Annotated in this window: 54 protein-coding genes and 2 pseudogenes; 17 read left to right on the top strand and 39 right to left on the bottom strand. The window is 63.6% G+C overall.

Annotation, left to right across the window (positions count from 1 at the left end; translation table 11 throughout):
* Window positions 1-13 precede the first annotated feature (13 nt).
* Window positions 14-610: a helix-turn-helix domain-containing protein gene (locus tag O0J73_RS01690; protein ID WP_197562804.1), complete on the bottom strand. Its 597-nt coding sequence runs from the start codon at window positions 608-610 to the stop codon at window positions 14-16.
* Window positions 611-652: 42 nt separating this feature from the next.
* Between O0J73_RS01690 and O0J73_RS01685 the strand changes: the two genes are divergently transcribed.
* Complete coding sequence (locus tag O0J73_RS01685) at window positions 653-2125, top strand: serine hydrolase domain-containing protein (protein ID WP_197562806.1); 1473 nt, start codon at window positions 653-655, stop codon at window positions 2123-2125.
* Window positions 2126-2160: 35 nt separating this feature from the next.
* Here the strand turns inward: O0J73_RS01685 and O0J73_RS01680 are convergent, their stop codons facing one another.
* The 10 genes from O0J73_RS01680 to O0J73_RS01635 all read right to left on the bottom strand — a co-directional run bounded on the left by O0J73_RS01680 (window position 2161) and on the right by O0J73_RS01635 (window position 10768).
* Complete coding sequence (locus tag O0J73_RS01680; RefSeq protein WP_197562808.1) at window positions 2161-2598, bottom strand: response regulator; 438 nt, start codon at window positions 2596-2598, stop codon at window positions 2161-2163.
* A gap of 125 nt (window positions 2599-2723) precedes the next feature.
* Window positions 2724-3257: a lipocalin family protein gene (locus O0J73_RS01675; protein WP_006445253.1), complete on the bottom strand. Its 534-nt coding sequence runs from the start codon at window positions 3255-3257 to the stop codon at window positions 2724-2726.
* 8 nt (window positions 3258-3265) lie between these two features.
* Window positions 3266-4339 carry a cyclopropane-fatty-acyl-phospholipid synthase family protein gene (locus tag O0J73_RS01670; RefSeq protein WP_006445254.1) on the bottom strand — a complete coding sequence of 358 codons (1074 nt, stop codon included), beginning with the start codon at window positions 4337-4339 and terminating at the stop codon, window positions 3266-3268.
* Window positions 4336-5121 (bottom strand): DUF1295 domain-containing protein, encoded by a 786-nt coding sequence (locus tag O0J73_RS01665; protein ID WP_006445255.1) that lies wholly within the window; start codon window positions 5119-5121, stop codon window positions 4336-4338. Before O0J73_RS01665 ends, O0J73_RS01670 begins: the two co-directional genes overlap by 4 nt.
* On the bottom strand, window positions 5118-5666 hold the full coding sequence (locus O0J73_RS01660) for a DUF2878 domain-containing protein (protein ID WP_197562810.1): 549 nt from the start codon (window positions 5664-5666) through the stop codon (window positions 5118-5120). The genes O0J73_RS01665 and O0J73_RS01660 overlap by 4 nt, the downstream gene beginning before the upstream one ends.
* A 1-nt stretch (window position 5667) precedes the next feature.
* Entirely contained in the window at window positions 5668-6927 is a 1260-nt protein-coding gene (locus O0J73_RS01655; RefSeq protein ID WP_006445257.1) for a cyclopropane-fatty-acyl-phospholipid synthase family protein, read from the bottom strand.
* Window positions 6924-7691: a DUF1365 domain-containing protein gene (locus tag O0J73_RS01650; RefSeq protein ID WP_197562814.1), complete on the bottom strand. Its 768-nt coding sequence runs from the start codon at window positions 7689-7691 to the stop codon at window positions 6924-6926. The genes O0J73_RS01655 and O0J73_RS01650 overlap by 4 nt, the downstream gene beginning before the upstream one ends.
* The gene (locus O0J73_RS01645) at window positions 7688-8965 is read right to left on the bottom strand and encodes an FAD-dependent oxidoreductase (RefSeq protein ID WP_006445266.1); all 1278 of its coding nucleotides are present in this window, start codon (window positions 8963-8965) and stop codon (window positions 7688-7690) included. The genes O0J73_RS01650 and O0J73_RS01645 overlap by 4 nt, the downstream gene beginning before the upstream one ends.
* A 1-nt stretch (window position 8966) precedes the next feature.
* Window positions 8967-9917: an acyl-CoA desaturase gene (locus O0J73_RS01640; RefSeq protein WP_308307860.1), complete on the bottom strand. Its 951-nt coding sequence runs from the start codon at window positions 9915-9917 to the stop codon at window positions 8967-8969.
* Between the two features lie 83 nt (window positions 9918-10000).
* The gene (locus O0J73_RS01635; protein ID WP_197562816.1) at window positions 10001-10768 is read right to left on the bottom strand and encodes a hypothetical protein; all 768 of its coding nucleotides are present in this window, start codon (window positions 10766-10768) and stop codon (window positions 10001-10003) included.
* 133 nt (window positions 10769-10901) lie between these two features.
* Between O0J73_RS01635 and O0J73_RS01630 the strand changes: the two genes are divergently transcribed.
* From O0J73_RS01630 to O0J73_RS01620, 3 genes are read left to right on the top strand one after another with little or no spacing between them, the layout of a single operon-like run.
* A complete protein-coding gene (locus tag O0J73_RS01630) occupies window positions 10902-11525 on the top strand; it encodes a sigma-70 family RNA polymerase sigma factor (protein WP_197562818.1) in 624 nt (207 codons plus the stop codon).
* Window positions 11522-12202 (top strand): ChrR family anti-sigma-E factor, encoded by a 681-nt coding sequence (locus O0J73_RS01625; protein ID WP_006445271.1) that lies wholly within the window; start codon window positions 11522-11524, stop codon window positions 12200-12202. The genes O0J73_RS01630 and O0J73_RS01625 overlap by 4 nt, the downstream gene beginning before the upstream one ends.
* A gap of 10 nt (window positions 12203-12212) precedes the next feature.
* Window positions 12213-12905 carry a hypothetical protein gene (locus tag O0J73_RS01620; protein WP_006445272.1) on the top strand — a complete coding sequence of 231 codons (693 nt, stop codon included), beginning with the start codon at window positions 12213-12215 and terminating at the stop codon, window positions 12903-12905.
* Between the two features lie 2 nt (window positions 12906-12907).
* Here the strand turns inward: O0J73_RS01620 and O0J73_RS01615 are convergent, their stop codons facing one another.
* The 3 genes and pseudogenes from O0J73_RS01615 to O0J73_RS01605 all read right to left on the bottom strand — a co-directional run bounded on the left by O0J73_RS01615 (window position 12908) and on the right by O0J73_RS01605 (window position 17925).
* The gene (locus O0J73_RS01615) at window positions 12908-15307 is read right to left on the bottom strand and encodes a response regulator (RefSeq protein ID WP_308307859.1); all 2400 of its coding nucleotides are present in this window, start codon (window positions 15305-15307) and stop codon (window positions 12908-12910) included.
* Window positions 15300-15767, bottom strand: a complete 468-nt coding sequence (locus O0J73_RS01610) for a response regulator (RefSeq protein WP_006445275.1) — start codon at window positions 15765-15767, stop codon at window positions 15300-15302. Before O0J73_RS01610 ends, O0J73_RS01615 begins: the two co-directional genes overlap by 8 nt.
* Window positions 15764-17925: pseudogene (locus O0J73_RS01605) on the bottom strand (ATP-binding protein). The gene O0J73_RS01610 and the pseudogene O0J73_RS01605 overlap by 4 nt, the downstream one beginning before the upstream one ends.
* A 267-nt stretch (window positions 17926-18192) precedes the next feature.
* Between O0J73_RS01605 and O0J73_RS01600 the strand changes: the two are divergent.
* Complete coding sequence (locus O0J73_RS01600; RefSeq protein WP_049458084.1) at window positions 18193-18486, top strand: hypothetical protein; 294 nt, start codon at window positions 18193-18195, stop codon at window positions 18484-18486.
* Window positions 18487-18503: 17 nt separating this feature from the next.
* Here O0J73_RS01600 and O0J73_RS01595 read toward each other — a convergent pair whose 3' ends face one another.
* Window positions 18504-18989 (bottom strand): TspO/MBR family protein, encoded by a 486-nt coding sequence (locus tag O0J73_RS01595; protein WP_308307858.1) that lies wholly within the window; start codon window positions 18987-18989, stop codon window positions 18504-18506.
* A 72-nt stretch (window positions 18990-19061) separates the two neighbouring features.
* On the bottom strand, window positions 19062-21257 hold the full coding sequence (locus O0J73_RS01590) for a hypothetical protein (protein ID WP_308307857.1): 2196 nt from the start codon (window positions 21255-21257) through the stop codon (window positions 19062-19064).
* A gap of 133 nt (window positions 21258-21390) precedes the next feature.
* Between O0J73_RS01590 and O0J73_RS01585 the strand changes: the two genes are divergently transcribed.
* Window positions 21391-21870, top strand: a complete 480-nt coding sequence (locus O0J73_RS01585; protein WP_006445280.1) for a GNAT family N-acetyltransferase — start codon at window positions 21391-21393, stop codon at window positions 21868-21870.
* Between the two features lie 876 nt (window positions 21871-22746).
* On the opposite strand, the gene O0J73_RS01580 is transcribed toward O0J73_RS01585, so the two are convergent.
* Window positions 22747-23595 (bottom strand): AraC family transcriptional regulator, encoded by an 849-nt coding sequence (locus O0J73_RS01580; RefSeq protein ID WP_006445282.1) that lies wholly within the window; start codon window positions 23593-23595, stop codon window positions 22747-22749.
* Window positions 23596-23684: 89 nt separating this feature from the next.
* Between O0J73_RS01580 and O0J73_RS01575 the strand changes: the two genes are divergently transcribed.
* Window positions 23685-24146, top strand: a complete 462-nt coding sequence (locus tag O0J73_RS01575) for a DUF6265 family protein (RefSeq protein ID WP_197562824.1) — start codon at window positions 23685-23687, stop codon at window positions 24144-24146.
* A gap of 431 nt (window positions 24147-24577) precedes the next feature.
* Window positions 24578-24730 (top strand): annotated as a pseudogene (locus tag O0J73_RS22430) (hypothetical protein); the annotation flags it as partial.
* A 607-nt stretch (window positions 24731-25337) separates the two neighbouring features.
* Here the strand turns inward: O0J73_RS22430 and O0J73_RS01570 are convergent.
* Window positions 25338-26114 (bottom strand): hypothetical protein, encoded by a 777-nt coding sequence (locus tag O0J73_RS01570; RefSeq protein WP_308307856.1) that lies wholly within the window; start codon window positions 26112-26114, stop codon window positions 25338-25340.
* A 538-nt stretch (window positions 26115-26652) separates the two neighbouring features.
* Here O0J73_RS01570 and O0J73_RS01565 point away from each other — a divergent pair.
* Window positions 26653-27102: a hypothetical protein gene (locus O0J73_RS01565; protein WP_141653545.1), complete on the top strand. Its 450-nt coding sequence runs from the start codon at window positions 26653-26655 to the stop codon at window positions 27100-27102.
* Between the two features lie 896 nt (window positions 27103-27998).
* Here O0J73_RS01565 and O0J73_RS01560 read toward each other — a convergent pair.
* A complete protein-coding gene (locus O0J73_RS01560; RefSeq protein WP_033835133.1) occupies window positions 27999-28613 on the bottom strand; it encodes a hypothetical protein in 615 nt (204 codons plus the stop codon).
* Window positions 28614-28674: 61 nt separating this feature from the next.
* Here O0J73_RS01560 and O0J73_RS01555 point away from each other — a divergent pair, with 61 nt between their 5' ends.
* On the top strand, window positions 28675-28935 hold the full coding sequence (locus tag O0J73_RS01555; RefSeq protein WP_049401600.1) for a hypothetical protein: 261 nt from the start codon (window positions 28675-28677) through the stop codon (window positions 28933-28935).
* Between the two features lie 1206 nt (window positions 28936-30141).
* The gene (locus O0J73_RS01550) at window positions 30142-30816 is read left to right on the top strand and encodes a helix-turn-helix transcriptional regulator (protein ID WP_005413401.1); all 675 of its coding nucleotides are present in this window, start codon (window positions 30142-30144) and stop codon (window positions 30814-30816) included.
* A gap of 314 nt (window positions 30817-31130) precedes the next feature.
* Here the strand turns inward: O0J73_RS01550 and O0J73_RS01545 are convergent, their stop codons facing one another.
* From O0J73_RS01545 to O0J73_RS01525, 5 genes are all read right to left on the bottom strand, one after another.
* Entirely contained in the window at window positions 31131-31589 is a 459-nt protein-coding gene (locus O0J73_RS01545; protein WP_021201830.1) for a cyclin-dependent kinase inhibitor 3 family protein, read from the bottom strand.
* Window positions 31590-32858: 1269 nt separating this feature from the next.
* Complete coding sequence (locus tag O0J73_RS01540; protein WP_021201831.1) at window positions 32859-33386, bottom strand: NIF family HAD-type phosphatase; 528 nt, start codon at window positions 33384-33386, stop codon at window positions 32859-32861.
* Complete coding sequence (locus O0J73_RS01535; protein ID WP_021201832.1) at window positions 33379-34011, bottom strand: hypothetical protein; 633 nt, start codon at window positions 34009-34011, stop codon at window positions 33379-33381. Before O0J73_RS01535 ends, O0J73_RS01540 begins: the two co-directional genes overlap by 8 nt.
* 172 nt (window positions 34012-34183) lie before the next feature.
* Entirely contained in the window at window positions 34184-35125 is a 942-nt protein-coding gene (locus O0J73_RS01530) for an SseB family protein (protein WP_049401588.1), read from the bottom strand.
* 2 nt (window positions 35126-35127) lie between these two features.
* Complete coding sequence (locus O0J73_RS01525; protein ID WP_223224794.1) at window positions 35128-35421, bottom strand: BPSL0761 family protein; 294 nt, start codon at window positions 35419-35421, stop codon at window positions 35128-35130.
* A gap of 294 nt (window positions 35422-35715) precedes the next feature.
* Between O0J73_RS01525 and O0J73_RS01520 the strand changes: the two genes are divergently transcribed.
* From O0J73_RS01520 to O0J73_RS01500, 5 genes are all read left to right on the top strand, one after another.
* A complete protein-coding gene (locus O0J73_RS01520; RefSeq protein ID WP_021201833.1) occupies window positions 35716-35979 on the top strand; it encodes a cation transporter in 264 nt (87 codons plus the stop codon).
* A 137-nt stretch (window positions 35980-36116) separates the two neighbouring features.
* A complete protein-coding gene (locus O0J73_RS01515; RefSeq protein WP_005413404.1) occupies window positions 36117-36512 on the top strand; it encodes a hypothetical protein in 396 nt (131 codons plus the stop codon).
* A gap of 73 nt (window positions 36513-36585) precedes the next feature.
* Window positions 36586-37890 carry a TolC family protein gene (locus O0J73_RS01510; RefSeq protein WP_172476251.1) on the top strand — a complete coding sequence of 435 codons (1305 nt, stop codon included), beginning with the start codon at window positions 36586-36588 and terminating at the stop codon, window positions 37888-37890.
* A complete protein-coding gene (locus tag O0J73_RS01505) occupies window positions 37887-39401 on the top strand; it encodes an efflux RND transporter periplasmic adaptor subunit (protein WP_005413406.1) in 1515 nt (504 codons plus the stop codon). The genes O0J73_RS01510 and O0J73_RS01505 overlap by 4 nt, the downstream gene beginning before the upstream one ends.
* Window positions 39398-42538 (top strand): CusA/CzcA family heavy metal efflux RND transporter, encoded by a 3141-nt coding sequence (locus O0J73_RS01500; RefSeq protein ID WP_005413407.1) that lies wholly within the window; start codon window positions 39398-39400, stop codon window positions 42536-42538. Before O0J73_RS01505 ends, O0J73_RS01500 begins: the two co-directional genes overlap by 4 nt.
* 104 nt (window positions 42539-42642) lie before the next feature.
* Here O0J73_RS01500 and O0J73_RS01495 read toward each other — a convergent pair whose 3' ends face one another.
* Window positions 42643-43473: a DUF4198 domain-containing protein gene (locus tag O0J73_RS01495; RefSeq protein ID WP_049452571.1), complete on the bottom strand. Its 831-nt coding sequence runs from the start codon at window positions 43471-43473 to the stop codon at window positions 42643-42645.
* Between the two features lie 26 nt (window positions 43474-43499).
* A complete protein-coding gene (locus tag O0J73_RS01490; RefSeq protein ID WP_005413409.1) occupies window positions 43500-43787 on the bottom strand; it encodes a TonB-dependent receptor in 288 nt (95 codons plus the stop codon).
* A gap of 88 nt (window positions 43788-43875) precedes the next feature.
* Here O0J73_RS01490 and O0J73_RS01485 point away from each other — a divergent pair, with 88 nt between their 5' ends.
* Entirely contained in the window at window positions 43876-44064 is a 189-nt protein-coding gene (locus O0J73_RS01485) for an arginase family protein (RefSeq protein ID WP_187756563.1), read from the top strand.
* A gap of 29 nt (window positions 44065-44093) precedes the next feature.
* Here O0J73_RS01485 and O0J73_RS01480 read toward each other — a convergent pair whose 3' ends face one another.
* The 13 genes from O0J73_RS01480 to O0J73_RS01420 form a co-directional block, all read right to left on the bottom strand.
* Window positions 44094-44645 (bottom strand): DUF305 domain-containing protein, encoded by a 552-nt coding sequence (locus tag O0J73_RS01480; protein ID WP_031269107.1) that lies wholly within the window; start codon window positions 44643-44645, stop codon window positions 44094-44096.
* A 74-nt stretch (window positions 44646-44719) separates the two neighbouring features.
* Window positions 44720-44995 (bottom strand): hypothetical protein, encoded by a 276-nt coding sequence (locus O0J73_RS01475; protein ID WP_005413412.1) that lies wholly within the window; start codon window positions 44993-44995, stop codon window positions 44720-44722.
* A 28-nt stretch (window positions 44996-45023) separates the two neighbouring features.
* Window positions 45024-47345: a copper-translocating P-type ATPase gene (locus tag O0J73_RS01470; protein WP_219625521.1), complete on the bottom strand. Its 2322-nt coding sequence runs from the start codon at window positions 47343-47345 to the stop codon at window positions 45024-45026.
* Window positions 47346-47406: 61 nt separating this feature from the next.
* On the bottom strand, window positions 47407-48336 hold the full coding sequence (copD, locus tag O0J73_RS01465) for a copper homeostasis membrane protein CopD (RefSeq protein ID WP_017354978.1): 930 nt from the start codon (window positions 48334-48336) through the stop codon (window positions 47407-47409).
* A 10-nt stretch (window positions 48337-48346) separates the two neighbouring features.
* Window positions 48347-48730, bottom strand: a complete 384-nt coding sequence (gene copC, locus O0J73_RS01460) for a copper homeostasis periplasmic binding protein CopC (RefSeq protein WP_005413416.1) — start codon at window positions 48728-48730, stop codon at window positions 48347-48349.
* 178 nt (window positions 48731-48908) lie between these two features.
* Window positions 48909-49259 carry a four-helix bundle copper-binding protein gene (locus tag O0J73_RS01455; RefSeq protein ID WP_012480213.1) on the bottom strand — a complete coding sequence of 117 codons (351 nt, stop codon included), beginning with the start codon at window positions 49257-49259 and terminating at the stop codon, window positions 48909-48911.
* 70 nt (window positions 49260-49329) lie between these two features.
* Entirely contained in the window at window positions 49330-49695 is a 366-nt protein-coding gene (locus O0J73_RS01450; RefSeq protein WP_019184727.1) for a DUF411 domain-containing protein, read from the bottom strand.
* Between the two features lie 173 nt (window positions 49696-49868).
* On the bottom strand, window positions 49869-50414 hold the full coding sequence (locus tag O0J73_RS01445) for a nuclear transport factor 2 family protein (RefSeq protein WP_223224792.1): 546 nt from the start codon (window positions 50412-50414) through the stop codon (window positions 49869-49871).
* On the bottom strand, window positions 50398-51168 hold the full coding sequence (locus tag O0J73_RS01440; protein ID WP_005413420.1) for a cytochrome c: 771 nt from the start codon (window positions 51166-51168) through the stop codon (window positions 50398-50400). Before O0J73_RS01440 ends, O0J73_RS01445 begins: the two co-directional genes overlap by 17 nt.
* A gap of 12 nt (window positions 51169-51180) precedes the next feature.
* Window positions 51181-52452, bottom strand: coding sequence for a copper resistance protein B (locus O0J73_RS01435; RefSeq protein ID WP_164152049.1), 1272 nt, complete (start codon window positions 52450-52452; stop codon window positions 51181-51183).
* Window positions 52449-54317, bottom strand: coding sequence for a copper resistance system multicopper oxidase (locus O0J73_RS01430; protein ID WP_046935492.1), 1869 nt, complete (start codon window positions 54315-54317; stop codon window positions 52449-52451). Before O0J73_RS01430 ends, O0J73_RS01435 begins: the two co-directional genes overlap by 4 nt.
* Before the next feature lie 113 nt (window positions 54318-54430).
* On the bottom strand, window positions 54431-54850 hold the full coding sequence (copL, locus tag O0J73_RS01425) for a transcriptional regulator CopL (protein ID WP_012480218.1): 420 nt from the start codon (window positions 54848-54850) through the stop codon (window positions 54431-54433).
* Window positions 54851-55024: 174 nt separating this feature from the next.
* Complete coding sequence (locus O0J73_RS01420; protein ID WP_012480219.1) at window positions 55025-55351, bottom strand: helix-turn-helix transcriptional regulator; 327 nt, start codon at window positions 55349-55351, stop codon at window positions 55025-55027.
* Window positions 55352-55451 lie beyond the last annotated feature (100 nt).

The raw sequence follows: 55451 nt of genomic DNA, 5'->3' as shown, positions 1-55451 counted from the left end.
ATGGACGGGGCGGTCAGGTCGATGCGCTGCGCGGCGTGTGTGCGGCGGGCGCCATCAGCACGGTCAGCAGCACGGTATCGCCCTGCGGGCCAGCATCGAGCGCGGTGGTCTCAAGCGCTTCGATCAATGCATTGATGCGGGCGAGGCGTTCGTGGTCGGCGCGGAAGGACAGGTGGCGGACCGCGCAGTTGCGGTGCGGTCCTTCAAAGCGGGCGGCTGCGTGGCTGGCGGCCGTGGCGAACGCGCGCAGGGTGGCGGCGACCACGCGCGTCGCCACGCGAACGAGGCTCCGCCGGCCGGCCGGGGTACGCACCGCATCGCGGGAGGACAGCCGTGCCGAGGCCGCCGCGTACACGGCTTCGGGCCGGCGGCCGGTGTCGCGGTGTTCGGTGATGCGTACCAGGCCGTGCTTCTGCAGGTGCGCCAGGTGGTGGTAGAGCGCGGTGGCGGGGCGGCCCAGGCGCTCGGCGAGTTCGCGGATGCTGGCCGGACCCTCCGCGTCCAGGCGCTGCAGTATTGCCATGCGTGTAGGCGAGGCCATCGCGGCAAGCTGGGCGGGTGTCAGCGTGAGCGCCGCCGGGGTGGCGCGGCTTGCGGCGGGGGAGTTCATAATTCAAACTATAGTCTAAATTTGAATTATATGGGCTCGGGAATGCGCACGGCACGTATCTGGATTGCCCTGGGGAGTCTGTTGCTGGCGGTGGCGGGCAGCGTCGCGCCCGCTGTTGCCACGGAAGTGGCAGGTGGCGATGCCTCAGGCAGCGCGAACGGCGCACTGAATGCGGCCGTGATCCAAGGCATCGACCGTGGCGTCGGCCAGGTCATGCGTCGCTTCAATGTTCCCGGTGCGGCGGTGATGGTCCTCCAGGACGGGCGCCTGATCCACGCCAAGGCCTATGGCCAGCGCGACAGGGCGCGGGACCTGGCGGTGCGTACCGACACGCCCTTCGAGATCGGCTCGATCACCAAGCAGTTCACCGCCGCTGCGATCCTGCAGCTGCAGGAGGCCGGCAAGCTCATGCTGGATGATCCGCTTGCCAGGCATCTGCCGGACGCCCCGCATGCGCACGAGGTGACCCTGCGCCAGCTGCTGTCCCACACCAGCGGCCTGCACGATTATTTCGACGGGCCCGAACAGGAGGTCGATGCGCTGGTGACGCAGCCCATTGCATTTGATCGGCTGGTCGCGCGCGTCCGCGATCGTCCTCTCGATTTCGCGCCGGGCAGCCGCTGGTCGTACTCCAATACCGGGTACATCCTGCTCGGCCGGGTGATCGAGGTGGTATCGGGCGAACGCTACGTCGACTACGTGCGCCAGCATCTGCTGGAGCCGCTGGACATGCGGAACACCTTCACCCTCGCCGATACGGAGCGACTGAATGGCATGGCAGTGGGGTACCGGCACGAGGCGGGCGTGCTGCGCCGATCACCCTATTTCCACCCGGACTGGAGTGGGGCTGCCGGCTTCCTGGTCAGTACGCTTGACGATCTCGCGCGCTGGGATCGTGGCCTGAGCGCGGGCAAGGTGATCAGCCCGGCCGGCTACCGTGAAATGACCACCCCGGTTCACACCGCTGAGGGCGGTAGCGCCGACTATGGGCTGGGGTTGTTCGTCAACGCGGCCTACGGCCAGGCCCGGATCGGCCATACCGGTGGCTCGCAGGGGTTCACCACCGCCGACGAGTACTTCCCCGGGCTTGGGCTGCGCATCATTGCCTTCACCAATCTGGGAGACAAGACGCCGGAGGCCGGAATCACGCTGACCAATGCGGTCTTCAGTGCGCTTCATCCCGCCATCGTCGCTGCGTGGAGCCGGCCTGCGCCTGGCGAAGAGGCTGCGGTGACGGCGCGTGCACGGGCGACGTTTGAACAATTGCAGGCCGGAAGCGGCTACGCGGACTTCAATGCGAGCCTGCGCGGAAAGCTGGAGGCGGGGCTGGGCGCTGGGCTGGCGAAGGCGATCGGGCCCTACGGCACGCCCTCCGCCCTGATCTTCAAGGGCACGCAGGCCAGCGAGAAGGGCACGATGTACCGCTACGTGGCCACGTTCGGCCCCGGTGTCTTCATGCCGTACATGATCCGCCCCGACGAAGAGGGCAGGGTCGCAGGGTTCGCGCTGGATTGAGTGCGGGGAGTGGGCCGGGCGGGGCGACCGGTCGATCAGCAGGTCTTGCGCGGGGGCGTCTGATTGCGAGGACTGCTGTCCGGCCCCGCCGATCCAGTGGCGCGGCTGCCGCTGATGGCGTGCTGCACGGCCCGCTGCAGCTTTTCGAGATGGAACGGCTTGGCAACGAACGGGGCGCCGCGATGCCTTGCCGGCACCAGCTGGTCATAGACCGCCGACACGAACAGATAGGGCACGCCGAGCTCGGCCAGCCGATCGGCAACCGGGAACACCACGCCGTCGCGCAGTTCGACATCCAGCACGGCGCCGTCGAACTGCCGGGTGTCGAGCAGCTCCAGCGCATCGAACACGCTGTAGGCATGCGTGACCTGGTCGCCCTCTTGCTGCAGTGCCTGTTCCATCAGGTTGGCCAGGTCGAACTGGTCCTCCACCAGCAGCAGGTTGCAGGTGTGCGGGCGGGATTCGGGATGCATGCCGGTGGTGCCTGTTTCACGTGGGGAACCGCAGTGTGCGGCCTGCTGCATCAACACCGTGGATGCGCGGTGTCAGCCCGGTGCGAAGTGCTGGCGTAGCGGCCGCGCAGCGCCGTAGCAGGAAGTCATCGCACCGACTGCGGCACCCGTCGCAGCTTCCGGGTGTCGTACCCCATCGCGGCGATGCGCTGCACCGCCTGCTGGTAATCGCGGTCCGATACCTGTGGCGTGCGTGCCATGTACCACACATAGTCGCGCTTGCTGCGCGCCACGATGGTCTGGCCATAGTCATCGGCCAGCCAGGCGATGATGTACTCGGCCTGGATCGGCCAGATGAACTGCATGCCCCACACCGCGCCGTTGCCTCCCTTTTCGACCCGGCCGATGGGATGCATCGACTTCTGTGGCGCCTCGAAGCTGCCCTTGCGATAGGTGAAGGTGGTCTGGATGCGCCCATCGGGCCTCAGCGCGTAGCTTTCGACTGCGTCGAACGCCTCGCGCTCAGGACGCGAGGGAATGTGGGCGATCACATACCAGTCGCCCATGAAACGCGGCACGTCCACCGATGGCGGGCGTGGCAGAGGCCGTGTGTCATTGGAGCTGCAGCCGGTGCCGAACAGGCCGACCGCCAGCAGGGGGAGCAACGAGAACATGCGCATGTCACACCTCAGCGGGGACGGAACAGGTAATGGGCCACCAGCCATTGCTGGCCGTCGTCGTAGCCGAACAGTTCGGCGCAGGCCATCCAGAACATGCGCCAGCGCTGCCACCAGATCCGTGCGGCCGCTTCGCCGTAGGTAGCAACCAGCACCGGCATCACGCGGTCGCGGGCCGCATCCTGGTTGGCCAGCCAATGATCGGCGGTGCGCTGGTAATGGGTGCCATCGATCAGCCAGCGCTGCTCCAGCTGCAGGTCGTGCTGGAAGTGCAGCAGGGTATCGGCGGCAGGCATCAGCCCGCCGGTGAAGAAATGCCGGCCCATCCAGTTGTCACCGCCGTCGGTTTCGAACGGATACATCAGCGTGCGATGCGCGAAGATATGCACGAACAGTGCACCTTCCGGCTTCAGCCATTGCGCGATGCGCGCGAGCAGGCGCTGGTAGTTGCGCACGTGTTCGAACATTTCGACCGAGACGCAGCGGTCGAACTGCGCAGGTGGCAATTCCAGCTGGTTGACGTCGCGGGTGAGTACCTCGACGTTGTGCAGCCCACGCGACGCACACTGCGCCAGGATGTGCTGGCGCTGGCTGTTCGAGTTGGACACGGCGGTGATCCGGGCGAGCGGATAGCGCTCGGCCATCCACAGGGTCAGCGAGCCCCAGCCGCAACCCAGCTCCAGGATGTGCTGGCCATCGGCCAGCCCGGCACGTTCGCCGTACAGGGCCAGCATTGCGTCTTCGGCCTGGTCCAGGGTCTCGTTGCCGGTCGGGTAGTAGCAACCGCTGTACTTCAGCTGCCTGCCCAGGCAAGCCTGGAAGAAGGCGGCGGGTACCTCGTAGTGCTGGCGGTTGGCGGCATCGGTATGCAGCGCCAGTGGGCTGTCGGCCAGTTCGGCGATGCGGCGGTTGAAGCGGGCCGACTGGCCCTCGATGCCGCCCTCGGCTTCCTCGTGCAGGCGCTGCGCGCACAGGCGCCGGATGCCGGCGCGCAACGCCGCATCCGGAACCCAGCCACGCTCGGCCCAGGCGATCAGCCCGCTCTCACCCGCTTCGGTGGGGTTCTGTGACGGGATCGCGTTCATGCAGCGTGCTCCTTGGAGGGGCGTGGGAACCAGGGGAAGAACATCGGGGTCGTGCGCTGGTAGTCGCGGTAGTCGTCGCCGCGGCTGCGCAGGGCCTGCTTTTCGGTGAACGGAATGCCGCTGAGGTAGCGCAGGAACACATACATCAGCAGCGGACCGGCCCAGGCCAGCCACCACAGCGGCGAGCCGACCGCCAACAGCACATAGGTGAACCAGTGCAGCCATTCGAAGAAATAGTTCGGGTGCCGTGAGTAGCGCCACAGGCCATCCCGGCAGGTGCGGCCCTTGTTGGCCGGGTTGGCGCGGAAGCGGGCCAGCTGGCGGTCGGCCAGCGCTTCACCCCCCACGCTGAGCAGCCAGACCCCCGCAGCGGCCACGATCCAGATCGACAGCCCGGGCCGCGGGTTGGCCGCCACCGCGACGAAGGGCAGGGCGAACAGGATGATCAGCAGGGCCTGGGCCATGAAGAAACCGAAGATCTTTCCCTGGTGGCCATGCCAGTGTTCGCGCAGGTAGCGATAGCGTCCGTCCTCCGCTTCGTGACGGACCCGGTGCCACAGATGCAGGGCGAGGCGGCTGCCCCACACGCCGCCGAGCGCGCCCAGTGCCACCCGTGGCATCAGCGCGCCATCGCCGAGCAACGCAAGCAACAGTGCAGATGCGCCGACGCCCTTGGCCCACAGCACATCAACCACCCCGATGTTTGTGTGGCGACGTTGCCAGGCCCAGCCCCAGCTCATTATCAGCACGGCGTACAACAGCACCCATGACAGCTCGATCATGACGGCGCTCCAGCGAGGGGTGGCTGTGGCGTGCCGAGCGATCCGCGCCGGGCACGGCTGCACAGCAGGGAAAGCGCGATGCTCCAGCCAACGCCAAGCACGACCAGGCCGTGCCATGCCGGCGCTGCGAACCGCACTGCGTCAAAGCCGCGCGCAGCAGAGAGGTAGGCCAGTGGCGCCAGCAGCAGGCCGAACAGCATCGGCAGCGCGGCGTGCCGCTGCAGGAAGCGCATCGAAGTGGTCAGCGTCATCGCGAACGCCGCCCACAGCGCCATGATCCACGGCGGCGGCGCCCAACCGAACGCGGCGGCGGCATAACGCACCGTGCCGCTGGCCGCTGCGCTGGCGTCGACCAGCCAGGCGCAGGCCAGCGCCCACGCCAGCAGCCGCAGGTCCAGCTTCGGCTGCGGCGAGGTGAGCAGTTGGCTGCCGATGTACAGCGACGCAGCCAGCAGTGCGGGCCATTGCCAGCCGCGACCGGCGCCGGCCACGGCGCTGAGCCAGACCAGTTGGTTGCCGAGCAGGTTGGTCCAGAAGCGGCTCATCTCAGTGCCCGCCGTCCGCATCCGTGATCGGCCGATGGCCGGGGCGCGCCAGCAACAGGTGGGATACACCGATCGAGCGTTCGAGGAAGCCGCCCTCGCAATACGCCAGGTAGAACTCCCACAGCCGGCAGAAGCGCGCGTCGAAGCCTTGTGCCTGCACCTCGGGCAACTGCGCCAGGAAGCGCTGGCGCCAGGCGCGCAGGGTCAGCGCATAGGAGTGCCCGAAATCCTGCTGGGCGATCAGCTGCAGGTCGCTGGATCGGGTCTTGGCCGCCATGATCGCGTTGATCGATGGAATGAAACTGCCCGGGAAGACGTAGCGCTTGATGTAGTCGACGCTGCGCCGGGCCTGTTCGTAGCGGTGATCCTCGATGGTGATCGCCTGCAGCAGGGCCACGCCGTCCGGCTTCAGCAGGCGCTGTAACGTGGCCAAATAGGTGTCCAGGTACTCGGCGCCGATCGCCTCGATCATCTCGATTGAGACCAGCTTGTCGAACTGGCCCTGCAGGTCGCGGTAGTCCTGCATCAGCAGGGTGACCCGGTCCTGCAGGCCGGCGGCCTGCACGCGTTCTGCGGCCAGCGCATGCTGTTCGGCGGAAATGGTGGTGGTGGTGACGTGGCAGCCATAGTGCGTAGCGGCATGCACGGCGAAGCCGCCCCAGCCGGTGCCGATCTCCACCACGCGATCGCCGGGGCTGAGCCGCAGCTGCTGGCAGATGCGGTCCAGCTTGCGCCGCGAGGCCGATTCCAGCGATTCGCTTTCATCGGAGAACAGCGCCGAGGAATACATCAGGTCCGGCGACAGGAACAGGGCGAAGAAGTCGTTGCCCAGATCGTAGTGCGCGGCGATGTTGCGGCGGCTGCCTTCGCGGCTGTTGCGGCGCAGGCGGTTCCAGCCACGCAGCAGCCAGCCGCCGACGCGGGCTGGGCCGTGTTCCATGCTGTCGAGCAGATCGCGATTGCGTACCAGCAGCCGTATCAGCGTGACCAGATCGTCGCAGCGCCATTCACCGTTGATGTAGCTCTCACCTGCGCCGACGCTGCCTTGCGCGGCAACCTTCCTGTAGAACGCCGGGTCGTCGATGGTGACGGTGGCATGCAGTTCGCCTCGGGCATCGCCAAGCCACACCTCGCCGAGCGCGTCACGCACGCACAGCCGGCCCGCGCGCAGCGGGGCGAGCTGGGCCAGCAGGCGGCGGCGCAGGAAGGCATCCAGTGCGCCCGGGCGCGGCAGCGCGACCGAAGGAGTCATCGAGTTCATCGCGGTTTCCCGGCAAGGTTGGGGTGGTCGTGGACGGGGTTGCGCTTCAGCCACAGGCGCAAGGCCTGCCAGTGGATGGCGGCCACCACCTGCAGCGTCATCAGCGGATAGCAGGCAAGCACCCGGGCCAGGCCAGGGCCATCCAGTGCGCGGCGCTGCATGGCCTGGGTGGCATCGAACTGGCGGACACCGTCGCGCCAGACCTGCATGTGCACGCGCAGGTCCTCGCCGGGCACGTTGAAGCGCCAGTCATAGCGGCAGTCCATCGGCATGAAGGGTGAGACGTGGAAGCCTTTGTCGAACTGCCAGCGCAGCGAGGTGCCTTCATGGGTGGCCGTGGAGATCGGCAGCACATAGGCATGCCGTTCCTTCCACGGGGTGTTGGTGATCTCGGCCACGATGCAGTCCAGGGTGCTGCCATCGGGCTGGTAGCAGTAGTAGAAGCTGACCGGATTGAATACATGCCCGGCAAAGCGCAGGTGGGTAAGAAGGCGCACCGGGCCGGCAGGCCGGAAGCCGAGCGTGGCCGCGGCGTGGTCGCGTACTGCATCGGCCAGTGGCCGCGTGGAATCACCAAAGTAGTCGCTGCGGCGGAATTCGGCCAGGTTGCGCCGATTGATCGACCACAGCCAGCGGCCAGCGAACACCGTATCGAGCTCGTCCAGGTCGAGCAGCAGCTGCGCGATCGGGTAACGGAACGCATGCGGGTGCGGGTGATGCCGCCGATGCATCACCTGCCCGAAATAGAGTGCGCTGGCGCTCATGCCGCGATCTCGCCGGCTGCCGGCAGCAGCCGGTGCGGCTCGCAGGCACGCAGCGCATCGACCACGCGCCGCGCACTGCGGATTCCATCCTCATGAAAGCCCCAGCCCCAGTACGCGCCTGCAAACCAGGTGTGGCGACGACCCTGCAGCTCGGGCCAGCGCTGCTGGGCCCGGATGGCAGCGTGGTCGTGCACCGGGTGGGCGTAGCGCAGCGTGCGCAGGACCTTGGCCGGATCGATCGCCTCACTGCGGTTGAGCGTCACCACCAGGGGCGTGTCACCGGGCAGGCCCTGCAGCAGGTTCATGCAGTAGCTGACCGTGCAGGGCGCAGACGGGTCACGCGGCACGTGCGCGTTCCATGCGGCCCAGGCCTTCCGGTCGCGCGGCAGCAGCGTTGCGTCGGTGTGCAGCACCGCTTCGTTGGGCTGGTAGCGGATGGCCGCGAGCACTTCGCGTTCGACGCGGTCTGCGTCACCCAGCAGCGCAAGCGCCTGGTCGCTGTGACAGGCCAGGATCACCTCATCGAAGCCCTCCACGCCGGCAGCACTGTGCACGCGCGCACCCCACGGCATGCGCTCGACCGAATGCACCGGGCATTGCAACCGCTCACGCACGCGCCAACGGGCGCGCAAGGCGTCGACATAGCGTGCCGATCCGCCGCTCACTACGCGCCAGGGCGAGCGCCCGGTCATCTGCAGCATCTGGTGGTTGGCCATGAACTGGGCCAGGTAACGGGCCGGGAACTCCATCACCGAGCGGGTGGGGGAGGACCACAGCGCCGATGCCATCGGCAGCAGATGCTCTTCGATGAATGCCTCGCCATAGTGCTGGGCATGCAGGTACTGGCCCAGGGTAGGGCCTTCATCCTCGGCCAGCAGCAGTGGCGCGTCCCGGTAGAACCGGCGCAGGTCGGCCAGCATGCCCCAGAACCGGGGTGACAGCAGATTGCGGCGTTGGCAGAAAAGGCCGTCCAGCGAGGTGGCGTTGTACTCCACGCCGCTGCGCTCGCTGTGCAGGGAGAAGCTCATCGTCGTAGGTTGGGAGGCCACGCCCAGTTCGTCGAACAATGCCGTCAGCAGCGGATAGTGCAACGGATTGAAGACGATGAAGCCGGTGTCCACCGCCATCTGCAGACCATCCACCTGCACGTCGTGGGTATGGGTATGGCCGCCCAGATAATCGTTGGCCTCGAACAGCGTGACCTCGTGTTCGCCGTCCAGCCACCAGGCGCTGGCAAGGCCCGCAATGCCGGAGCCGATGATCGCGATGCGCATGTCAGTACCTCGCCTTGGCCAGCACCCACTCGGGAATCGGCTTGAGGCCCTTCACCAGGCCAAGGGCCGCCATCACGCGCAGGCCGTACCAGGTCAGGTCCACCTCCCACCAGCGGAAGCCCTGGCGGACGGTTCCCGGGAAGAAGTGGTGGTTGTTGTGCCAGCCTTCGCCAAAGGTAAGCAGGGCCAGCCAGAGGTTGTTGCGGCTGTCATCGCGGGTCTCGAAACGGCGCCGGCCGAATCGATGCGCCAGCGAGTTGATGGTCACGGTGGCATGAAACAGCACGATGGTGGAAATGAAGAAGCCCCACACCAGCAGCTGCGGTCCCGAGGTGTGCAGGCCCGGCGTCCAGCGCTCCAGGGCGGCGCCGAGCGCATACAGCGCTGCGGCCAGCAGTACGGGAACAGCAGTATCGAAGCGATCCAGCCATCGCAGTTCCGGGAAGCGCGCCAGGTCGGGAACGCGCGACAGATCCGTGGCGAACGCCTCGCGGGTCAGGAACCAGCCCATGTGGCTGCGCCAGAAGCCGCCTTCACGCGGCGAGTGCGGGTCCAGCGGCTGATCGGCATGCCGATGGTGATGGCGGTGGTGCGCGGCCCACCACAGCGGTCCGCGCTGCACGCTGGCGGCCCCGATAACAGCGAATACGAACTGCACGGGTCGCGACGCCTGGAAGGTGCGGTGCGAAAAGTAGCGGTGGTAGAACGCGGTGATCGCGAACATGCGCACGGCATAGAGCGCCGCCGCAACGATCACTGCGGTCCATGACACGCCCACCCAGATCACCGCCAGGCACGCCACATGCATCAGTGCGAACGGTACCGCGCGCAGCCAGTCGATACGCCCGGGGCGGTCGACGGCGCCGTCTGCAGCACTGCCGGTGTCGACCCAGCGCTGCACTGTGCGCAGCAGGCGCCAACGGCGACGGGGGAGGGGCGCTGCAGAGGCCATGAGGGGTCTCGAAAGGGGGCGTGTGTTCTCTCTCTACGCAGCACGATGCCTACTGGATGCGTGCTTCCGCTGTTAGTTTGGCTTCACCTGGACGTCACGCCGCAACTGGCGACGAGCGGTTGCGCCCAGGCCTGCTGCCATTCGCTGGCGCTGCTTGCGCGCGCAGCAGCGGCGAATCGAACCACCACCTGCGGATAGCGGCCCCGTGCATCGCGCAAGTTGCTGGTGCCCTGGAACTCCAGTAGTCGTCGGTCGGTATCGGCATAGACCAGCTGCAGGCGCGGTGCGATGCCGCCATACCAGGTGTCGAGGCTGGCCTCGATCTGCTGCGCGGCCATCCCCTGCCAGCGCAGGGGGCCAGTCCGGCGAACCTGCACAGGGAAATAGCGCTGCCGCCCTGGAACCAGGAAAGGCAGCGAGATGCGCTCGCCGCGCATCAGCGCGGGCCAATGCTGGCGCACGGCGGTATCAAAGCCGGCATCGATCACGGCATCAGCGGGCAGTTCCAGGCGGCGCTGGCGCGATGGCGCATCGGCATCCTCCTTCCAGTCGATCAGGACACTGCCGCCGGCCACCTCGATCTGCGCCTTCTGGCCGCTGCGCAGATCATCCAGCGAATAGCCGCGCGCCTGCGGGCGGGATGTCGCGGGCAGGTGCTTGCGGGCGAAGGGGCGCCCATCCGGGCACTGGTACAGCACCCAGCGTTCGGCACCGTCGCTCGCGTCGCGCTGCCAGTGCACTTCGCGATAGAGCGCCTGCCCCTGTGCGGAGGTGGCAATGCCCTCGGTGCGCAGCCAGGGGGCCGCCAGCGCGGCATGGGGCAGGCAGAGCAGCAGCCAGGCGGCACGCATGGGGTTCATCCGGAGAGGGAGGTCAGAAGACATACGGCGCCGGTGGCCGCTCGGATGCAGCAGGTCGCCTGCATCCAATCGCCACCGGTGCGCGTACAGAGGACAGACCTTCACCTGCCCGCCGCGAACGCAGATGTACCCTGACGCCGCCAGCACTCTCCTCACCTTCGATACCGCACGCATCGTGTCCAGTTCCCAGCAGCCGAGCAGCGAGCCGACGAACTGGGCCGGTGACATGGACAGGGTCGCCCGCCTGCGCGACCGCGACTGTTTCATGCGGATCTACGACCATTTCATGCCACGGCTGTGCGTCTATCTGCGCGGCCTGGGGGCACCGGATGCGGTGGCCGAAGAACTGGCGCAGGAATGCCTGCTGCGGTTGTGGCTGCGCGCGGCCGACTACGATGCCGCCCAAGGGGCGCTGAGTACCTGGCTGTACCGGATTGCCCGCAACCTGCATATTGATCGGGTGCGGCGCGAGCGTAGCTGGCTGCAGGTGCAGGCGGCGGTGGAGGACGCGGCAACCCTGGATTTGGTCGAACGCAGCAGCGCCGAACAGTTCGCCGACCAGGCGTGGCTGCGCCAGCGCATCAACGAGCTGCCTGCCGTGCAGGCGCGATTGGTGCGGATGTCCTATTTCGAAGCCAAGAGCCACAGCGAGATTGCCGAGGCGCTGGGCATGCCGCTGGGCACGGTCAAGTCACATTTGCGGCGCGCGTTCCTGCAACTGCAGTCGAAAGTGGGAGGTGCGCCGTGAACCCGCACCACCATCTGCACGAATCCACGTTGATGAGCTATGCGGCCGGTGCACTGCCTGCCCCGTTGAGCATCGTGGCCGGCGCCCACCTGGAGCAATGTCCGCAGTGCCGCCAGCGCCTGCGCGACGCCGAGGCGATCGGGTCGGTGCTGCTGGAGCAGACGCAACCTGCCTCAGCCGAAGGTGACGCACGCCGGAGCACGCTGCGCGAGGCGATGCTGGCGCAGCTTGCCAGCGAGTCGCCCATCAGCCTGCCCCTGGCGGCGAGCGTGCCGCGGCGGGAGCGCCCGGAGGCCGATCCTGATCACCTGCCGGCGTCGCTGCACCCGTACTTCGGTGCGTCGCTGGCAGCCCTGCGCTGGCGCTGGATGGCACCGGGCGTGCACTGCATCCGCGCCGAACAGATGCCATCGCTGATCATGCTGAAGATCGCGCCGGGAAAGTGCCTGCCGATGCACAGCCACGGACGCAGTGAACTGACCCAGATCCTGCGCGGTTCGTACAACGACGCGCTGGGCCTGTTCGCGCCGGGCGATGTGGCGGACCTGGATGAGGAGGTGGAGCACCAGCCCGTCACCGCACCGGGTGTGCCGTGCATCTGCGTGTCCGCGCTGGATGCGCCGCTGGTGTTCAGTGGCTGGCTGGCGCGGAAGATCCAGCGTTTCGTCAAGCTTTAGGGTGACCACAATGGCGGCTGCCGGTGCATTGCGGGTTCTGTTGACCGGCGCTACCGGGTTGGTGGGGCAGGGCGTGGCCCTGGCCTGCCAGCGCTCGCGCCAGGTGGCTGAGCTGACCGCGCTGGTCCGGCATCCGGGCAGCCTGCGCGGTGCCGGCAGCGAACTGATCGTGCCGGAGTTCCTGCACATCGAAGCGCGGCAGGATGAACTGGCAGGGTTCGATGCCTGCTTCTACTGTGCCGGTGCGCCACCGGTAGGCACCGCCGAGGCCGAATACCGTCGCGTTACGCTGGACACCACGCTGGCCGTTGCCCGGGCGTGGGCAGCGGCCAATCCGCAAGGGTGCTTCCTGTATGTGTCCGGTGCGGGCGCAGATGCGGGCAGCCGGCTGATGCCGCTGCGCATCAAGGGTGAAACCGAGCAGGCGCTGCAGGCATTGCCGGTTCGCACGGTGATGTTGCGCCCGGGTGGCGTGCGCCCGGTGGAAGGCACCGGCACCCGCCATGGCCTGCTGAAGCCGTTGTACTGGGGTGGCGCGCCGCTGATGAAACTGGCAGGCGCGATCGCGCCCTCGCTGGTGACCAGCAATCTGGCGTTGGGCCAGGCAATGATCGCGCTGGCCGGCCGGGAGCATCCGCCGGCCACGGTGGAGTGCGCGGACATCAACCGGATCGCAGCGGGAGTGCGCGATCCGGCGCCTTGACCTCAGTGCAGCGCGGCCTCCAGCGCGGTGCGTACCGCCTGCGCCAGATCACTGCGGGTGAACGGCTTGGGCAGCAGCGCGACCGCACGGCCCTGGCTGCCGACCGCATCGTGGTCACGCGGGTAGCCCGAGGTGAACAGCACCGCGACGTCCGGCCAGCGTTCGCGCACTTCGCGCACCAGTTCCCAGCCCGACATGCCAGGCATCACCACGTCGGAGAACAGCAGATCGACGGTGGTGTCAGGGCGCTCCAGCAGGCGCAGGGCCGAAGGGCCGTCGTGTGCTTCCAGCACGCGGTAGCCCAGCATGCGCAGCGCGTCCACGGTATGGGCACGGACATCATCGTTGTCCTCGGCCACCAGGATGGTCTCTTCGCGCGGCGAATAGCCGGCCAGCCCGGTCTGCGGCGCCGTTCCCTCACAGGGCAGGGCCAGCGTCGAGCGCGGGAACATCATGGTGATGCTGGTGCCGCCGCCTTCCACCGAATCGATCAGCACATGCCCGCCGGACTGCTTGACGAAGCCGTGCACCATCGACAGGCCCAGGCCGGTTCCCCGGCCCACCTGCTTGGTGGTGAAGAAGGGCTCGAACACCCGCGCCAGCGTGGCCGCATCCATGCCGTGGCCGTTGTCGCGGACCCGCAGCATCACGTACTCGCCCGGCGTTGCATCAGGGAACAGAGCAGTGTAGTCGTGGTCGAGATGGCTGTTGTCCACTTCGATGATCAGCCGACCGCCGTGCGGCATGGCGTCGCGGGCATTGACGGCCAGATTGAGCACGGACGCCTCCAGTTGGCTGACGTCGATCTCGATGCACCAGATGTCCTCTGCGACGCGGATGTCCAGCTGCACCAGTTCGCCCAGTGCACGCTGCAGCATGTCATGCATGTCCAGCAGGCGCTCGTTGAGGTTGGCGGCCTGGCTGTGCAAGGGCTGGCGGCGGGCGAACGCCAGCAGGCGCTGGGTCAGGCTGGCGGCGCGGCCCACGCCCTTGAGCGCATTGTCCAGCGCACGGCCGACCATCGCCCCCGGCTCGCCGGCACGCTCGCTGAGCAGCATGGCGTGCTCGACGTTGCCGGAGATGACGGTGAGGATGTTGTTGAAATCGTGGGCGATGCCGCCGGTGAGCTGGCCCACCGCCTCGATCTTCTGTGACTGCCGCAGCGCGTGTTCGGCCTGCAGCCGGGCGGTGGTTTCCACCGCCTCCGAAACCACGGCAGTGACCGCGCCCTCGGCATCCAGCAGCGGGCGGAACGAGAAATCGAAGCTGCGCCGGCCGGTCGGCAACTCCAGGTCGAGCGCATGCAGCGAATTGTGCCCCTTGGCGGCATCGGCAACGGCCCGGTCAACGGTCTCGCCGACGCCATCGGTGCCAGCGAACCAGGGTGACTGCCCGAAACGCTGGCCCATCACCTCGGGCTTGTCGGCCAGCACCGCGGCCAGCGAGGCGATGTTGGCATCCACCACCTGGCCTGCGAGATCCAGCAGCACCTGGTGCTGGAAGCTGGATTCGAAGATCGCCTGCAGGCGTCGCTTGCTGGCCCGCAGCTCGGTGGTGCGCGCCTGCACCTGCCGTTCAAGCAGCTGGTTGTCCTCGCGCAGCGCCAGTTCGGCCTGCTTCAATCCGGAAACGTCGCTGCCCAGACAGATGTAGCCCACCACTTCCCCGTCGGGGCCGCGTTCGGGCACGCAGTCCATCTGCACGAAGCGTGACTCGCCACTTCGGTGCGCCAGCTCCACCTGGAAGCTGCTGCGCTCGCCCCGCAGCACCTGCTGCAGGCTGGGTAGCGCATGCTCGAACGCGGAAATGCCGCTGACATCGCGCGCGCTACGGCCCAGCAGCTCGGCCAGGCTGATACCGTGCCAGTCCAGGAACGCCTTGTTGGCAAAGCGGTAGCGGTGCTCCTTGTCGAGCTGGGCGATCAACGCCGGCACTGCATCGGTTACCTGCTGCAGCTGGGCCTGGCTGTCATTCAGCGCGGCCTGTGCATCGGCCAGCTGGGTGCGTTCGCGGGCTTCCTGCCGGGCACGCCGGATGGCATCCGGCAAGCGCTGCAGCCGCTGCTTGACCACGTAGTCGCGTGCGCCGCGGGTCAGTGCCTGCACCGCCAGGTCCTCGGTAAGCGTGCCTGATACGAAGATGAAGGGGGTGTGCGGAATCCGCTCGCGTGCGAGCGCGAGGGCAGCATCGCCGTCGAAGCCCGGGAGCACGTGATCGGCCAGGATCACATCGAACGCGCGATGGTCGATCGCCTCGATGAAGGCGTTGCGTGACCACACCCGCTCGGCCTCGAAATCCAGGCCGGCGCGTTGCAGCTGTGCAGTGATCAGTTCCGCATCAAGCGCACTGTCCTCCAGCATGAGGATGCGCAGGCGCTCGCTGCGGCGCGATCCATCATGCATTGTGCTGACCCGATCCGTTGGGGCGATGGGGCGGCGGCTGATTGGTGATGCCCCAGAACATGCCCAGCCCCTGGATGGCATCGAAGAATTCCTTGAAATCGACCGGCTTGACCACGAAAGCATTCACGCCCAGTTCGTAGCTGCGCACCAGATCCTGCTCTTCGCGCGAGGAGGTCAGCATCACCACCGGCGTACTGCTCAGCGCCCGGTCGCCGCGCACCTGCTCCAGCACCTCCAGGCCGTTCACCTTGGGCAGCTTCAGGTCCAGCAGCACCACCACCGGGCCACCGTGGTTGGCGCCGGCGAACTTGCCTTCGCAGCGCAGGTAGTCCAGCGCTTCGGCGCCGTCGCGTACATGGATGACATCGTTCAGCAGCTGGCAGCGCGACAGCGCGGCCAGTGTCAGCTCGGCATCCTTGGGGCTGTCCTCGACGAGAAGGATCGGCCGCAGGTCCCTCATGGGTGATCTCCTGTGGAACGGGGTAAGGTGAAGTGGATCGTGGCGCCCTTGCCGGGCTCACCCTCGGCCCAGGTCCTGCCGCCGTGGCGGCTGACGATACGGCGTACATTGGCCAGGCCGATGCCCGTGCCTTCGAATTCCTCGACGTGATGCAGGCGCTGGAACACGCCGAACAGCTTGTCGACATAGCGCATGTCGAAGCCGCAACCGTTGTCGCGCACGAAGAAGTGATCCTCCTCCTCGCTGCGCTCATGGCCGACCTCGATCACCGCATGCTCGCGCTCGCGGGTGAACTTGACCGCGTTGGAGAGCAGGTTCTGCCAGACCAGGCGCATCATCGTCGGATCGGCCTGCACTTCCGGCAGCGGTGCCAGCGTCCATTGCACGTCGCGGCCGGCGTAGTCCAATGCCAGGCTCCTGCGCACGTCCTCGGCAAGCGCGGCCATGTCCAGCCGCACCCGGCCAAGGGTGGAACGGCCCATCTGCGAGAAGCTCAGTAGATCGTCCACCAGCGTACCGGCCGACTTGGCCGATTCCACGATGGTGTCGAGGAAGCGGCGTTCGGTATCGTTGAGGCGTTCACCGGCCGAGCTGCCCAGCAGCTCCGAATAGCCGACGATGTGGCGGAAGGGCGCGCGCAGGTCATGGCTGACCGAGTACGAGAAGGCTTCCAGCTCCTTGTTGCTGCGCATCAACTGCTCGTTCAGCTCGGCCATTTCCTCGGCCTTGCGCAGCACGATGTCGACGATGGCGGTGCGCATCTCGTGCGCGGCATCGCGGTCGGCGTCATTCCACGGCAGGCTGCGCTGCTGGACGGTTTCCTTCCAGGCCTCGAAAGAGCTGCGCGGGGACAGCGCCACGTCCGGCGCGGCGGTCTTGCGTGGGTCGCCGCCCCAGCGCACGGTGCGCACCACCTCGGGGCGGAACCACATCAGGTAGCTGTCATGCAGTTGCGAGATGGACACCGCCAGCACGCCGCTGGCCACGTCGGCCAGGCGCACGCCAGGCGACCAGTCGCCGGCCAGATGGTCGGTGCAGTACGTTTCCTGCCCGGCCTGCTGTGCGGCCAGCCAATCGGCCAGGGCCAGCACGTCGGTCGCGGGCGGGCACAGGCCCGCGCGCATGCAGTCGCCCTTGTGCACGATGGCCGCGCCAGCGGCGCCGGTCAGCGACAGCAGGCTGGTTTCGTCGTGGCGCAGCGCGGCCATGAAGTCCTCGTCGCCCGCCATGCGGGCCAGCAGCTTGACCAGCACCGAGCGGCGCGCCACGCGTTCTTCAATGGCCCGCGCACGTTCCTTCAGGGCAATCTGCAGCGACAGGATCTGGCCCATGAACTCGCACGCAGTGCGCACGTGGTAGGGCAGCCGGCGCGGATGCACCGTGTGGCACGACACCAGGCCCCACAGCTGGCCTTCGTGCACCAGCGACACCGACATCGATGCACCGGTGCCCATGTTGCGCATGTACTGCATGTGCACCGGCGAAACGCTGCGCAACACCGCCAGGCTGAGGTCGGTGGGCGGTGCGTCGCGATGGTCCTCGGCGCGCATCAGCGGGGCAGGGGTGTAGTTGTTGTCTGCGATCAGCCGTACCCGGTTGCGGCGATACAGTTCGCGGGCCTGGGCCGGAATGTCCGACTCGGGGAAACGCAGGTCCAGGTAGGACGGCAACAGGCCGTTGCCATCCTCTGTTCGGCGGCCAGCTGGCACAGGTCTTCCACCGTCGTGGCCGACTCGATGGCGGTCATCAGCTCGCGGATGGCCGGGTAGAGTTCCTCCAGCGAGCCCGGCTGGCCAGGAACGGGCGACTCCAGCTCGACCAGCAGGTCGGTGGCGGAGCGGTGCACCAGCAGTTGATGCCGGCCGTGGCCGTCCAGGTGCACGGCGCCGACGTGGGCGCTGCTGCCAACCGCGGCCTGCTGGAACAACGCCTCGAACGGCGCCAGCACGCCGCCCAGTACCTCGCTGACGTGCTGCATCAGCGGCTCGCCGAACTGCTGCAGCAGCCGGGGCTGGCTGATGGCGCGCTCGCGCACCCGCAGTGACTGCGGTTCCAGTACCAGAAGCACACCGTACGGCTGGATTGCGCCCGGCGTATGAATCGGTTCGCGTGCACAACGGGACAGCGCAACGTCGTGCTTGGACTCAACGGAAGGCATCAAAGGCGGCACTCATGATTCATGGATGACGGGAACATCCCAGACGGGGACAACCCAGCACTGCATCCGGTATCCGGTGATGGTGAAGCAAAAGCGTGCATTCGCATACCACTTCGTAAGCGTGAAGAGCCTTTCATTGAAAACTGAATTCTTCATTTTCGCCGTGCGGCGGGCACTTTCGCGTTTCGCAGAAGGTACATGCGCGCTGCACGCTCGCTGCACACCGGGTTGCCTACCGTAGGCCAACCTCCTTGAGCCACCACGACCGTGAACCTGCAGACCCTGCCTTCCATGCCGTATCGCATGCTGCCCGACAGCTGCCAGTTCGAACTGCTGGACGTGGATGCGCTGCAGGACCCGGCCAGTGGCCGCCTGCTGCACCTGTACTCGCTGGTCGCCCGCTGCCTGTCGTGCGAAACGGTGTTCAAGGCCGAGGAAGGGCAGGGACTGGTGAGCCATTCCGCATCACGGGTGGTGCGTTGCCCTGCCGGCTGCGGCCAACAGGCATTCAAGCCGTCGTTGTTGCGTGCCTGGCAGCCGCAGGTGGCCGCACAGGCTTGAGGGCTCTGATGGGTGCTTCACAATACCCCGGGGTTGGCGCGCCACACGGCGAAATTGAGCGCCGAGGCGAACGAGATCCAGGCAAGGTACGGCAGCAACAGTACTGCGGCGGCCCGCTGGATGCGCAGGAAGCCGAAGATCGTCGCGCAAACCAGCACGATCAGTACAAGGATGTCAGCGAAGGCGAGTGCGCCCAGCTTCCAGCCGAAGAACAGCCAGCTCCACAAGGCGTTGACCGCGAGCTGCACTAGATAGAGTGTCAGCGCCGGACGCGCACCGCGCCAGCCGCGCTCCCGCCAGACCAGCCAGGCGGCAACCGCCATCATTGCGTAGAGCAAGGTCCAGACCGGCCCAAATACGCCGGCAGGCGGTGCCCAGGCCGGCAGGGTGAGGCTGGCGTAGAAGCTGGCAGCGGACGTGGAGGCCCACGCGCCCAATGCGGCCGCCGCAAAGGTAACCGCGAACCATCCCAGAAGACCCAGTGCCTGTGAACTCCGCTTCATTGCGTACAACTCCATGATGCCTATGCCCCCTCATACGAACGGAGGCGGCAAATGGATGCAGGCCGGCGGCGATCAGTCTGAAGTGCCCGCGGCTCTCCCGCCCTGGCTTGTAGGCAGCAGGGAAGGGCGCTGGTCGAACCATTCGCGCGCCTTGGCGAGGTGCCACTGGCGCTGGTCGCCATCGAGCTCGATACCAGCACCCAGCAGCCCCCAGCGCAGATACAGATCGCCACGCTTGCGCTGCTCCAGCAGATCCAGGCGTGCGCGCACCGAGAGGCGATCATTCTCGGCCTGCAGACCGTCGATGATCAGGTGGCCCGGCCGCCAGCGCAGCCTGGCCTGCGCATCGACCTGGCCGGAATCCAGCAGCGACAAGGTCCAGCGCGGGTAGTCGGTGCGCGAGGCGAACACCGCCAGCAGGGGGCGTGCATCACTCAGGGTCAGGTCGGTGGTGGCGTCCACCTGGAATGGGGACTGCGCGTCGATGCGGCCCTGCTTGAACGCAGCACGGCCTTTCCATGCGCTGCTGGACTCGGTGCCGGCCACCTGCACATTGCGCAGTTCGACGGTGGTGCCGGACAGGTCGAAGTGGCGCTGGTTGAAGTCGCCGCGGCGCAGGGTTGCGTTCACGTCCACATCGCCGCCCATGTCCAGGCCTGCGACCTTGGCGCTGGCGTTGCGACCCAGCAGGCGCGCCGTGCCATGGCCAACGCGGCCATCGGTGTCGAGCGTGGCATCGCCACTGAGGCTGCCAGTGCCACGCAGCAGGCGCAGCTGCGATGAGCCGAGATAGCGGTTGTAGGCGGCCAGATCCGGAATGGTGGCTTCGCTGAAACGCAGCCGGGCGCGTACACCCTTGCGCAGTTCCTGCAGGCGGCCGTCGCCGGTCAGGTCCACGGCCAGGTCGCGACCATCGAACAGGCGCACGTCCTTGGCATCGCTGGGGCGTGCACTGAAACGGGGCAGCCGGATCGCCAGCTGTGCCTGATTGGGCGTGCCGGCCTTCAATTCGCCATGCGCGCTGGCGGTGCCGGCCAGGCGCACGCCGGCAACTTCGGCCACGGCGGCCGCTGAGGGAATGTCCACGGTGCTGCCTTCGATCAGCTCGCCATGGCGCAGGCGCAGGTCGGCCTTCAGCGTGCCGCCGCCATCCAGCTGCAGCCACGGCTTGCGCACGAACAGCGCAGGGATCCAGTTGAGCGAAGTGAAGGTCCATTCGCCGCGCACGGTGCCGGAACTGCGCTCCAGCAGCTGCGCTGGAGCCTGGAACGGGATCTCACGCCCGGTGATGTGGATGTCCGCATCGACTTCGCTGCCCGAGCCCGGCCGAGGCGGCAGGCGCGCCTGCAGGCGCAGGTCGTTGGCCACATCGAGCTGCAGGGCGAGCAGGCCACGATCGGGCGCGCCATCGCCCAGATAGAGCGGAACCTGCCAGAGCGCGCGATCGCCGGGCTGCAGCTGGCCGTCGATCAGGTGGGCGGCCAGCTGCAGGCGGCCGGGCACCGGCGCGCTGGAAATGCGCGGCTGCTGTGCATCGGTGTCCATGCGCAGGCCCTGGCTGCGTGCATCCACGTCCAGCTGGGCATGCAGGATCTTCAGCTTGGCCAGCCCGGGCGCCTGGTCGCGGTAGTGGCGTGGATAGCTGAAGCGCGCGGTCAGGTTCATGTCGCCCAGCAGCTGCACACCGTCATAGCTGGTGTCTGCTTTACTGAACGAGACCTTCGAATCGAACAGTTCGGACGGGCCGCCGCGTAGCTGTTTGAGGAACCCGACCGTGCCCTGGCCCTTGCCGATGATCAACAACTTGCCGAACCGAGCGCTGCGGATGCTGTCGCTGTGGATGGCATCGAAGCGCAGGGTCCAGCCCTGGTCGCTGCGCGGCGGTGGCGGAATGGCGTCCTCGACCCGGCTGATCTCGGCGGAGACCCCGGTGGCCTGCAGCCGGGGCACCCGGACTTCCCGCTTGAACAGGGGAAACACCGCCAACCGGGCGCTGGCGCGCTCGGCGTGCAGCACGTAGACGGTGTGGTTCACGTGGCCGCGCATGTGCACGTTCCAGGCAATCACATGGCCGGGCAACAGCGTGATGGCCGGGCCGGTGGTCATCACGAACTTGTGCGGCTTGCGGTTGGTGACCTGGTCGAACAGCGGCGTGTTGAGGAAGATGTTGCCCGCCAGCAGGTAGAGCGCGTAGATGCCCAGCAGGACATAGCCCGCAATGCGCCCTCGGCGAAAACGGTGCGGGATGCGCGCGGAAGTAGGGGGCATGTACTGCTCTGCAGGCCGGAATTTCGTCAACTATTGCGGAACCGATGGCGGCGGTACGTGAAGCAGCCGCGGCCGCGTGGTTTGTTTCTGCTAGTGTCCGCCTTGGCCACTACGCCGAACCGCGAGGAATCGCATGGAAATCCGGGCTGCCACTGCGGGAGACTTCGACGCCATGTGGGCCATCTTCAGGGCCGCCATTGCGACCGAGGATGCGCTACCGTTCGCCGGCACCTTCGAGGCCAGCACCTTCCAGGGCCACTGGTTCGGGCTGCAGCCGGCCTATGTGGCGCTTCTGCAAGACCACGTAGTCGGAATGTACAGGATGGGCGCCAATTTCCCCGATCGGGGGGCGCACGTGGCCAGCGCCACCTACGTGGTCGACCCGACAGTGCAGGGGCGCGGCATTGGCCGGGCGCTGGTGGAGCACAGCCTGGACCGGGCGAGGGCGGAAGGCTTCCTGGCCATGCAGTTCAATTACGTGGTCAGCACCAATGCGCCGGCCGTCGCGTTGTACCGGAAGCTGGGGTTTGCCGTGGTTGGAACGCTACCGGAGGCATTCCGGCATCGAACGCTGGGGCTGGTGGACGTGTTTGTGATGCACCGGTTTCTGTAGCGGCCTGGAGTAGAGCGAGCATGATCTTGCGAACATCCTGCGTCTTCGCACTCTGCACTTTCATGGGCGCCTGTGCCCTGCAGCCAAAGAGCATGCCACCGCAGGTCTCATCCGCAGGCTACACATCGGTCAGCTCGACCCTTCTGGCAGGCTGGATCTACCTGCGCAGTGAGAGCTATCTACCTGGATCGAATCTTGCGTCCGCCCCCCCCTGAGATCAAGGTATGCGAGTCTGTCACACACAGCATCCAACTTGAGATCTACCCGGGCGTCGAGCCAGATGTTGAAAGAACCTGCCGGAACATAGACGCCCCCGCCACCGAAGCGGAGCGATGGTTCCCCAAGCGCGGTACCCGCTATTCGGTCATCATCGTGCCTGAAGGGCAATCCATTTCCGTGAGCAGGTGGAGTTTCGGATATCGATCGGCGCACCTTGCGTTGGCGGTGGCGGCATTCGGTAACCAAGAAAGACGAGAGGGAAATCTTGTTGATCTAGTGGCGCATGAGCCCTTTCATATACTCGGTCGAATTGCCGGGGATGCCCGTGGGCAGGATGAGTACTATGCCTACTACGCGGGCTTGTGCGCTCAGCTCGCGGTTCTTGGATCGATTCCCGAATCCGCCTTGCCAGGAGCCCCGCTTCAAGGGGGTGTGGATGAACCAACGCGGGCATCTTCGGATTCGGCGTATCGGGTGAGGCGTGAAGCCGTGCTGCTGTCCCACGATGGTTCGAGCAAGGCAGGTGACGATGGTGGCAGCGCACTCGCTCTGCGCTGCATCGAGTTGCAGAAGGTCACAGCGCGGCCAGGTTTCAATCGGGCCCCGAACGGATCGTAATGGGTCGTCCGATGTCAAGGGCTTGGTAGAGCAGGGGTTTCATGGCGCTTGACCGACACTGGTTCCACGTACAAACGCCGCCGCCAGCTGCAACGCATCGCGGCTGCAGCGATCGCCGCGCAGTGCATGGACCAGTCTGCCGGGTGTGACGCCGGTCCAGCGCAGCAGGTCATGCGTGGCATGCGCCTGGTCGCTGTAACCATGGCGCGCGGCGGCCGAGGCGATGCTGGCTGCTTCGCCATCCAACGTGCGCAACAGCGCCTGCAGTCGGCGGACACGGGCATACTCTTTGGGTGTCATGCCCACAGCGATCAGAAAGCGCGTCTGCAGGGTGCGCAACGAGACGCCAATCCGGCGGGCCAGTTCGGCGATACGCAGGTCGCCCTCGATGGCATCCAGCGCCGCAACCGCCTGTTCAACGCGCTCATCCAGGGCAAAGCTGGCGCAGCGTTCGCGCAGGATCTGCCAGAGCGGCTCGGGCGAACCGCTTGCCGCACTGGCGCGGGCGGCCGTGCTGAACACTTCGGCAAAGGCAGCATCCAGTGTGTAAAGGTCCGGCGCCTGGTCGCGAAGCCCGGGCAACCGAGGGCCAGCAACCAGAGCGCTCGCTGTCGGCTGCAGCCGCACCCCGGCGCAGAACACCGTGCCGACGGCCTGCAGGCGGATCGGGCCACATTGCTGAGCCGCAAAACAGAACGGCAGATCAGAGCGAATCCGACCATCGGCCCCATGTAGATGCAGCGGCACCCCAAGCTCGGCAATCAGCTCGCAACGGCCATCGGGGTAGATGACCTGCACGTCATTCCCGGGCGCCTCGTCCCGCAGCCACCACAGGCATTGGACATGCCGGCGCAGATCGTCGGGGGCAGCGTGCTCGAAGTAGTCCATGCGGCATCGGACGCCATCCTGCGCGTTTTTACAAGCGGGCCGGGCGCCTTGCCGTTAACCTGCGGCGAACCCAACCAGGAGCTCAGGGCATGTCGAGGTCGAAGATGGTGATGCTGGGTGCAGGACTGGCGTTGGCGAGCGGCGCGGCCAACGCGGCGCCGGCCGAGTTCGACTGGTTGGCCGGGCATTGGTGCGGTGGCACCGACGAACGGCGGCTGGACGAGGTCTGGCTGGCGGAAGCCGGCGGCGCGTTACTCGGGATGTCCCGCACGCTGAGCCGCGGCAGCATGGAGTCATTCGAGTACATGCGGCTCGTGCCGGCGGGCGAAACGGCCGGTCTGCATGTGCAACCCAATGGCGTGGCGCCGACCACGTTCGTCATTGCCGAGCATGGCGAGAACTGGGTGGTGTTTGAGAATCCGCAGCATGATTTTCCGAATCGCATCGAGTACCGGCGTGATGGTGCTTCATTGAAGGCAAGCATCTCGGGGCCGGGGGATGATGGGAAGATCCTTCGGATTCCGTTTGACTACCGGCGCTGTGGGGAGTGATTGGGAGCGCTGACTGGGACGGATGGCTGGAAGACTTGGCTATGGGGAGGCTGTCCGGGGGATCCAGTCAACTGGGCACGGATCTGGCGTTGAACATAATATACATTATGCGAAATACTGTATCGGGCTATGGCCGCGTTCGTGCGTCATGGCTTCTCTCCACTTTCGTCAGTTTCTTCGCCAGAATCGCGTGTCGCACCCTCCAGCTCTTGACTGCCACAACGGAAACGCCCCAGATCCCACAGCTGTCCGCCCGTATTTCCCCACAAGGACGCCCGCGATTTCCAGATCTCCCCCAAAGATGCCCTTGATTCCTGGATCCGCACCTAAGACGCCCTCGATTTCTGGCTCCACATCCAGCTCGCCCTTGAGTTCCCAACTGCGCACCTGATCGGTCAGAGCTTGTCGCCTGCACTTCCCAGTTCCGCCAGTCGCGACATTGGTCGCAAGAACAATTAGACGAGATCTCGGGCCTGAACGTGCGAACAGTTCAGCGGGTTGAGCAGGACTACAACACCGCGACTTCCCTGGGTGACGCGCCACGCCCCGCTCCACCTGCTCAAGCGCGTCGCTCGCCCCCCTGACCAAGCTTTGACCTTAACTGGGCGTCGGTGACTCCCTCCCGTTCTGGTCGGCATCTGGGCCTTGTAGCGGCTCAAGCGCTGAGCTATAACGCCTTAGCCAGTCGCTATAAAGCGCCGGTGTTGTGCCCGCATAGCCAATAGGCTCCGGGTGCCCGAGGTCCACCCAATGGGGGCACGGGAATCCTTCGATTCCGGAGCCATCCATGACCGCCAAACGCCGCAGATCCCTTCGCACTTCTGCCTTCTACGCCCAATCGGGCCGTTGCTTCTATTGCGGCCTGCCGATGTGGCTCACTGCACCCTCAGAGCTCGGGCTGAAGGCCAGTAAGGCCCGAGCCTTTCAATGCACCGCCGAGCACCTGGTGGCCCAACAGGACGGGGGCAGAGACGTGTCCGGGAACGTGGTGGCCGCGCATAGCCGGTGCAACCAGGGCAGGCACCAGCGGAAGGGACCAGCCCCTTCCGCTGAAGCGTTCCGGGCGCTGGTTCAGACGCGGCTGGCAATGGGGAGATGGTGGTCCCGACTGCCATCAGGGATTGCACGTGCTTCCGTATGGCCAATTGAATTGAATCTTTGCAAGGAATCGGCAGCTGCTTGCCTGATTCGCTAGTCCACACTAGTGGCGCCCGGTTGCGGTGCTAGAACGGCGAGTCTGCTGCGAAATGGTCGCGCATTGGGCCTAACAAGGTCTGCGACCCTGTCAACACGTCCGAGAATTCCACCTGTCGCCACCTTCTCGTTCCAATATCGTTCCATCCACTCGGCTTTATCCAGGATCTTACCCGGAGCGCCTAGCAGCCTCTTGGCGATGAAATGCCGGATGAGAGCGGCCTGGCTATCGAGAATCACGACGCCCGCCCTTGGATTAGAGTCATAAGCGCTGTACGAGATCAGATAGTGGACATAGTGGCGGTCTGGCTCTTCGTCTTCCCACGTCAACAGGTTGCTTAACCCCGCAGCGCGAGCATCCGATCGCACCTCTTCGCTCACGAGCACCATGGGATTGCGTGCTTCCTTACATTCCATGCGATAGGCGTCCAGCATCGCCGGTCCGAAGATCATCTGAGAATCATGATGAATGCTTCCAACTGTGAGCCCTCCACGTATCAATATATCAACCACTAGCAGGTTCTCGGCCAACATTCTGATGCAGCTCAGGATGTCGGCAAGGCCAGCAGGAGAGCGGCTGCTTGATATGACGATGCAGTCGCTGAAGTAAGTGAACAAAAGTCCTGTTGCTGGGTTGCAGCACGCTGTGTTCTTTAGTCTGTCGATGGCCTCTGCTATTTCATCAAGCTTGCTCATGTCGGCTGCCGACTCTTGGACAAGTGCGGAGAACCCGAGCATGTCGATGAAGGCGACGTACTTATCTTGGTAGAGCATGAAGAACTCCTTAGATGGTCGTGCCCATGGTGCCGAGGGCGGTTCCATTTGACCAGCGGGTGCGGGGCACGTCATAGGCCATGGAGCAATGTCAGCGACCTGGCTCGCGCACTAGTCTCGCAGAGGCTTGTTACGGCGCATCTTCGCATCGGATAGAAGCGAGCGAACGAGAGAGTTGAAGTCCATCCTGGCCCTAAAAGTTTCCTTCACCCTTGGTTAAACGAATGTCCGCTTTCGGTCAGAAGCGGACCAAAGTAGCCGGTGCTCTTCGCAGCCCGTACGCGACTTGGAGTCATATCATCAATCTGTATCAGGGCTCAGACCTAAGTGCCTGATGGTCCAATTCAGCGACACTATCCAGCTTCGGCGTCATCGCACACTTCGGGATACAGCCAGCGCGATCCGCTTATGGAACCAAACCGCACTGTGCCTTACTCTTAAGGAACATTGCCAACGGCAACCTTCGGCAATTGAATTTAGAGAATCCGGGCGGTTCATCCCGCGCGGTCCGTTAATGTCTACAGCTGTGGAGTTGTGAATGGCAGAAGATCAAGGTGGTGAAGAGGTGATTAGGGAGATAGGGAAGGCGCTAGCCCTTGCGTCTGAGCTTGATCCACAAATTGTTAGATCGCTTCGCTCCGCGATTGTTCAGGCGATGTCTGATTACGAGGACGACACGAATGCACAAGCTGCAGCCGCACTTGCGGCGGTTCTCGATTTTAGACCTGTGACGACCCAAGACGCCCTCTCGCAAACCTTGGGTGAGATCGGGAAGCTGGTCGAAGGTCTCACCGGACTGGAGGACGTTCATTACACTGTTGAGACACCAGAAGGTCGCCGAGTTCGCTCAATCCGGTCACATCTACCAACTGTATCACCCCAGCGTTTGACGGATCACGAGCAGGCAGATCTTGAGGCCTATATCGCTCGATATTTGCCACCGGACGACCCTCGCGAGGAACACGCGCCACGAGGACCGCGATTGTGACGATCAGTAAGTTAGCAATCCTCAACGCTGTGAAAGCAGCCATTTCGCGTGCTAAGGCGAGCGGGTCTCCCTACGCGCAAGGAAAGGCTTACGAACTTCGGGTGCTGCTTAGGCTTCTGCGAATCATCGATAGTGCGGGCTACAAGCTCACGTGTACCCCCAAGATGGCAGGCGTCCTGACGTTTGGAGGATCTCCATGCAAAGCAAACCATCCGGATCACGATTACATCAGTGGATCTACGTCTACTGAGAAGCTCGAGATTAGGATTTCAGTGCAGGTCACCACACTAAGCCATAGCTGGAAAGGCACGACGGTGGTCAAAGCGGCTGACCGTCACGAGATTGACGTCGGTGTATATCGTCCGATTAAGACCCGTCGCTATCCCGCATTTACGGAGTTACTTCTTGGGGTCTCGTGCAAGACTGGCGGCTGGAACAAGGCGTACGTCCGCGAGGCGCTAGGTATGCGTAGGGAGCTAGGATTCCTCACATCACCTAGGACGAGCTTGACGAGCTCAGCTCCGTGGTTCATCGCAACAGTTCCCTGCGATCCTCCGGTTCCCTTTGCCTTGTACGCGACCAACGCTGGGTCCGCCGTGTATGCGTCGTTGGCAGCTTTGGGGCTCTACGTCGAGCACTACAAGGGGTAGCGGAAACAGGCTTTGGAGTACGGATCAACTCAGGTGTGTCGAGAACGATGCCCGCTTTGGGTCGAAGGCGGATGCCATCACCGGGCCGGTCGCCGCCCAATGTCCGCTTCCGGCCAGAAGCGGACATCCACCCTGCCCTCGATAAACATCCCAAATCCACGGACGACCTTGGTCTGCTTTGGCCTTCTGCCTTAGGGCCAGACCTGAACTTCGATTTCAGCCCCTAGCGTATTTGACTCCCGCGACCTAGATCTCTCCTAGATCCTTGAGCAGGGCTTGCCCCTTCTGCAGAAACCCAACTAGCAGTCGACCTCCTGCTACTTTCCGGCCCAATTGCCCATTGAGGTAGCTGACCTGGAGACGCGCATGGGCCAGCAGATCCACCTGGGCCATGCTAGGGGTCGCGGCCTGGAGCGGTTCGCCCGGCGACGCCATCTGCCCCCCGATCGGCTGGACAACGCAAGGGCGCCGGCTGTCACTCTTCGCATACGCCGTGGCCATCATCCGGCCGTTCTTCAACGACCATCCACCAAGCACCAACTCGGTCCCGAGTTGCTCGATCGGCAATCCCGCTTCGCTAACCGCTTTCTCAAAGTTCGGCCAGAGTTGGTCCACCACCAGCCCTAGCTCGGCAGATAGCTGTTCTATTGTGAAATCTGCGCGGAAGCTGGCCTGCAGTGCAAGCTCGTAGATGCGGAGGAAGAATTGCGTAGACCCGCGCGCAGCAAGCACTACGTTGTGCTGAGGGATCAGCAGCAGCTTTGCCCCCGCGGAATACGCCCCTGTGAGAGCATCCTCTGCCAGGGTATCCGCTGCGACGACGAGGTGGTCACGAGTGAGGAGAACGTTGAGGATGCTCATTGCGGGATCGTCTAGACGTTTGCAGACTATCGCCTTCCCCTCCCCTCCTGTCCAGACTGCTATGGCCTCCGCGATCACACAAATTCTTGGTCGCCCCAATGCTTGCGAGAACGCACTTGAGATACGCCGCGGCTACCTCAAGGCGATGGAAGATGCGCTGCGGGTTTCGCTTCTGATCCACCAAGATCCAAGGCTTCTGTTCGACACGTGGGCCAGACTGCTCCCCTTGATCGCTCAAAGCCACGAGAGTGACGGCAGCCAGCCATTTGCGACCGGGATCGTCCGCTCGCGCGATCATGGATCCCGGCGGTTGGCTGGCTGAGCGTATGGTTGCAATATAGGAAGCAATCGCGCGCGGACCAGAACGCTGTTCATCGCAGACATTCTTAGGGTGCCATTGCAGAGATTTCAGCTTTTGAGGAATAAAATTTCAGTGCAAGACGGTCCATTGCAGAAAAACTTGACTTGCGACTGACGCAACGCAGAAATTGCTGATGCACGGATGATGCAATGCAGAGATTACCGGCTAACAGATGCTGCAGCCCAGCCGGCCAACTGAGGGCTTTGCCCGATGGACGAGCCGTTACTCTTGCCTGCAGATCACGATTCTAGGATGACTTGTGCCTCAATCGGCTGACCAGGATCGGGCGTCTGTGCTGGAGGGCTCCTTAGAGCTCTTGGGTGAAATTCGAGCCGCTTGGATGGAGATAGAGCATGGACGTGACCGAAGATCGACGGCGGTGGCGGCACTTTGCCAGATGTCCCTTGATCACGCCGTGGCAGTACAGTCCCTGATCGCTACTCTGCCCCAGTCAGCAATCTCGCTGGTCCGGTCCCAGTATGAGCCCCTCGTGCGTGCAACCTGGGCATGTTATGCAGCTACCGACGCCGACATCGAGAAGCTTCTTGCGCCCCTGACTCTGGAGAGTCAGCAAGCGGCAAAGAGGCTCCCTGGCGTTCAGGACATGCTCGTAAAGCTTGAGTCCTCTGGGCCCCGAGGAGCATCACAGTTGTTGGGCAGAGCCAGACAATGCCTTTATGTCGGCTTGAACTCCTATCTCCATGCCGGGATTCACCCCTTGGCAAGGCAGTTAAATGGCTACCCGGGCGCGCTTCTGGCGGGGGTGGCCATGAACAGCAATGCGCTTGCCATGCTAACCCTTCTGAATCTGGCGCACCTGTGGCCAGGCGAACCAGTTCTGGCATGGATGAATGCACTGCATCATCAATTTGGGGGTGTTTTGCCAGAGTTGGAGCCATTGACCCCCCATCAGCCCTCGCCATAGAGCTGTCCCGGATCGCCTGCGCGTCTAGGGTGGGGTCTGTGGTGAGTGACTAGGCAGTTGGGCCTCGCCCCCCTCTGGGGGCACGGGGAGAACATCACGGGCGCATAAGCAGTTGCCCCGGATTTCTCGTTGGGGCAAGTCCTGGCAGTTGATCTGTGTCGGGGGCCTGTCGGGCGACTGTCATGTTTCCAAGTTCGGCACCCTCCTAATCTGGGCTCCCTACCCCTCCGGAGTTATCTTCTATGACCACCAAGACCCCGCCTCGCCTGCTTACCGCTGCTGAGGTTGGCGCCTGCATTCGCCAGTTCCGCCAGTTGCGTCATTGGTCGCAAGAACAATTGGCCGAGATCTCGGGCCTGAACGTGCGAACAGTTCAGCGGGTTGAGCAGGGTGACTCGGCCAGTTTCGACACCCGTCGCGCACTGGCGCGCGCCTTCGATTTCAATGACATCGATGCACTCAACAAGCCTTTCTCGCTGCCGACAGACGAGGAACTGCAGGCGGCGCAAGCGCAGTTTGAGCGCGACTACATCACCCTGGCGGTGTCCCCGCTTGCTGCTGGGCGCGAGCTGGCCAGCCTGATCGTTTCGTGCGACATGGATCTGTCCGAACCGGCTTTCGAGCTGTCGCGCGAGGCGGCGAGCGAGTTTGCTGCACTGGTCGACTACTACCGTGAGTATCGCGACTGCCAAGACCTGTATTCAGAAGTCGACAAGCTAGACATCTACGACGGGCTGCAGCAGCGCATTGAGGTCCTGCGGGAACTGGGAGTATCACTGTCGCACGGTCAGCGTAAGGTCGTCATTCGGATGGGCTCAGGTATGCCGATGGATGCCACGGTCCTGTACGTCGTGGCGTTTCGCCTCGGCCACGAGTGCAGTCAGATCGTAACTCCTAAGGCAGCACGCATCGGCTGAGTCAGCATTCATTAGATCGATAGTGGTGGCGATACATCTGACAGATGTCTATTGATCGCGCCGTCGCAGTACAGTCCCTGGAGGTTGCCCTGCCTTAGTCAGCGATAGCGCTGGTCCGGCCCCAGCACAAGACCCTGATTCGTGCGACAGCAAGGTTCTTAGCTTTCGAGGCAGCGAATTTTTGATGTGCCCTGAACCCTCGCGAAGATCCACTATGGAGACGCCGTCGATTTCTGGATCCAGACCTAAGAAGCCCTCGAGTTCTGGATCCACAGGCAACTCGTCCTTGAGTTCCTGACTGCGCACCTGAGTGGTCAAGCTCCGCCCGGGTGAAGGCTCTGCGCCCAGTACTCTAGGAACTCCTCTTGAGCAATCGTTTCGATTGCGCCTGGCCTGGCATGCCGCACCATGTGGATGGCATCCGATGCCCGCTTGGCCTCGCCAGACTGCAGCAAAAGCATGGCAGCGACCGTTCCCGCGCGTCCCAACCCCCCCTTGCAGTGGACCACGATCCTTTGACCGCTCAGCATGTCAGCGACGAGCTCAGCACTTAGCTGTAGCCAATCTTTGAGGAGTCTGTCGTCTGGTGCGGCTCCATCAGTGATTGGCAGTCCATGCCAAGAGATGCCCTTCCCCGCCACTATCGCCGGTAAGCTCTCGATTCGAAGGTCCTTGAGCTCCCAAGGCTCAAGCAAGGTGACTAGGTGAGTGGCACCCCAGTCCTGAATAGCCGAGACGTCCACATCTAGGTCTCTCGCCCATGCTCCAGTCATGGCGACTTCCTGGTACTTGCCTGGCGCAAATGTCACCCCTATGCCGCCTCCATGGGCTCCAACAGGCAACTCTGCAATCAGTAACGGGTGGCTAGCGCTGGTGCGCATCATTTCGGCTCTCCCAACATGCGGTAACGTTCTGCGTCGTGCGCCGGGGCGCTCCCCGCTCATTCGCTGCACGGCTAGGATATCGGATGTTCAGATATCGTTGAACTGGAGAGAACACCTAAGGGTCAATATCGGAAAGTCAGATAGACAGTCTGTGGGCAGGTTGATATCCTGACAACTGGTATCGCGATTTGAGGGCTGTGTGGCCTATGTCGTTAGCCAACCGACCCTCATCGCGCCCTGGCCAGAACTGGACAATTTCGTTCGTTCAATAGGTCCCTTTCTTGCGTGCGCGTGGTGCGCGCTAGAGCGCTCAAGAACGGCTAGTTCGCCGGTAGCTGCTGAGGGGTTGGCCTCGCAGGCACTTGACACGCTTGCGACGCTGCGCGTCCTCCATCGCGAACCAGTCGAATGTTCTCGGCTTGCCGCAAGATCTCTGTATGAGCCCCTGGCTTGGTCCTACAAATCTCCGTGGTCTCGCAGTGACTTGAACCTTGAGTCGGCATTGACCCGGTCGCTCACCCAGTGGGCGGCTGAGTGCACGCCCAGTGCGAGGCGGAATCTCGGAATTTCACTGGCATCCACCGAAGCTCGAGCGTACTTGGCAAACCTTCTGCGGAAGCATCGGTTGGACCCGAAGCTAGGCGACGGGCTTCAGTCGATTGGATCGCCTGAATGGAATGCGCTCAGCTTGGGGCGTAAGCGCTACGTGCTGTGGGCGAGCATGCGAAATTCTGCCTCGGAGTTCATACAAAGCGGTTTGGATGAGCATGCCGCGAGGCGAGCACTTGATCGCGAGATAAAACGCAGATGCATCTGGTTAGCTGGACGCGAGCAAGCTGGAACCCTCGCCCGGAAGGATTTTTGCTTCTTGCCTGGTCAGGGTTGGCGTCAGCCGTTGATCCTGGACGTTGCAATGGAGACTTTCCTGCCGCTGGGCATGGCGTACTGGCTGGAACCTAGCGGCAGTTGGCAGCTTTAGCTTCTAGTCTGAGTAGACCGACCAGCTGCCACGGGTCCATGAGATGGTTTGAGGGGGCTCAGGACTCTATCGCGGTAAACGCCCCCCCAGGTCTATATCGACGGTTCTCCAACGAAGCGCTGGACCTTGGTTGACCGGCGAGCCTGTGGCCCATTGGACGCCGGCCAAGAGATGGCCCTCTAGTACTCGTTCAGTCGCTTACGGATTGCCTCGATGGCATCGTCCAGTCCCGCGTCGTCCTCGGGGTAAGGAGAACAAAACAGTTGAACCGGGACCCAGCAATGTTCCTGTCCCGGTTGTACATAGGGGGCGTAATCATCTAGTAGCCATGCAGAGCCGATGGGCTGGGAAACGTTGGCAAGATCCTTCGTCGGCCCAGTCCAGTCTATGTATGGCAAGCGGGCAAACCAACCCGGGGCCGCTCCTTCGCAAGCCAATAGGTCGGCAATCTCGCGAAATCTAGGCTCCGGAACTGTGGTGAAGATGACTAGACCCTCAAAGAGCGACTTTGCCGACTCCAGAAATTCGTAGAGGCCCGGGCGCGGGATCTGGCTTACAGCGTTGGAAATCAGCGTTCCTTCTAAGTCCAAGGCGAGGATGGACGGGCGCATTGTGTAATGGTCCTCTTTGGCGGGGGTGAACGTCGGTACCGCTACCAAGCCCCGCCGGAGGGTGATCCGCCGGCGGGGCTTGGTAGCATCAGACATCTTCGAACTCGCTCGCTTGCTTGAGTTGGTTCTCAAGGAAATCAATGCGCTTCTGAAGATCGGCACTTAGATAGGCTTTGTCCGTAAAGTCCATTGCTGTCTCAGGGATCATCTCCAGCTCGACGCGTGTGGATGTAGCTTGACGAATCGCCAAGGTGGTCCAGGCCTTATCGCCCTTGACGAATCCGACAGTGAATCGAGCCGTAACATGGTGTTCGGGCTTGAGGCCTTCGATGGAACGGAAATCGCTGCGCACCTTCGACGTGGCTACAGGCTGTACATCGCCATTGATGTACAGCGCCGCATTCCAGCTCGCTTCGCTCAATGGCAGTGTTGAGCGGTTGATGATGCGGGCGGTGATGACTGGCTTGGGCCCAAAGAAGCTGTTTTCCATCCGGAACTCTGGATCAACCGCACTGACCCTCTTTAGCTCGGCGATAGTAGGAAGTTGATCGTTGGCCTCCTGTCGTAGCGCTTCTATCTCCTTGGGATTGCTATCCCTGATGTGCTTAACCTGCCCTCTCACCACCTGCCTTACGGAAGCGTTTGGGTAGGTCTGGTTCAGTTTTTCAAGAAGGTCGGCAGGGATTCGTGAGAAAAACAGCCGAATCGTCTCTAACACCATGATTCAACGAGGAAACACCCCTCGACGTCAGGCAGTTCGTGGATTACAGACCTAGGCTTGATTGAACCAGAAGCCGCGTGACACAGGCATTCCTGGAGTACTGCTCAGGCACGCGTGCCCTTCTTGAATATTGGATTCAAGAGTTTCCACGCTCCTGACCCAACGGAAACCTTCAAGAAGGCTCTGACCGTCGCCTGATCCATTGCAGTAGTTCCTCGTGCGGGATCGTACGTCCAGCGTCGACGTCGGCCATACCCTCGCGGGTCCGCCGTTCCTTCTCTTCCTCGGTCAATCCCGGAAGGAGTGCTAGTAGCTTATCTTCAGGGCTCATAGGCCGATGAGCTGTGCTCAAGTTGGCTTGATTCTCGTGAAAAAATATGGGCAGGATCTGGGGATCATCCAAGCCCGCCGGCAAAGGCAGCGATACGTCGTGGACCGCCAAGTCGATGATGACGTCCAAATCTGAGCATAAGGGCTGTATGGCGGTGGTCACCAGACGAGCCGCCCGCTCGGCGAAAGCCAGGTCCACCACCAGCCAGATCAACAGACCGGGAGGCTGTTCGACGCCCCCTGACGAGTGAGTTTCCAGGAGATAGGCCGACGAGACGAAGTCGGCGTGCTCAAGGCTGCCGCTGATGGCCGGAGCGAGCCAAGCCGGCGCGGCCTGGGCAGGTCTCACCGCGAACTCCGCCGGCGCCAGACGTTCCACCCTGGCCAGAAAGCCCGTATCCAACAATGTCGCAACCTCTTCCGGGTACAGGACAACGCCGCCGTAGTTGGGATTGAGCATCAACGTCGCGCCGCGAGTACCGGTTAGCAGCTCACGGCCTGAAACTCCCAGAATTCTGACAGCAGACGAGCTGGCCGCCTGCGCCTTGTCGAGCGAGGTAAAGAAAGGGATCGCATCGAAACCGTCAGGATGGCGGAACTGGACCAGCCGCAGTGTCTGCGCGTCGTCCGAGATGGGCGCATGCACGTACACGATCGCATCCATCAGTCGCTTGAAGAATGCGCGTTCCTCGGCCGCACTGTCGCGGGCCCGTTCAAAGGAAGCCTCCAGCGCTGTCTCCGCAGACGTAGTCCCTCTTCCACGCGGCCTGCTCGGTTGCTTCATGGTCAGATGCGATGAGGGCCAAGCGGGTACCCGGAGAACCAATCCGCCTCGATCTCGCTGCTCAGGTAGGGTCGTACGAAGGCCGACTGGGTCAGCGCTCGCAGCCGCTCTTCGTGCTCAGCAATCGCCTCGATGTCGCTGACGGTTGGATAGTGCCGCAGCAGTCGATATGCCTCTTGCCGCACCTCTTTAGGCACGGCTTGGCTGGCCGCTAGCTGCCTGAGGAACGCGCCCGCCTGCAGCACATTGCGGGTGCGCTCAGATGGCATCGTCATGACATCAAGAATGACTAGCACTAAGGAATGCTTAGCTTATCGCGTTTGTGGCCGGCCAGGGCACGGTGCAACTACAGACCTTGCGATTCCTGTATTAATGTAATATAATCAATAACGTAATTCGCATAAGTGCGCGTTATGTCCATGGAGTGAGGGCCAATAGGAACGAGCAGGTAGCCTGAGCCTTCCCATGATGGGAAGGTCAACAACGCGGGACGGATTACCACTCAACTTGCCTGTCGTTTGACCTTCCCACCGTGGGAAGGCTCATCGTCACGCCGTCGGCAAACCGCCGATGCTTTTGGAGGGTTGTCCATGAATCTCGTTGTTGAAGGTATGACCTGTGGTCACTGTGTCCGAACGGTCACCCAAGCCATTCAGGCCCTTGACCCCCACGCCCAGGTGGACGTCGATCTGGGCAGTGGCGTGGTCAAGATCGAGGGCCTGCTTGCCGTAGAACAGGCGGTTGAGGCTATCCAGCGGCAAGGCTATGTGATCGCTGCGGTGCTCCCTTCTGAGGCTGGTACGCCGGCCGCCCCGGCCGTCGCATCCTCCTGCTGCGGCGGATGCCACCGCTGAGTCCGCGCGAGGGCTTGATCCTGATCAATGACAGTCGGCCCCAAGAGGGCTAGACTGGCCATCATGAGAGCTCGCACGTCCCCTGCCCTGATCTGCCCAGCGTCCGCAGGCGCTGCTTCGGGCGTGCGGGAGCTGTCATGGTGAGGCTGCTGAGGCGATGGCGGCGACCCCGTTCTCGTGCCCGACTGGCATGGCTGGGACTGTGGGCGCTGCTGCTGCAGCAACTCGCGCTGGTGGCTTACGCCTGTCCGCTGGAATCGGTGGAAGCTGGACAAGCGACCCTGATGGTCGGTTGCGAAGAGATGTCCACGCCGGATCCCGATGCTCCGGCGTTGTGCGACCAGCATTGCCAGCGCGATCACATCGCCACGGCCGATGCGAAGGCCCCTCAAGTGCCTTACCAGCCCGCGCTGGCCGCCTTCGCGCTGGTGCAGGCTCTGTTGCCACCGGTACACGCGCAGTTGTATCGGGATGTTCCGGTGTGCGTGTCCGATCCGCCTCCCCTGCAGCGCTTCTGTAGCCTGCTGATTTAAGCCCCCTCCTGGATTGACCCGTGCTCGTGCTGCATGCGTTGCAGCGCGCTCGTTGTCGTTTCCCGGAGGTCTTATGGAGATGTCTTTCTTCTTGCGTGCAAGGCGCAAGATGGCGTGTGGGTTCGTGTTTGCCCTGGCGCTCAGTGGTCCTGTGCTGGCGGCATCGCCCGCTATCCCGATCAGCTACACAGAAGCCCTACAACGGGCGCTTGCTAACGCCCCAACCCTGCAGGTGCGCCGATCGCAGATCGATGCCAGTACCGAAGAAGCCGCGCGTGCTGGCGCGCTTCCCGACCCACGTTTGATCGTGGGGCTGGCGAACTGGCCCGTCAGCGGACCCGATGCCTTCAGCTTGCGGGCCGATGAGATGACCACCCAGCAAATCGGTCTGATGCAGGAGTTTCCTGCGCGTGCGAAACGACGTGCCGAGCACGCGTTGGCGCAAGCGACGCTGGCGCAAGCGCGCTCACTGTCGATGGCCGAACAGCAGATGGTGGCCCAAGCGGCCGCGCTGGCCTGGATCGAGCTGTGGAGTACGCAGCAAGCCGTAGATGCGTTGGAAGGTCTGCGCGAGCCGGCCCGTATAGCCGAGCGTGCGGCGCGTGCTCGCTTGGCAGGCGGCACGGACGGGGCCAGTGATGTGCTTGCCGCCCAGGCCGCCCTACTGCAGTTGGACAATCGCCTGGAGCAGGTACATGCGGAGCACGCCGCCGCGCAGGCCGGCCTGGCGCGGTGGTTGGGTATTGCACCAGAGGCGATCTTGGCCAGTGGTGCGGCACCGGATTTTTCGCAGTTGCCATTGGAGCCCACCCAACTGCTGGCCAAACTGGACCAACACACGCCACTACTGGGCTGGGAGGCACGCGAGAGCTTAGCCCAGGCCCAGGTGGATGCGGCCGTGGCCGAAACCCGCCCGGATTGGAGTGTGGAGCTCACCTACGGACGTCGCGAGCGCGCACCCGACGGCATGGCGCGCAGCGACATGCTCATGGTGGAAGTGGGTGTGGGCCTGCCGCTGTTCCAGAAGAACCGCCAAGCACGAGGCATCGCGGCACGGCGGGCCGAGCTGGAGGCGGTGTCCGCAGAGCGCGATGAGGCCCGGCGCATCCAAGCCGAGTCGGTGCAACGCGCGATAGCGCGATGGCGCGGGTTAACCGGCCAGTTGGAGCGCCAGAACACGCAGAGCCTGCCTTTGGCGCGCGATCGTGCACGCACGGCGTTGGCCGCCTACGGCGCCGGTGCCGACCTGCAGCCGTGGCTGGAAGCGCGGCGCGATGAGATCGAATTGCACCTGGAGAACGCCCGTCTGCTGGGCGAACAGGGCCGTGCCTGGGCGGCACTGGCCTATCTGCTACCCCATGAGGAGAACACGCCATGAGCCCGACCAAGACGCGTCTCACACAGCTCGCCGTGGCCCTCGGGTTGCTGGCGCTCGGCTTTGCCGGCGGCTACGCCTGGATGACTCGAACCTCTGATACCACCCCGCCCCCCGGCACGAGCGTCGCAGATCAAGCACGCAAGGTGCTGTACTGGTACGACCCCATGGCGCCGGAGCAGCGATTCGACAAGCCGGGCAAATCTCCGTTCATGGATATGGAGTTGCTGCCCAAATACGCAGATGAGGCCATAGGGGGCGGAACGCAGATCGATCCGCGCCTGCAGCAGAACGTGGGCATACGCACTCAGGAAGTGACGGTAGAGTTACTAGGGACTGCCGTACGCGTGCCGGGCACACTGACGTGGGATCTGACCCAGGAAAGCGTGATCAGTGCGCGCATGGAAGGCTTGATCACCCACGTGCAGGTAAAGGCGCCGTTTACCGAGGTTCGTCGTGGTCAAACGCTGGCCACCGTGCAGGCCCCGGCATGGAACGCGGCCATCGCCGAAGCACATGCCCTGAGCCAAGCTCAGTCCGCGGGCGCGCGTGAGCTGCAGGGTGCGGCGCAACAACGGTTGCGTTCGTTGGGTGTTCCTTCTGGCGCCTCGGCCAGAAGTGGCGTCGTGCTTAGCGCAGACCACAGTGGTGTCGTGACCGAGATCCTGGCACGCGAGGGACAGACGGTGATGCCCGGTACGCCACTGTTCAAGATCAATGGGCTGGACACGTTGTGGCTGGAGGCCTCGGTACCCCAGGCAGCGCTGGGCACCTTGCGGCCGGGGACCTCAGTGCAGGCCACGGTCAGTGCCTGGCCGGCAGAGCGCTTTGCCGGACAGATCCAGGCGTTGCTTCCCCAGGTCGACATGGCTAGTCGCACGCAGCGGGCGCGAATTGTGCTGCGCAACCCGCAGCGTCGGCTGGTGCCGGGCATGTTCGCCGAGGTTCTGGTGCAGCCCGACGCCGAGCAGGCCCTGCCAGTCGTTCCCACGGAGGCGCTGATCGCCACCGGGCGGGACAGCCGGGTCATCGTGCAGGATCCGGACGGGAGCTTCCGGCCAGTGCGGGTGAGTGTGGGACGTAGCGTGCAAGGGCGCACGCAGATCGTGGCAGGCTTGGCCGGTGGTGAACGCGTGGTCGTCTCGGGTCAGTTCTTGCTCGACTCCGAAGCCAGTCTCTCCGGTGCGTTGGAGCGCCTGGGTGCTGCACAACCGACACGCCCTGCCAGCGCATCAGGTGTGCACGAGCGCCATGACGCCGGGCACGAACCACGCACTGTCGTGCCGTCACCGTCCAGACAGCCGGCGCCTGTCGCGCCAGACACCTCCACCTCTACGCCGCCGCGCTGCCCGGTGCAGTACTGGTATGACCCGATGGTGCCGGAGAAGCATTTCGACAAGCCGGGCAAGTCACCGTTCATGGATATGCAGTTGGTACCCAAGTTCGGCCCCGCCGCAGCCGCTGATTGCCAGGCAAGCGAGGTCATGTCCGAAGCGATGGAGGGCACACCATGATCGCGCGCCTGATCCATGCTTGCATCGCCAATCGCGTGCTGGTGCTGGTTGCCGCCGCGCTGCTGGCGGTGGTCGGTATCTGGTCGGTAAAGAACACGCCGCTGGATGCGCTGCCGGACCTGTCCGATACCCAGGTCATCATCCGCACGCAATGGGCGGGGCAAACCCCGCGCATCATCGAAGACCAGGTCACCTACCCGTTGGCCACCACGATGTTGTCCGTGCCGGGCGTGAAGGCGGTACGCGGCTTCTCCTTCTTCGGTGATTCATTCGTCTACATCCTGTTTGACGATGCCACTGATCTTTACTGGGCGCGCTCTCGAGTGCTCGAGTACTTGAGCCAGGTACGCGATCGACTTCCGCCGAATGTGAATCCGGCGCTGGGTCCTGATGCGACAGGACTGGGCTGGATCTACCAGTACGCCTTGGTGGATCGGACAGGTCAACGTGATGTGGGGCAGCTGCGTGCGTTGCAGGACTGGTTTCTTCGTTATGAGCTAAAAACCGTGCCGGACGTGGCTGAAGTAGCCAGTGTGGGCGGTGCGGTGCGCGCCTGGCAGATCCAGCCCGATCCGCAGGCGTTGGCGGCCCGTGGACTGACGGTGGCCGAGCTCATCGAGGCGGTGGATGCGGCCAACGGCGCTACCGGGGGCTCGGTGATCGAACAAGGCGAAGCCGAACTGATGGTGCGCAGCGAAGGCTACCTGCGCACACAGGAGGCGTTCGAACAGGTGCCGGTAACCGGCAACGACGGCATCCCCGTCCTGCTCGGCGAGGTGGCCACGATCAGTCGCGGGCCGGTCTTCCGTCGTGGTATCGCAGAGTTGGATGGTCAAGGTGAGGTGGCCGGCGGCGTGATCGTCCTGCGGACCGGCAAGGATGCCTTGGGGGCCATTCGGAACGTCAAAGCGCGACTGCAGGCGTTGCAATCCAGCTTGCCCGAGGGCGTGGAAGTGGTGCCGGTGTACGACCGCTCCGAGCTGATCCAGGATGCGGTACGCAACCTCACCCACAAGCTTGGCGAAGAGTTTCTGGTCGTAGCGCTGGTATGCCTGCTGTTCCTGTGGCACCTACGCTCGGCGTTGGTGGCCGTCATCACCCTGCCTTTGGGTATCCTGGCGGCCTTCATCGTGATGCACGCCCAGGGGATCTCCGCCAACTTGCTGTCATTAGGCGGCATCGCCATCGCCATTGGTGCGATGGTCGATGCAGCGGTGGTGATGATCGAAAATGCACACAAGCATCTGGAGCACTGGCGGGAGGCGCACGGCCGGGAACCTCAGGGTGAGGAGCGCTGGCAGCTGATGGCCCGCTCGGCGGCCGAGGTCGGACCGGCCCTGTTCGCCAGCTTGCTGGTCATCACCCTGTCTTTCGTGCCGGTTTTTGCCCTGCAGGCGCAGGAAGGGCGATTGTTCTCGCCTCTGGCCTACACCAAGACCTACGCGATGGCCGCCGCAGCAGGGTTGTCGGTGACCTTGATCCCCGTCTTGATGGGCTACCTGATCCGCGGCCGCATCCGCCCGGAACAGCAGAACCCCATCAATCGCATCCTGATCGCTGGCTATCGGCCCATCCTGCTGTGGGTCCTCAAACATCCCGGTGTCACCTTGCTGCTCAGCGGCCTGCTGCTAGTGCTCACCTTGATCCCCTTTAGCCGGTTGGGCAGTGAGTTCATGCCGCCCTTGGAAGAAGGCAGCCTGTTGTACATGCCCACGGCCCTGCCCGGCCTGTCCGCCGACAAGGCCCGTCAGTTGCTCCAGCTCTCGGGCCGGATGATCAAGACCGTACCGGAGGTTGAGCACGTGTTCGGCAAGGCGGGCCGTGCCGAAAGTGCGACCGATCCGGCACCGATCGAAATGTTTGAGACCACCGTGACCTTCAAGCCGCGGGATCAATGGCGCCCGGGCATGACCCCCCAGAAGCTACGCCAGGAGTTGGACGCAGCGGTCAAGATTCCTGGTCTGACCAACCTATGGGTCCCGCCCATTCGCAATCGCATCGATATGTTGGCCACCGGCATCAAGAGCCCGATTGGGATCAAGGTCTCCGGACCCGATGTGGAGCAGATCGAGCGCCTGAGCCAGCAGATCGAGCAGGTGGCCAAGACTGTGCCCGGCGTGAGTTCGGCACTGGCCGAACGCGTCACGGGTGGGCGCTATGTCGATGTACAGGTGCGCCCGGAAATCGCTGCACGTTACGGATTCACTCAAGGCCAACTCCAGCAACTGATTGCCACGGTCGTTGGCGGTGATCCAATCGGGGAAACGATCGAGGGGCGCGAACGCTATCCCATCGTCTTGCGCTACCCCCGTGGCCAGCGTGACTCGTTGCAGGCCTTGCAGGATCTGCCGCTGATCGCGCCAGGCGGTGTGCAACTGACCTTGAGCCAGGTGGCGGAGCTGTCAATCAGCCCAGGCCCGCCGATGCTCAAGAGCGATAACGGCCGGTTGGTGGGCTACATCTACGTGGATGTGGCCGATCGCGACTTGGGATCGGTGGTCCAGGACCTGCAAGCCGCGGTGCAGACCCAGGTGAGTTTGCCTGCCGGCTATGGTCTGGCGTGGTCGGGGCAGTACGAGTATCTGCAACGGGCTTTGGCACGCCTGCAATGGGTGGTGCCCGCGGCGTTGGCGATCATCTTCCTGGTCATCTGGATGGTGTTTCGCCGGCTTAGCGATGTATCCATCATCCTGCTCAGCTTGCCCTTGGCGTTGGTGGGCGGTTTCTGGTTGATCTGGGGGCTGGGCCATGCGATTTCGGTGGCCAGCATGATCGGATTCATCGCCCTGGGCGGCGTTGCGGCTGAGTTCGGCGTCATCATGCTGCTGTACCTGCGTCATGCCTGGGAGCAGCGCTTGGCCAGCGGTGCGCCGGAAGATGTGTCTACCCTGCAGGAGGCTATCTACGAAGGCGCCGTGCAACGGGTGCGCCCGAAGGCGATGACGGTAGCCGTCATCCTGGCCGGGTTGTTTCCGCTTTTCGTCGGTGCCGGTGCCGGCTCGGAGGTCATGCAACGTATCGCCGCGCCGATGCTGGGTGGCATGCTCACCGCACCGGTGCTCTCTATGGTGGTGATTCCCGCAGCGTTCTATCTAGTGCGGCGACGTGGATTGCGCGCGGCGCGGGGCGACCAATGAGAGACAGACTGAGCACTTGAGGTAAGTCCCCACAAAAAGACGCCAGTCATGGAAGAAGTCATGACTGGCGTCAAAGGGGAGAGTACCGCCTACATGCTTACTTATCAGTGCCCGGCGTGCGGGGAAATCTCAAAGCTCAGCGACGCCCGATCCGACACAAAATCCAAACCCTTTTGTGTAGAGGGCACCATGTGATTGGTGTGGATGTACCAGGTCTTGGCGGTGGTCACCTGGAAACTGGCTTGGCCTTGGGCATCGGTGCGCAGGAGCGTAGCGCTACCGTGCCCACCCTTGACCGGTGCGTCAGCACGATGACCGACGTACACGCGTAGGTTGGGCACTGGCGTGCCCTGCTGCAGCACCTGGAACGACAGCTGTTCGCCGACCTTCACGCTTCCAGGATTGCGGGCCAAGCGGATCTCCAGCGGATAGCCCAGCGAGGCAGCGAAATCGTCGGTCAGTTTTGTGCCCACCTGTCCAATGGTACGAGCATGCTTGGTATAGCTATAGGTGACCCCTTTGGGAAACTTGCTCGCATCATAGGTGGCCAGGGTATCGGGCAAGTCTTCCAACTCCAGGTACTTGCCGAACTCGCTGGCCGTACGCGTGCTGGTGGAGGCCATCGTCGAGACCCCCAGCAGATAGGTGCCCTCGCCCGCCGGATGCACGGTGAGCTGGCTCTGCTTGCCGACCTCTTTCCAACTGGCCAAGTCCGGTGCAGCCTTAGCGCCGCCCTGACTCAGCGAAACGTCCTGTAGACGCGCTCGGGTGACTGCACCTGCACTTTCATCGAAGGTGCCATTGTTCACCAACGCTGTGTTCGCCTCGCCCGCTGCGGTGCCAGGCTTGGAGAAAGCGACAAACAGGTCGTGCGCACCGGCACTGCCGGCCACAGCGAACAGCAGTAGTGTGGCGGATAGTTGCGTGTTTCTCATGATGTGTAGCTCCTCGTGATCGTGGCTTACCAGTGGTAACCAAAGCGGACATTCCAGCGACGACCCAGCAAGTCGTACGTCATGGTGTCGGTGTCGGTGTTGGGGTTGTTCTTCACGAACGGCGCCTTCTTATCGAGCACTTTTTCAACGCCGGCGGAGATATCCCACTTCTTCTTGATGCCGTAGCTCAGTTGCAGGCTGTGGTACACCACGCTGGACACATGCGAGCCGATCGTGTCGGGCACGGCGATGATGTCGTCCGCGCTGCCGATGTACTGCGCCGAATAGACGCCGGTCCAACGGTTCTTGCCCATACGCAGTGAGCCCAAGCCACGCCACTGGGTGTAGCTACCCAAGCCGCTGGTGATCTTGCCGGCGTACTCAATGGTGGTGGCCCCGGGCGTGAGCGCCCCCAACCCACGCGGGGTGAGTCTGGAGGTCCTGGAAGCCCTGCTGGATCTGGTCATGGCCTCGGGCAAGGTACGTGTGGTCGACGTGGCGGAACTGTGTCCGCCCCTGGATCCGGATCAAGCCACCGCACGTGTGGCCGCGCGTTTGATCCACCGAATGGTCAGTGCGCAGGCTCAGTGAAGTGATATCGGCTGGCAAAAGGCAGTGAGCTAATGGGAACGCTCAGCCAGCAACTGCTTCATTTGCGCGATCTCCTGTGTCTGCGAGGTAATAATGTCCTGGCAGAGCTTCACCAACTCAGGATCCTTCAGACGATTCTCCTCACACATCAGGATGGCGCCAGCGTGGTGGGGAATCATCGAACGGATGAACTGTTTGTCAGTGACCGCTGCTTGAGTGCGAATGCCCCACCAGCAGAACAGCATGAACGCCACCGTCAGACCAGCCAGAATCAGATTGCGTCGGCGATCGGGGTACATGCTGGACATTAGCCACAGCTCGATCAGCAGCATGGGAGCGGCCATCAGGCCCGCCATGTAGAACTGGTTCACGTTGTTATAGACGTTAGCCCACTGATCGACCATTGCGTACATCAATGCGTACATGGCCACGAAAGACAGGCCCATCATCAACAACAGGCGGCCGTAATGGCCTTGATGCCCTTGTTGTGCCTGGTGGGCAGGTTGGTGTGAGGCGTGCGGTTTTGCGTGCTGGGACTGTGGGTCTTGCGCGTTTTCGTGCGTACCGTGCGAAGAGGACATAACAATCTCCGTGGGAATGGCAGAACGGCGGAAGAACCCGCGAACTGTTGGAACAGCTCCCGGGCTGAGAACACTTACATACCCTTGCCGGCAGCGAATTCCTGCGGGCTCAGCTTGCCATCTTTGTTGCTATCGAGCATGCCAAAGTGCGGCGCCAGCTTGTGCTTGGCCAGTTCTTCCTTGGACAGCGAGCCGTCCTTGTTGGCATCGAGCTTGGTGAAATCGGCATCGGCCGCCGCCGGCTTGTGCTGACCGTGGTCGGTGGTGGGCGTGGTGGTCTGGCCGCCGGCGAAGGCCGCGCCCGCCATCAGGAACAAGGCCATCATCGAGAGGGAGGCATAACGCTTCATTGCAGTACTCCTTGTGGGATATGAGCCATCAGTGACAGGAATGGCCGCGCGCAGGCTCATCGGCGCGGTCAGGGTGGGGGGTGGCAACAACGGTGGAGCCGGACAAACGCAGGGCATTGGTGACCACCGAAACCGAGCTCAGGCTCATGGCCAGGGCCGCCATCATCGGACTGAGCAAAAGGCCGAAGCTGGGATACAGCAAGCCGGCGGCGATAGGCACGCCGATGGCGTTGTAGACGAAGGCGAAGCCCAGGTTCTGCTTCATATTGGCCACCGTCAAAGACGAGATGGCACGGGCTTGCACGATGCGCCTCAAATCACCCTTGACCAGGGTGAGCTGGGCGCTGGACATGGCCACATCCGTGCCCGTCCCCATCGCGATGCCCACATCGGCTGCCGCCAGGGCCGGCGCATCGTTGATGCCATCGCCAGCCATGGCCACGCGACGACCTTGGGCTTTGAGTTGCTGGACCAGGTCGGCCTTGTCCTGCGGCTTGACGCCACCACGCACATCCTCGATGCCCAGCGTGCGCCCCACGGCCTCGGCCGTCGCCTGTGCGTCACCGGAGGCCATCACCACGTGCAGGCCATCGGCACGTAGCAGGTTCAAGGCAGGCAAGGTCGTGGCTTTGATGGGATCAGCCACCGCAATGGCGCCGGCCAACCGACCATTGACCGCCAGGAACATCACGCTAGCGCCTTCTTTCCGAAGACGCTCGGCGCTGCTTTGCAAAGGTGCTACATCGGCGCCAACCGACGCCATCAGGCTTTGGTTGCCGAGCACGACATCCTGATCGGACACGCGCCCGCGGACGCCTTGGCCGGTGAGCGAATCAAAATCTTGGGCGGCCACCAGGTTCAAGCCACGTCGCTGGGCTTCAGCCACGATGGCCTCGGCCAAGGGGTGCTCACTGCCCTGCTCCAAGCTGCCGGCCAAACAAAGGATCTGATCGGCGTCGAAGCCGGCGTTGGAGAGCGTGTCGCGAAAGGCTGGACGCCCCTCGGTCAACGTACCGGTCTTGTCCACGATCAACGTGTCGATCAGACGTAGCTGCTCGATCGCCTGAGCATCGCGGAACAGGACCCCGACCTGCGCAGCGCGGCCAGTGGCGACCATGATCGACATGGGGGTAGCCAAACCCAAGGCACACGGGCAAGCAATGATCAGAACCGATACGGCATTGAGGACGGCAAAGGTCCAGGACGGTTCGGGTCCAAACAGACCCCATCCGAAGAACGTGAGCACCGCCGTGGCCAGCACGGCCAGGACAAACCAGTACGCCACCTTGTCCGCCATACGCTGCATCGGCGCGCGGGAGCGCTGGGCTTGGGCTACCAACTGCACAATCTGCGCCAGTACCGTCCCGGATCCGACTTTGTCCGCCCGGATGACTAAGGCGCCCGTCCCGTTGAGCGTGGCGCCTATAACGTGATCACCGACAGCCTTCTCCACCGGAATGGGTTCACCGGTCAGCATCGACTCATCGACACTGGCGCGGCCTTCGATGACTTCCCCATCGACCGGCACCTTCTCGCCCGGTCGTACGCGAAGCAGATCACCCACGTGCACGTGATCCAGCGCAACGTCCTCTTCGCCCCCATCGGGTTTGACGCGGCGAGCCGTCTTGGGCGCCAATCCCAGCAGGGACTTGATGGCCGCCGAGGTTTTGGAACGCGCCCGCAGTTCCAGCAGCTGTCCGAGCAGGGTGAGCGAGACGATGACCGCTGCCGCCTCGAAGTAGACCCCTACCCGTCCATGCTCGCGGAAAGAGTCCGGAAACAGGTCCGGTGCCACGGTGGCCACCACGCTGTAGCCAAACGCGGCGGCCACGCCGATGCCGATCAGCGTCCACATGTTGGGGCTGCGATTGCCGATGGACTGTAGGCAGCGCTCAAAGAAAGGCCACCCCGCCCAGAGCACCACCGGGGCGCTCAGCACGAGCTCAATCCAGGTGCGCGCCTGCGTGGACAAGCCGGGCAGACGGTGTCCCAGCATGGCCAAGACCAGGACGATCAACGTCAAAGGCAACGTCCACCAGAACCTTCGGGTGAAATCGCGTAACTCTGGATTGTCGTCCTCCTCCAGCGAGGGCATCTCCGGCTCCAGCGCCATGCCGCAGATCGGACAGGTGCCGGGACCTGGCTGACGAATCTGCGGATGCATCGGGCAGGTGTAGACCGTGGCGTGGGTACCGCTGGGTTGGGCCACCGCTGCTGGGGCGGTCACTTCAACTTGCTGGGGAGCATCGTCCGTATAGCGGACGGGATTGGTGATGACCCGTCCATCCGCAGCCTCGACAGGGGCTGCGCCTGCAGAATGGTGATGGTCATGGGACGACGGTGAGTTCATGCCGATGCTCGCTTTAGTGGGGATGGACTGCCAAGGCAGTGTGCCATTGCGGGTTACACAGCTATTCGGGGCTGAGCGTCCCGAGCACTGAAACAACAATCAGGATCAAGATGGCCAGCGCGGCCTCAGCCGTAACACTCTGCCGCAAAGCCCGCACCTCCTGCGCGGGATCTCCGCTGGTCAGCGCTCGTTCCAAGCGCGGCACCAGCGTCCATCGGTGCAGCGCTCCCAAACCCAGCATTCCAGCGAACAGGGCCAGTTTGAAAAGCAGCAACTTCCCGTAGGTGCTCTGGAACAGGGCCGAAAACGACCACGCGGTGAGATCCCCGTAGTGCGCGATGCCGGACACGATGAGCGCACCAACGAAGATCGTTCCCAGCGTCGAAAAACCATGCAGAAAGTCATGCGTTGATCGCAGACGCCCGCTGCCGTTCGTCTCTTTGCCGCGCAGCAGCATGGCAAGGAACATCAGGACCGCTGCGATCCAGCCGCCTGCCGCGAGAAGATGGACGATGCCTGCAGCAAGCCGGACCGCGCCTGCCAAGCCCTCGCCAGCGGCGGCGTGGCCGTTCCATGCCAGCGAAGCGAGTGCGCCGCCCGCCAGCATCGCCCCCAGCGGGAAGGCGGTCTCCACCTTCCCGCGGCGACGATGCCATCCGAGCACGAACATCAGGGCGACCAGCAGCGCGCCTCTCGCCATGGCTGCCCGGCCCGCGGACGTCTCGAGCAGATACCAGCCAAGCGATGCGCGATCAACCTCGGCAAGCGGCATTCCCATGATGCCCGCGGTCTTGAAGACGACATCGAGCCCGGTGAGCACGAGACCGGCTACGGCACCCGCCAATAGAACGCCCATGAGTGACCACCCGGCCAAGGCGTCGGCGAGTGCCGATCGACGCGACCCGTACCAACCGAAGAGTGGAACCCCGAAAAGAACCATGATGACAAGGTATTCCAAGAATCTCAGTGCATAAGCCGACAGGTCGAACATTCGCGACTCCTCAGCGCACCGTGAAGCTGAAGCTGCCCGGCATGGGGTGGTTGTCACCACCGACGGCGCGGTATTCCACGGTATAGACGCCCGGAGCCAGCGGTCCAGGCAACTTGGCACGCAGGGTCTTGCCGTTGTTGACGATCTCGGTCGTGAAATTCTCGATCGGCATGGTGGAACTGCCGTGCTTCATGAGCAACTTGAGACGCGACGCCCGCGGAATCAATGTCTCGTTGAACACGAGATCGATCTGGCCTGGCGAGGCCACCACCGCATTTGCCGCCGGTGTGGACTGCTGCAGCGCGGCGTGGGCGTGCGCGACCTGCAGCGAAAACTGCCCGGCCGCGATTGCGAGGACGAGCGCGAAGGAGCGAATGACGTTGGACGACTTCATATGGATAAATCCTCATTGGAATGTGATGCAAAGCCCGTTCGGGAGGGGCCGCGCTGTGTTCGATGCGACAAGCGTTAGATGTCGGACTGTCACTGAAACCACGATTTGTCGGATTTTCTTGATACTTCCGCTTTCGCGAGACGAGGATCCCACCGGCTCAGGCGGGATCCTCGACGCATTACGCTGCCATGGCGCTGCAGCTTTCCGCGCAGCGGCGACAAACTTCGGCGCAGCGCGTCATCTCAGGGTCGTTCATGGCGTCGCATGCATCGGCGCACTGGCGGCAGATCTCCGCGCAGGCACCGCAAACCACGTCGTGAACGCTGGCACCGCGCAGCATCGCGTCGGCACTGGTTGCGCAGGTATCGGCACACGTCGCCAACAGGGCGATGTGCTCCGGGGCCGCGTGAACACCTCCTTTGGTCAGGCAGTAGTTGATGGTCTCCAGGCAGATCGCATGGCATTGCGTGCAGTTGTCGATGCACTCGTTCATGGCCTGGGGCCGGTGTGCTGCGGAATGGTGAGTCATGTGGTTCTCCTTCTTCCTCGCGGGCGAGAATCGGCGCGCCCGCAACACCGTCCCCTGTTGCTGCGACGGATCAGTGCTGTGCGAACGGTTCAGTGGTTCCGTCGCGATGTATCAGCTCGACCGTGAACGGCTGCTGGCGTCCCTCCGGGACCTCCATGCCCGGAGAACCAAGCGGCATCCCTGGGAGGACCAGGCCGCGTGCGTTCGGCTTTTCTTCGAGGAGACGCTTGATGTCCGCGGCCGGAACGTGGCCTTCGATGACGTATCCGCCGATCTCGGCCGTGTGGCAGGAGCCCTTTGCATAGGGGACACCCAACCGCTCCTTGACCAGACCCAGGTCATCCATGTCGTGCACATCCACGGTGAATCCCGCCTTCTGCACGTGGTCGATCCAGACACCGCAGCACCCGCAGGTCGGGGTCTTGTGGACGGTCATGCGTGGCAGGGCTGCTGGAGTCGCGTCGGCTGATTGGACGACAACCTGTGCGGAGGGCGAGGTTGTGGGTTGCGCGGATGAAGCATCCTGGGTGCAAGCACCCAGACCAGCCACGGCAAGGACCACAAAAGTCAGACGGTGCAATGTGAGCGTAGTCATTTCAATCTCTCGACTCAGCGCTTGGTCCGCGAGGACCAGTGGATGTGGACGATCCGCCAGCCGTCCGCGGTCTCCTTCAGCACCATCGTCTCGTCGCTCTGGACGGTCAGTGGCTGGCCATCCTTCTGGGCATGCAACTCGCTTTCGGTTCCGACCCACGCGAACTCGCCAGCGGCTCGTGCGCGCTGACGGAGCAGCTGGCGATGGGCGCCCTTGAGGAACGCCGCATCGCTGACTGCGTGATGGCCCATGTATTCCTCGCGGCTGCGTTCGGCGCCCCCGGACTCGAGGATGAGAACGTCGGCAGCGAGCAGGGCTTCGACCGTGGCCAGATCGCCGCTAGACAGGGCCCTGTTGAAACGCTCCGCTACGGCGACCGCGGCCTCTGCAGTGACTGGGACGTCGACGTCCGCAGATGCCGCGGCAGCGGGGTGATGTGCGTGCGGCTGTGTCGCCTGCGCCATTGCGGGGGACACGACGGCCAGTGCCAGTGCGAGGGTGAACGAGATTGCTGTTGCGTTCATTGCGTGGGCTCCAAGAAGATCAATGGGGGTGCGCATGGCCGTCATCGGCCACGGGCGTGTGTGGTGCAGGGTGCGACTCCACCTTGCCGTCGGGATGGCCGTGGCTCACCAACCCGACTTCCGTGTCGCTGGGTGTCGGGCCGTGGTGATCGTCGTCCACGCCCGGCGGGTGCGCATGCGGCATGGAGTTGTTGCCCGGCTCGAATAAGGCAGGGTGATCCTCGGCCTTTTCGTCGTCATGGTGGCCTTGCGTCTCGCCGCCGCCATGCGAATGGCCCTCGCTGCTGTCGACAAGTTCCTTGTACGCAGTCGCGTCCAGCGTGGGCAACTTCTGCAGGAAGGCCGACATGTTCCATATGAACTCATCGTCCATGCTGCCGCCCCAAGCGGGCATGCCGCTGGCCTTGATGCCGTGCTTGATCACCCAGAACGCCTCAGCTGGAGCGACCGGCTGTTTGCTTAGGTTCGGTGGCGCGGGGTACAGGCCCTTGCTCATCTCGGTGGCCGCCGCGTCTGGTGAAAGATGGCAGGTCACGCACATGGCGTTGTAGTTGCCCGCACCCTGGCGGATACGCTCAGGATCATCAAGGTTCGTGGGTAGCTGAAGCTTGGCGGCGCGCACCTCAATGGAACGCTCGCGCGCCGTTTCAAGTAGCGCATACACCGGGCGACTATGCGGATCGTCGGCGGCCACGTTGTACACGCCCAGAGAGAGCGTGGCGGTTGCGACCACCGCAACCAATGCCACGCCGGCACCGAGCCATACCCACATCTTTTTGTTGGATTTCATTGTCAGTTCCCCTTAGAACCAGGTACGAAGGCCGATGACCAAGCGCGTGTCTTCAAAGGACTCGCCATGCTCGCGTCGCATGTCTGCGGTATTGCCAAACGCGCGCTCGTACACCACGCCGATGTAGGGAGCGAACTTTCGGGTGAACTCATAGCGAAGTCGTAGCCCCGCCTCAGCGGCACTCAGACCCGAACCTATCCCGCGCAATGGATCGTTCTTGCCATAGGCGGTGACTTCCACCAGCGGCTGCAAGATCAGCCGGTTGGTTAGCAGCAATTCGTACTCGGCCTCGACATTGGCGGCAGTCTGGCCCCCTTCGCCGAGATAGGCTGTGGCGGACACTTCGAACTTCATCGGCGCCAAGCCCTGTACACCGATAGCGGCGAAGTTCTGCGATGCCCCAGGCTTGAAGTCATGACGCACACCGGCCACCACATCCCACCACGTGGAGATACTGCGGCCGTAAAGCACTTCCAGATCAGCCGACTCGGTCTGACCATCCGTGCGTTCGCCTTCACTGCGGAGCCAGACGCGATTGAGGTCCGTACCGATCCAGCCCTGGCCCTCCCAGCCCAGCCCGGTGCCCGGATCGGCATCCCAGGTTTCCAGGCGATTGAGCAGCACGTAGCTCTTGATCGAGTTGTCATGCACCGGATGCGCGTGTTCCGGCGCGATGGCCGCCTTGCGATCCGCGTCCGTCACCGCGGGTATCGGGGTGCGCGGCTGCGTTGGCGCTGCAGGCCCGTGTCCCATCTGACTGTGGTCCATGCCCTCCATTGATTGCATTCCCGCTTCTGGTGTAGCGGGCGCGGGCGAATCATGGCCCATCTGCGAATGGTCCATCCCCCGCATCGCAGGCGTGGCCGTGCCGGAGGTGTCGGCCGCCGCGGGCTGTGCCATCTGACTGTGATCCATGCCCTGCATCGACTGCGCCTGTGCTGTGGGCGCCGCAGGTGTGCTCGCGGGCGAGACGTGCCCCATTTGCGAATGGTCCATGCCCTGCATGGCAGGCTCGGCTGTTTTAGCCTGCGGCGCGGCGTGGTCCATCGCCGCATGATCGATCGTCGCTTCGCTCGTCTTGGCCGGTGTTGCAGGCTTTTGGGCTGGCGCAGGTTTTGATGTCGGCGCCTGATGTGCAGAGTGATCCTGAGTTTGGGTCTGCGCGCCCTGCTCCATCGGCATGGAGCCGTGCTGCATAGATTGGGCGCTGGCCGCATTGGCCAGGGCCAGCGAGATAGCCAGCGTCAGCGCAGTCAGGGTGGTATCGCGTCTATTGATGTTCATTCGTCGACCCTCACCGTGCGCATCATTCCGGCTTCCATGTGATAAAGCAGGTGGCAATGGAACGCCCAGCTGCCCAACGCATCGGCACGCACGCGATACGTGCGTCGGCTACCCGGCGGCATATCCACCGTGTGCTTGCGCACCATGAAGTTGCCGTTGTCGTCCTCCACGTCACTCCACATGCCGTGCAAATGGATGGGATGGGTCATCATCGTGTCGTTAACCAATACGATGCGCATACGCTCGCCGTAGTTCAGCCGCAGCGGCTCGACATCGGAGAACTTCTGACCGTTGAAGCCCCAGGAGAATTTCTCCATATGTCCGGTCAGATGCAGCTCGATCTCGCGACCGGGGTCGCGTCCGTCAGGGTCTTCAAAGGTGCTCTTGAGCATGGAATACGTCAGTACATGACGGCCGTTATCGCGCAGGCCATTACCAGGATCATCCAAGCGCGAACTCACGCTCATGGCCTGGTTGTCCAACAGGGGATTGTTGGTCTCGCTGGCAGGGTGTGATTGCATGCCCCCGTGCTGCATGCCTGCCATGGCACCATCGCCGGCGGCGGGCATCGCATGGCCTGCATGGGCCGAGGTCGCGTTACCGCTGGCAGGTGGGGTCATGCCAGGCATACCCATGGCCGCACCACAGCCGCCTTCCATGCCCTTGCTGCCGCCAGACATATCCATCGATCCATGATCCATGCCCATGTCTGCCATCGTCAGCAGCGGCCGGGGATCCACAGACGGAACGGGCGCGCGTAATCCTTCGCGCACGGCGAGCGTGCCGCTGACGTAGCCGGTGCGACCGGAGTCTTGGGCAAAGATGGTGAATGCGTCCTGCCCGGAGGGCTCCACGATCACATCGAAGGTTTCTGCTACCGCGATGCGGAACTCGTCGACGGAAACCGGATGGACATACAAGCCATCTGCTGCCACCACGGTCATCTTTAGCCCCGGAATACGCACATCGAAGTACGTCATGGCAGAGCCATTGATGAAACGCAGGCGCACCTTCTCGCCACTGCGGAACAAACCGGTCCAGTTGCCCAGCGAGGTCGTGCCGTTCATCAGGTAGGTGTAGGTGTTGGCGTTGACGTCGGACAGATCCGTGGGCGTCATCCGCATCACGCCCCACATCTTGCGATCTTCCAACGTGGCCGACAGGCCGTTGCGCTTCACATCGCGCGCAAAATCGCCGACCGTGCGCTTGTAGTAATTGTCATGGCCCGGCATCTTCTTCAAACGATCGAACAGGGCCGTCGGGTCCAGGTCTGTCCAATCGCTCAGCATCACGACGTAGTCGCGATCGAAGCTGAAGGGCTCCGGCTCCAATGGGTCGATGACGATCGGGCCATAGAGCCCGGCTTGTTCCTGGAACCCTGAGTGGCTGTGGTACCAGTAGGTGCCGCCCTGATGCAGGGTGAACCGGTAGTGGTAGGTCTCACCACGTCCGATACCGTCAAAGCTCAGGCCCGGCACGCCGTCCATGTTGGCCGGCAAAATGATGCCGTGCCAATGGATGGAGGTGTCCGCGCCATGGATGGAGTTAGCGGGCAATGCATTGGAGACACGCAGGTTGACCGTGGTGCCTTCCCGCCAACGCAGCAACGGCGCCGGAACGGACCCGTTGACCGTGATCGCGGTGCGGGTCTTGCCGGTGAAGTTCATCGGCGTCTCGCCAATGGTCAGGTCAAACTCGGTGCCCGATAGTACGTTGGGTTGTCCCGGGCCCTTGAGCGCCCAGCTGGCTTTGGGCCAGAAACCTAATCCTGCGACTGCGCCTCCCAAGGCCAAGCCCTGGACAAATCGCCGCCGCGAAGGCAGCAGCGGTCCACCGTGTGGACCACGAAAATCATCATGCGACATGAAAATGCTCCAAGCGTTGTGTTGCCACCGGCGGGCGGTGGTACAGAGCGGGCGGCTGGCCTAAACAGGCATGCAAGCCACACCAACGGCGCCATTGCGGCGCCTAGGGACGCTTAGCCGATCGGTGGTCGGATCAGATGAGGCAAGGCAGGTGCCGCATGCCCTAGGGGCAGCGGCATGACATCCAGGCCCAAGGCCAGTTGCACCGAAACATGCAGGCGCGCAGGAAGTGCGCTCGCGCAAGCGTGTACGCAGGCGCACCGGCACGCAGAAGACTTGCAACAGTCGGGACCGGCATGGTCGCCATGCCCAGTGCCAGCCTTTTCAATCGATGTGGCATCGGGATGATGCTCAGCACTGTGATGGGCGAAGCAGTCTTCGTCGACTTGCACCGCGGCAGCCACTTCGCTGGCCTGCTCTTCCATGACCGGGTTCATACTGACGGACGCAAACGCCGACCACGCGCCGTTAAGCACGAGCATGGCGATCAGGAACAGTCGCAGTAGAAGTGAGGAGGCTGACACGGGCGACATGGTATATCACTTTAGACAAGGCGCGTGTGTATCGGTCGTGAACAAAATCTCAAGTAAGCCTGAGATGTCGCGACTTGTCAGTCGCACTAGCCGCGGACACTGCAGCTCCCTCCAGAAGCGCCCAAAGGACGGGTTGAGGCGAAGAGTTGCCCATAGGGCGAGCGCTTGTTCGGTTTACTTCTCGGGCGTGGCCTCGATCAGCTTCACCAACTCGCGCTTCTGCTGCTTGCTTAGCGAGCCCCAGCGCAGGAGCAACTTGGCCAGCAGATCATCGTCGGTGTAAAGGAAGGCGGCGGGGATCCCCAACGCTTGGGCCAACCGCTCAGCAATCTCCAGCATGGGCTCGTGCTTGCCACGCTCGTACTGGTTGATTCGGGGGCTGGCCACGTGAGGATCCAGACCGGCCCGGATGCCCAACTCCTTCTGCGACAAACCCGTGTGCAGGCGGGCTTGTTTGAGGCGTCGAGCGAAGGTCGGTGTTGAGTCGACGGACAAAGTCACGTCGCGCACCCCATGGAGACCCCATAAGGATGGCGGATGTACCCTGCCTTGCATACTAAGATATTCTTAGCTTTGAGGCAACCGGCGACACCGGTAGCGC

The organism is Stenotrophomonas sp. Sm6012, assembly GCF_030985895.1.
In the GTDB taxonomy this organism is placed as follows: domain Bacteria; phylum Pseudomonadota; class Gammaproteobacteria; order Xanthomonadales; family Xanthomonadaceae; genus Stenotrophomonas; species Stenotrophomonas forensis.
The sequence above is the reverse complement of the archived record's forward strand: the minus strand, read 5'-3'. Positions and strand labels throughout refer to the sequence as shown.

Excerpts from the sequence above, each read along its gene's own strand:
- O0J73_RS01690 (WP_197562804.1), bottom strand. The coding sequence starts at position 610 with ATGAACTCCCCCGCCGCAAGCCGCGCCACCCCGGCGGCGCTCACGCTG.
- O0J73_RS01685 (WP_197562806.1), top strand. The coding sequence starts at position 653 with ATGCGCACGGCACGTATCTGGATTGCCCTGGGGAGTCTGTTGCTGGCG.
- O0J73_RS01680 (WP_197562808.1), bottom strand. The coding sequence starts at position 2,598 with ATGCATCCCGAATCCCGCCCGCACACCTGCAACCTGCTGCTGGTGGAG.
- O0J73_RS01675 (WP_006445253.1), bottom strand. The coding sequence starts at position 3,257 with ATGCGCATGTTCTCGTTGCTCCCCCTGCTGGCGGTCGGCCTGTTCGGC.
- O0J73_RS01670 (WP_006445254.1), bottom strand. The coding sequence starts at position 4,339 with ATGAACGCGATCCCGTCACAGAACCCCACCGAAGCGGGTGAGAGCGGG.
- O0J73_RS01665 (WP_006445255.1), bottom strand. The coding sequence starts at position 5,121 with ATGATCGAGCTGTCATGGGTGCTGTTGTACGCCGTGCTGATAATGAGC.
- O0J73_RS01660 (WP_197562810.1), bottom strand. The coding sequence starts at position 5,666 with ATGAGCCGCTTCTGGACCAACCTGCTCGGCAACCAACTGGTCTGGCTC.
- O0J73_RS01655 (WP_006445257.1), bottom strand. The coding sequence starts at position 6,927 with ATGAACTCGATGACTCCTTCGGTCGCGCTGCCGCGCCCGGGCGCACTG.
- O0J73_RS01650 (WP_197562814.1), bottom strand. The coding sequence starts at position 7,691 with ATGAGCGCCAGCGCACTCTATTTCGGGCAGGTGATGCATCGGCGGCAT.
- O0J73_RS01645 (WP_006445266.1), bottom strand. The coding sequence starts at position 8,965 with ATGCGCATCGCGATCATCGGCTCCGGCATTGCGGGCCTTGCCAGCGCC.
- O0J73_RS01640 (WP_308307860.1), bottom strand. The coding sequence starts at position 9,917 with ATGGCCTCTGCAGCGCCCCTCCCCCGTCGCCGTTGGCGCCTGCTGCGC.
- O0J73_RS01635 (WP_197562816.1), bottom strand. The coding sequence starts at position 10,768 with ATGCGTGCCGCCTGGCTGCTGCTCTGCCTGCCCCATGCCGCGCTGGCG.
- O0J73_RS01630 (WP_197562818.1), top strand. The coding sequence starts at position 10,902 with ATGTACCCTGACGCCGCCAGCACTCTCCTCACCTTCGATACCGCACGC.
- O0J73_RS01620 (WP_006445272.1), top strand. The coding sequence starts at position 12,213 with ATGGCGGCTGCCGGTGCATTGCGGGTTCTGTTGACCGGCGCTACCGGG.
- O0J73_RS01615 (WP_308307859.1), bottom strand. The coding sequence starts at position 15,307 with ATGCATGATGGATCGCGCCGCAGCGAGCGCCTGCGCATCCTCATGCTG.
- O0J73_RS01610 (WP_006445275.1), bottom strand. The coding sequence starts at position 15,767 with ATGAGGGACCTGCGGCCGATCCTTCTCGTCGAGGACAGCCCCAAGGAT.
- O0J73_RS01595 (WP_308307858.1), bottom strand. The coding sequence starts at position 18,989 with ATGAAGCGGAGTTCACAGGCACTGGGTCTTCTGGGATGGTTCGCGGTT.
- O0J73_RS01590 (WP_308307857.1), bottom strand. The coding sequence starts at position 21,257 with ATGCCCCCTACTTCCGCGCGCATCCCGCACCGTTTTCGCCGAGGGCGC.
- O0J73_RS01585 (WP_006445280.1), top strand. The coding sequence starts at position 21,391 with ATGGAAATCCGGGCTGCCACTGCGGGAGACTTCGACGCCATGTGGGCC.
- O0J73_RS01580 (WP_006445282.1), bottom strand. The coding sequence starts at position 23,595 with ATGGACTACTTCGAGCACGCTGCCCCCGACGATCTGCGCCGGCATGTC.
- O0J73_RS01575 (WP_197562824.1), top strand. The coding sequence starts at position 23,685 with ATGTCGAGGTCGAAGATGGTGATGCTGGGTGCAGGACTGGCGTTGGCG.
- O0J73_RS01570 (WP_308307856.1), bottom strand. The coding sequence starts at position 26,114 with ATGCTCTACCAAGATAAGTACGTCGCCTTCATCGACATGCTCGGGTTC.
- O0J73_RS01565 (WP_141653545.1), top strand. The coding sequence starts at position 26,653 with ATGGCAGAAGATCAAGGTGGTGAAGAGGTGATTAGGGAGATAGGGAAG.
- O0J73_RS01560 (WP_033835133.1), bottom strand. The coding sequence starts at position 28,613 with ATGAGCATCCTCAACGTTCTCCTCACTCGTGACCACCTCGTCGTCGCA.
- O0J73_RS01555 (WP_049401600.1), top strand. The coding sequence starts at position 28,675 with ATGGCCTCCGCGATCACACAAATTCTTGGTCGCCCCAATGCTTGCGAG.
- O0J73_RS01550 (WP_005413401.1), top strand. The coding sequence starts at position 30,142 with ATGACCACCAAGACCCCGCCTCGCCTGCTTACCGCTGCTGAGGTTGGC.
- O0J73_RS01545 (WP_021201830.1), bottom strand. The coding sequence starts at position 31,589 with ATGACTGGAGCATGGGCGAGAGACCTAGATGTGGACGTCTCGGCTATT.
- O0J73_RS01540 (WP_021201831.1), bottom strand. The coding sequence starts at position 33,386 with ATGTCTGATGCTACCAAGCCCCGCCGGCGGATCACCCTCCGGCGGGGC.
- O0J73_RS01535 (WP_021201832.1), bottom strand. The coding sequence starts at position 34,011 with ATGGTGTTAGAGACGATTCGGCTGTTTTTCTCACGAATCCCTGCCGAC.
- O0J73_RS01530 (WP_049401588.1), bottom strand. The coding sequence starts at position 35,125 with ATGAAGCAACCGAGCAGGCCGCGTGGAAGAGGGACTACGTCTGCGGAG.
- O0J73_RS01520 (WP_021201833.1), top strand. The coding sequence starts at position 35,716 with ATGAATCTCGTTGTTGAAGGTATGACCTGTGGTCACTGTGTCCGAACG.
- O0J73_RS01515 (WP_005413404.1), top strand. The coding sequence starts at position 36,117 with ATGGTGAGGCTGCTGAGGCGATGGCGGCGACCCCGTTCTCGTGCCCGA.
- O0J73_RS01510 (WP_172476251.1), top strand. The coding sequence starts at position 36,586 with ATGGAGATGTCTTTCTTCTTGCGTGCAAGGCGCAAGATGGCGTGTGGG.
- O0J73_RS01505 (WP_005413406.1), top strand. The coding sequence starts at position 37,887 with ATGAGCCCGACCAAGACGCGTCTCACACAGCTCGCCGTGGCCCTCGGG.
- O0J73_RS01500 (WP_005413407.1), top strand. The coding sequence starts at position 39,398 with ATGATCGCGCGCCTGATCCATGCTTGCATCGCCAATCGCGTGCTGGTG.
- O0J73_RS01495 (WP_049452571.1), bottom strand. The coding sequence starts at position 43,473 with ATGAGAAACACGCAACTATCCGCCACACTACTGCTGTTCGCTGTGGCC.
- O0J73_RS01490 (WP_005413409.1), bottom strand. The coding sequence starts at position 43,787 with ATGGGCAAGAACCGTTGGACCGGCGTCTATTCGGCGCAGTACATCGGC.
- O0J73_RS01480 (WP_031269107.1), bottom strand. The coding sequence starts at position 44,645 with ATGTCCTCTTCGCACGGTACGCACGAAAACGCGCAAGACCCACAGTCC.
- O0J73_RS01475 (WP_005413412.1), bottom strand. The coding sequence starts at position 44,995 with ATGAAGCGTTATGCCTCCCTCTCGATGATGGCCTTGTTCCTGATGGCG.
- O0J73_RS01470 (WP_219625521.1), bottom strand. The coding sequence starts at position 47,345 with ATGAACTCACCGTCGTCCCATGACCATCACCATTCTGCAGGCGCAGCC.
- copD (WP_017354978.1), bottom strand. The coding sequence starts at position 48,336 with ATGTTCGACCTGTCGGCTTATGCACTGAGATTCTTGGAATACCTTGTC.
- copC (WP_005413416.1), bottom strand. The coding sequence starts at position 48,730 with ATGAAGTCGTCCAACGTCATTCGCTCCTTCGCGCTCGTCCTCGCAATC.
- O0J73_RS01455 (WP_012480213.1), bottom strand. The coding sequence starts at position 49,259 with ATGACTCACCATTCCGCAGCACACCGGCCCCAGGCCATGAACGAGTGC.
- O0J73_RS01450 (WP_019184727.1), bottom strand. The coding sequence starts at position 49,695 with ATGACCGTCCACAAGACCCCGACCTGCGGGTGCTGCGGTGTCTGGATC.
- O0J73_RS01445 (WP_223224792.1), bottom strand. The coding sequence starts at position 50,414 with ATGCGCACCCCCATTGATCTTCTTGGAGCCCACGCAATGAACGCAACA.
- O0J73_RS01440 (WP_005413420.1), bottom strand. The coding sequence starts at position 51,168 with ATGAAATCCAACAAAAAGATGTGGGTATGGCTCGGTGCCGGCGTGGCA.
- O0J73_RS01435 (WP_164152049.1), bottom strand. The coding sequence starts at position 52,452 with ATGAACATCAATAGACGCGATACCACCCTGACTGCGCTGACGCTGGCT.
- O0J73_RS01430 (WP_046935492.1), bottom strand. The coding sequence starts at position 54,317 with ATGTCGCATGATGATTTTCGTGGTCCACACGGTGGACCGCTGCTGCCT.
- copL (WP_012480218.1), bottom strand. The coding sequence starts at position 54,850 with ATGTCGCCCGTGTCAGCCTCCTCACTTCTACTGCGACTGTTCCTGATC.